49 protein-coding genes and 2 pseudogenes (2 of these 51 only partly in view) are annotated in these 57,671 nt (G+C 61.5%); 28 read left to right on the plus strand and 23 right to left on the minus strand.

Features of this window, described 5'->3' with window-relative positions; genetic code table 11:
* Window positions 1–552, plus strand: the 3' portion of a protein-coding gene (locus LDL32_RS07345) for an adenosylcobinamide-GDP ribazoletransferase (protein ID WP_233065639.1). It extends 201 nt beyond the left edge of the window; 552 of the gene's 753 nt are visible here — the last part of the coding sequence; its start codon lies off the left edge, out of view; the stop codon is at window positions 550–552.
* Here the strand turns inward: LDL32_RS07345 and LDL32_RS07350 are convergent.
* A complete protein-coding gene (locus LDL32_RS07350) occupies window positions 449–1,105 on the minus strand; it encodes a histidine phosphatase family protein (protein WP_233065641.1) in 657 nt (218 codons plus the stop codon). The genes LDL32_RS07345 and LDL32_RS07350 overlap by 104 nt on opposite strands.
* A gap of 276 nt (window positions 1,106–1,381) precedes the next feature.
* On the opposite strand from LDL32_RS07350, the gene LDL32_RS07355 reads away from it, so the two are divergent.
* On the plus strand, window positions 1,382–2,632 hold the full coding sequence (locus tag LDL32_RS07355) for a restriction endonuclease (protein WP_233065643.1): 1,251 nt from the start codon (window positions 1,382–1,384) through the stop codon (window positions 2,630–2,632).
* 23 nt (window positions 2,633–2,655) lie between these two features.
* Here LDL32_RS07355 and LDL32_RS07360 read toward each other — a convergent pair whose 3' ends face one another.
* A complete protein-coding gene (locus LDL32_RS07360; RefSeq protein ID WP_233065645.1) occupies window positions 2,656–3,573 on the minus strand; it encodes a hypothetical protein in 918 nt (305 codons plus the stop codon).
* A gap of 481 nt (window positions 3,574–4,054) precedes the next feature.
* Here LDL32_RS07360 and LDL32_RS07365 point away from each other — a divergent pair, with 481 nt between their 5' ends.
* Window positions 4,055–5,509: an amino acid permease gene (locus LDL32_RS07365; protein WP_233065648.1), complete on the plus strand. Its 1,455-nt coding sequence runs from the start codon at window positions 4,055–4,057 to the stop codon at window positions 5,507–5,509.
* A gap of 343 nt (window positions 5,510–5,852) precedes the next feature.
* Entirely contained in the window at window positions 5,853–6,830 is a 978-nt protein-coding gene (locus LDL32_RS07370; protein WP_370636658.1) for a hypothetical protein, read from the plus strand.
* Between the two features lie 11 nt (window positions 6,831–6,841).
* On the opposite strand, the gene LDL32_RS07375 is transcribed toward LDL32_RS07370, so the two are convergent.
* The 8 genes from LDL32_RS07375 to ppdK all read right to left on the minus strand — a co-directional run bounded on the left by LDL32_RS07375 (window position 6,842) and on the right by ppdK (window position 18,504).
* On the minus strand, window positions 6,842–7,843 hold the full coding sequence (locus LDL32_RS07375) for an asparaginase (RefSeq protein ID WP_233065652.1): 1,002 nt from the start codon (window positions 7,841–7,843) through the stop codon (window positions 6,842–6,844).
* A 93-nt stretch (window positions 7,844–7,936) separates the two neighbouring features.
* Window positions 7,937–9,202 (minus strand): acyl-CoA dehydrogenase family protein, encoded by a 1,266-nt coding sequence (locus tag LDL32_RS07380; protein ID WP_233065654.1) that lies wholly within the window; start codon window positions 9,200–9,202, stop codon window positions 7,937–7,939.
* 57 nt (window positions 9,203–9,259) lie between these two features.
* Window positions 9,260–10,486: an MFS transporter gene (locus tag LDL32_RS07385; RefSeq protein ID WP_233065656.1), complete on the minus strand. Its 1,227-nt coding sequence runs from the start codon at window positions 10,484–10,486 to the stop codon at window positions 9,260–9,262.
* Between the two features lie 336 nt (window positions 10,487–10,822).
* Window positions 10,823–10,954, minus strand: coding sequence for a hypothetical protein (locus LDL32_RS17840; RefSeq protein ID WP_255673790.1), 132 nt, complete (start codon window positions 10,952–10,954; stop codon window positions 10,823–10,825).
* 482 nt (window positions 10,955–11,436) lie between these two features.
* Window positions 11,437–13,104, minus strand: a complete 1,668-nt coding sequence (locus LDL32_RS07390) for an alpha-keto acid decarboxylase family protein (RefSeq protein WP_233065658.1) — start codon at window positions 13,102–13,104, stop codon at window positions 11,437–11,439.
* Between the two features lie 51 nt (window positions 13,105–13,155).
* Window positions 13,156–14,496, minus strand: a complete 1,341-nt coding sequence (locus LDL32_RS07395; protein WP_233065660.1) for a B12-binding domain-containing radical SAM protein — start codon at window positions 14,494–14,496, stop codon at window positions 13,156–13,158.
* A gap of 378 nt (window positions 14,497–14,874) precedes the next feature.
* The gene (locus LDL32_RS07400) at window positions 14,875–15,729 is read right to left on the minus strand and encodes a pyruvate, water dikinase regulatory protein (RefSeq protein WP_233065662.1); all 855 of its coding nucleotides are present in this window, start codon (window positions 15,727–15,729) and stop codon (window positions 14,875–14,877) included.
* Window positions 15,730–15,828: 99 nt separating this feature from the next.
* Window positions 15,829–18,504 (minus strand): pyruvate, phosphate dikinase, encoded by a 2,676-nt coding sequence (gene ppdK / locus LDL32_RS07405; protein WP_233065664.1) that lies wholly within the window; start codon window positions 18,502–18,504, stop codon window positions 15,829–15,831.
* Window positions 18,505–19,051: 547 nt separating this feature from the next.
* Between ppdK and LDL32_RS07410 the strand changes: the two genes are divergently transcribed.
* Together LDL32_RS07410 and LDL32_RS07415 are read left to right on the plus strand one after the other, a co-directional pair.
* Entirely contained in the window at window positions 19,052–19,228 is a 177-nt protein-coding gene (locus tag LDL32_RS07410) for a DUF3311 domain-containing protein (protein ID WP_233065666.1), read from the plus strand.
* Window positions 19,225–20,736, plus strand: coding sequence for a sodium:solute symporter (locus LDL32_RS07415; RefSeq protein WP_233065668.1), 1,512 nt, complete (start codon window positions 19,225–19,227; stop codon window positions 20,734–20,736). The genes LDL32_RS07410 and LDL32_RS07415 overlap by 4 nt, the downstream gene beginning before the upstream one ends.
* Window positions 20,737–20,748: 12 nt before the next feature.
* On the opposite strand, the gene LDL32_RS07420 is transcribed toward LDL32_RS07415, so the two are convergent.
* Entirely contained in the window at window positions 20,749–20,973 is a 225-nt protein-coding gene (locus LDL32_RS07420) for a hypothetical protein (protein ID WP_233065670.1), read from the minus strand.
* A gap of 109 nt (window positions 20,974–21,082) precedes the next feature.
* Complete coding sequence (locus LDL32_RS07425) at window positions 21,083–21,304, minus strand: bacterioferritin-associated ferredoxin (protein WP_233065672.1); 222 nt, start codon at window positions 21,302–21,304, stop codon at window positions 21,083–21,085.
* Between the two features lie 270 nt (window positions 21,305–21,574).
* Between LDL32_RS07425 and LDL32_RS07430 the strand changes: the two genes are divergently transcribed.
* The 3 genes from LDL32_RS07430 to LDL32_RS07440 all read left to right on the plus strand — a co-directional run bounded on the left by LDL32_RS07430 (window position 21,575) and on the right by LDL32_RS07440 (window position 24,822).
* Window positions 21,575–22,546: a D-2-hydroxyacid dehydrogenase gene (locus tag LDL32_RS07430; protein ID WP_233065674.1), complete on the plus strand. Its 972-nt coding sequence runs from the start codon at window positions 21,575–21,577 to the stop codon at window positions 22,544–22,546.
* Between the two features lie 179 nt (window positions 22,547–22,725).
* A complete protein-coding gene (locus tag LDL32_RS07435) occupies window positions 22,726–23,181 on the plus strand; it encodes an Rrf2 family transcriptional regulator (RefSeq protein ID WP_233065676.1) in 456 nt (151 codons plus the stop codon).
* A 249-nt stretch (window positions 23,182–23,430) separates the two neighbouring features.
* Complete coding sequence (locus LDL32_RS07440; protein ID WP_233065678.1) at window positions 23,431–24,822, plus strand: NAD-dependent succinate-semialdehyde dehydrogenase; 1,392 nt, start codon at window positions 23,431–23,433, stop codon at window positions 24,820–24,822.
* Between the two features lie 197 nt (window positions 24,823–25,019).
* Here the strand turns inward: LDL32_RS07440 and LDL32_RS07445 are convergent, their stop codons facing one another.
* The 4 genes from LDL32_RS07445 to LDL32_RS07460 form a co-directional block, all read right to left on the minus strand.
* Window positions 25,020–25,586: a phosphatase PAP2 family protein gene (locus tag LDL32_RS07445; protein WP_233065680.1), complete on the minus strand. Its 567-nt coding sequence runs from the start codon at window positions 25,584–25,586 to the stop codon at window positions 25,020–25,022.
* A gap of 231 nt (window positions 25,587–25,817) precedes the next feature.
* Window positions 25,818–27,143, minus strand: coding sequence for a cytochrome c (locus LDL32_RS07450; RefSeq protein ID WP_233065682.1), 1,326 nt, complete (start codon window positions 27,141–27,143; stop codon window positions 25,818–25,820).
* On the minus strand, window positions 27,136–28,773 hold the full coding sequence (locus LDL32_RS07455) for a GMC family oxidoreductase (RefSeq protein WP_233065684.1): 1,638 nt from the start codon (window positions 28,771–28,773) through the stop codon (window positions 27,136–27,138). Before LDL32_RS07455 ends, LDL32_RS07450 begins: the two co-directional genes overlap by 8 nt.
* A gap of 19 nt (window positions 28,774–28,792) precedes the next feature.
* Window positions 28,793–29,422, minus strand: coding sequence for a sorbitol dehydrogenase family protein (locus LDL32_RS07460; protein WP_233065686.1), 630 nt, complete (start codon window positions 29,420–29,422; stop codon window positions 28,793–28,795).
* An 805-nt stretch (window positions 29,423–30,227) separates the two neighbouring features.
* Between LDL32_RS07460 and LDL32_RS07465 the strand changes: the two genes are divergently transcribed.
* Window positions 30,228–31,343 (plus strand): glycerophosphodiester phosphodiesterase, encoded by a 1,116-nt coding sequence (locus tag LDL32_RS07465; RefSeq protein WP_233065688.1) that lies wholly within the window; start codon window positions 30,228–30,230, stop codon window positions 31,341–31,343.
* A gap of 159 nt (window positions 31,344–31,502) precedes the next feature.
* Here LDL32_RS07465 and LDL32_RS07470 read toward each other — a convergent pair whose 3' ends face one another.
* Together LDL32_RS07470 and LDL32_RS07475 are read right to left on the minus strand one after the other, a co-directional pair.
* The gene (locus LDL32_RS07470; protein ID WP_233065690.1) at window positions 31,503–32,318 is read right to left on the minus strand and encodes an FTR1 family protein; all 816 of its coding nucleotides are present in this window, start codon (window positions 32,316–32,318) and stop codon (window positions 31,503–31,505) included.
* A gap of 2 nt (window positions 32,319–32,320) precedes the next feature.
* A complete protein-coding gene (locus LDL32_RS07475; protein ID WP_255673791.1) occupies window positions 32,321–32,662 on the minus strand; it encodes a cupredoxin domain-containing protein in 342 nt (113 codons plus the stop codon).
* A gap of 589 nt (window positions 32,663–33,251) precedes the next feature.
* Here LDL32_RS07475 and LDL32_RS07480 point away from each other — a divergent pair.
* The 9 genes and pseudogenes from LDL32_RS07480 to LDL32_RS18120 form a co-directional block, all read left to right on the plus strand.
* Window positions 33,252–33,947: a glutathione S-transferase gene (locus LDL32_RS07480; RefSeq protein ID WP_233065692.1), complete on the plus strand. Its 696-nt coding sequence runs from the start codon at window positions 33,252–33,254 to the stop codon at window positions 33,945–33,947.
* Between the two features lie 121 nt (window positions 33,948–34,068).
* A complete protein-coding gene (locus LDL32_RS07485; RefSeq protein ID WP_233065694.1) occupies window positions 34,069–35,691 on the plus strand; it encodes an ABC-F family ATP-binding cassette domain-containing protein in 1,623 nt (540 codons plus the stop codon).
* A 121-nt stretch (window positions 35,692–35,812) separates the two neighbouring features.
* A complete protein-coding gene (locus tag LDL32_RS07490; RefSeq protein WP_233065696.1) occupies window positions 35,813–38,191 on the plus strand; it encodes a heavy metal translocating P-type ATPase in 2,379 nt (792 codons plus the stop codon).
* A gap of 99 nt (window positions 38,192–38,290) precedes the next feature.
* Window positions 38,291–38,632: a metal-sensitive transcriptional regulator gene (locus tag LDL32_RS07495; RefSeq protein ID WP_233065698.1), complete on the plus strand. Its 342-nt coding sequence runs from the start codon at window positions 38,291–38,293 to the stop codon at window positions 38,630–38,632.
* A 134-nt stretch (window positions 38,633–38,766) separates the two neighbouring features.
* Window positions 38,767–39,144 (plus strand): hypothetical protein, encoded by a 378-nt coding sequence (locus LDL32_RS07500; protein WP_233065700.1) that lies wholly within the window; start codon window positions 38,767–38,769, stop codon window positions 39,142–39,144.
* A 78-nt stretch (window positions 39,145–39,222) separates the two neighbouring features.
* Entirely contained in the window at window positions 39,223–41,163 is a 1,941-nt protein-coding gene (locus LDL32_RS07505) for a copper resistance system multicopper oxidase (RefSeq protein ID WP_233065702.1), read from the plus strand.
* A gap of 134 nt (window positions 41,164–41,297) precedes the next feature.
* On the plus strand, window positions 41,298–42,047 hold the full coding sequence (locus tag LDL32_RS07510; RefSeq protein ID WP_233068765.1) for a copper resistance protein B: 750 nt from the start codon (window positions 41,298–41,300) through the stop codon (window positions 42,045–42,047).
* A 153-nt stretch (window positions 42,048–42,200) separates the two neighbouring features.
* Window positions 42,201–43,652 carry a hypothetical protein gene (locus tag LDL32_RS07515; RefSeq protein ID WP_233065704.1) on the plus strand — a complete coding sequence of 484 codons (1,452 nt, stop codon included), beginning with the start codon at window positions 42,201–42,203 and terminating at the stop codon, window positions 43,650–43,652.
* 130 nt (window positions 43,653–43,782) lie between these two features.
* Window positions 43,783–43,917, plus strand: a pseudogene (locus LDL32_RS18120) (glutathione S-transferase); the annotation flags it as partial.
* 18 nt (window positions 43,918–43,935) lie between these two features.
* Here the strand turns inward: LDL32_RS18120 and LDL32_RS07525 are convergent.
* A complete protein-coding gene (locus tag LDL32_RS07525) occupies window positions 43,936–44,772 on the minus strand; it encodes an IS5 family transposase (protein ID WP_048856220.1) in 837 nt (278 codons plus the stop codon).
* A 72-nt stretch (window positions 44,773–44,844) separates the two neighbouring features.
* Here LDL32_RS07525 and LDL32_RS07530 point away from each other — a divergent pair.
* Window positions 44,845–45,324 (plus strand): annotated as a pseudogene (locus LDL32_RS07530) (glutathione binding-like protein); the annotation flags it as partial.
* 111 nt (window positions 45,325–45,435) lie between these two features.
* Here the strand turns inward: LDL32_RS07530 and LDL32_RS07535 are convergent.
* Window positions 45,436–45,990, minus strand: a complete 555-nt coding sequence (locus LDL32_RS07535) for a hypothetical protein (protein WP_233065706.1) — start codon at window positions 45,988–45,990, stop codon at window positions 45,436–45,438.
* Window positions 45,991–46,475: 485 nt separating this feature from the next.
* Window positions 46,476–46,760, minus strand: coding sequence for a hypothetical protein (locus LDL32_RS07540; protein ID WP_233065708.1), 285 nt, complete (start codon window positions 46,758–46,760; stop codon window positions 46,476–46,478).
* A gap of 12 nt (window positions 46,761–46,772) precedes the next feature.
* Between LDL32_RS07540 and LDL32_RS07545 the strand changes: the two genes are divergently transcribed.
* Entirely contained in the window at window positions 46,773–47,750 is a 978-nt protein-coding gene (locus tag LDL32_RS07545; protein ID WP_233065711.1) for an O-fucosyltransferase family protein, read from the plus strand.
* An 88-nt stretch (window positions 47,751–47,838) separates the two neighbouring features.
* Here LDL32_RS07545 and LDL32_RS07550 read toward each other — a convergent pair whose 3' ends face one another.
* Window positions 47,839–48,720: a LysR family transcriptional regulator gene (locus tag LDL32_RS07550; RefSeq protein ID WP_370636659.1), complete on the minus strand. Its 882-nt coding sequence runs from the start codon at window positions 48,718–48,720 to the stop codon at window positions 47,839–47,841.
* Window positions 48,721–48,843: 123 nt separating this feature from the next.
* Here LDL32_RS07550 and LDL32_RS07555 point away from each other — a divergent pair, with 123 nt between their 5' ends.
* The 6 genes from LDL32_RS07555 (at window position 48,844) to LDL32_RS07580 (ending at window position 55,237) form a co-directional block, all read left to right on the plus strand.
* Complete coding sequence (locus LDL32_RS07555) at window positions 48,844–49,926, plus strand: aromatic ring-hydroxylating dioxygenase subunit alpha (RefSeq protein WP_233068768.1); 1,083 nt, start codon at window positions 48,844–48,846, stop codon at window positions 49,924–49,926.
* 510 nt (window positions 49,927–50,436) lie between these two features.
* On the plus strand, window positions 50,437–50,655 hold the full coding sequence (locus tag LDL32_RS07560; RefSeq protein WP_233065716.1) for a hypothetical protein: 219 nt from the start codon (window positions 50,437–50,439) through the stop codon (window positions 50,653–50,655).
* Window positions 50,656–51,205: 550 nt separating this feature from the next.
* Window positions 51,206–52,717: an aldehyde dehydrogenase family protein gene (locus LDL32_RS07565; RefSeq protein ID WP_233065717.1), complete on the plus strand. Its 1,512-nt coding sequence runs from the start codon at window positions 51,206–51,208 to the stop codon at window positions 52,715–52,717.
* 192 nt (window positions 52,718–52,909) lie between these two features.
* Entirely contained in the window at window positions 52,910–54,190 is a 1,281-nt protein-coding gene (locus LDL32_RS07570; RefSeq protein ID WP_233065719.1) for an NAD(P)/FAD-dependent oxidoreductase, read from the plus strand.
* Between the two features lie 197 nt (window positions 54,191–54,387).
* Window positions 54,388–54,591 (plus strand): molybdopterin-binding protein, encoded by a 204-nt coding sequence (locus LDL32_RS07575; RefSeq protein WP_233065722.1) that lies wholly within the window; start codon window positions 54,388–54,390, stop codon window positions 54,589–54,591.
* A gap of 175 nt (window positions 54,592–54,766) precedes the next feature.
* Window positions 54,767–55,237: a GAF domain-containing protein gene (locus LDL32_RS07580; protein WP_233065724.1), complete on the plus strand. Its 471-nt coding sequence runs from the start codon at window positions 54,767–54,769 to the stop codon at window positions 55,235–55,237.
* 75 nt (window positions 55,238–55,312) lie between these two features.
* On the opposite strand, the gene LDL32_RS07585 is transcribed toward LDL32_RS07580, so the two are convergent.
* Entirely contained in the window at window positions 55,313–56,197 is an 885-nt protein-coding gene (locus LDL32_RS07585) for a hypothetical protein (RefSeq protein ID WP_233065726.1), read from the minus strand.
* 332 nt (window positions 56,198–56,529) lie between these two features.
* On the opposite strand from LDL32_RS07585, the gene LDL32_RS07590 reads away from it, so the two are divergent.
* On the plus strand, window positions 56,530–57,671 hold the 5' portion of the coding sequence (locus LDL32_RS07590; RefSeq protein ID WP_233065728.1) for a hypothetical protein. It continues 607 nt past the right edge of the window; the window shows 1,142 of its 1,749 coding nt (coding positions 1–1,142); it begins with the start codon at window positions 56,530–56,532; the stop codon falls past the right edge of the window.

Raw genomic sequence — 57,671 nt, forward strand, 5'->3', positions numbered from 1 at the left:
CTGCCCGCCGCAGGATGGAGCATCGGCATGCAACTGCTGCTGTGTGGCGGCCTGCATGAAGATGGGCTGGCGGACATGGCCGACGGATGCGGGGGCGGGCGTGAGCGCGCGCGCAAGCTGGAAATCATGCGCGACAGCCGTGTCGGCAGCTATGGGGTGATGGCGCTGGGGGTTGCCCTGCTGGTACGTGTGGGGGCCGTGGCCGCCATGCCCGGCACGACCGCACTCCTGGCGCTGCCGGTGGCGGGGGCGCTGGCACGGGCGGCCATGGTGGTGGTGCTGTGGCGCCTGCCCCCCGCGCGCCGCGATGGACTGGCCAGCACCATGACCCACCTGCCGGCGTATGCGCTGGCAGCAGGCCTGTGCGGTGCCGGTGCCCTGGCGGCCCTGATGCTGCCCGGCGCGCGGGCGGGCGTGGCGGTGGGCGTGGCCATGGTGGCGGCTGCGGTCATGTGCCGCCTGGCACGGTGGCAACTGGGCGGCCAGACCGGAGACGTTCTTGGTGCAACGGCAGTCGTGACGGAATGTGCGGTTCTGGCTGCCCTGTCGTGAACAGCGCATGTCCATGCTCGATCACGCGCACCGAACCCAGCGGCGGGGCCGGGGCAAGCAGGCTGCCCGGCGCGCCATGGACCATACCCTGAAGCAGGCGCAGCGGGCCGCCATGGGTTATCACCCCGCAGGATTGCCCCCCCTGCTGGAGTTCCGCCCAGAACTGGCGCACGCGCCCGCGCAGTTCGCCCCCGCTTTCCCCGCCGGGGGGGGTAAATCCACTGACATCAGCGGCCCATGCATCCAGCGCCGTGCGGGAAATCCGATTCCATGGGCGGCCTTCCCACTCCCCGAAACTGATTTCACGCAGACGTGAATCCACCCGCAGGTCCAGATCCATGAATTGCGCCACCCGTTCGGCCACCATCCGGCACCGACGGGCAGGAGAGGAAAACAGAATCCGGCATCCCACCCCCTGCATGACGGTGCGCAGGCCATCGGCCATGCGTTCCCATCCTTCGGCCAGAGCCACGTCACGCTGGCCGTAACACAGGCCTTCCACCCCCATAACGGCGGGATGGCGCGCCAGCACAACTGCAAAACGGTCAGTCATCCGCTTCCTGCCCTCCAACATGTCCAGGCCAGCATCCGTGAAGTTCGGGAACATCGCCATAAGACGGACAAGGGGGCAGCCATCCGATAAGAACATGCCACTTTTTCACCTTTTCCCCGCCACAGGACAAAAACCGAACATACCGGACTAAATAAAGCCTGTTTACAAAAACACTCTTATTCTGCATATCGGCAACTGTACCTTTGTAAATCTCGATCTGCCGATACCCCGGGTCTGCGCCAGTCAGTTGTCCAGGCCGGAAGGATGAAGAGCATCATGCGGATATGGGCCAGTGCCTGCCTGCTCCTGTGCCTGCCTGCAAGCGCCAGTGCCGCGGGCCTGTTCGGCGCGACCCATCCCACGCTGGCCTGTGGGGATGATGCGATCCTGCGCAGCCTGTCCGACCATGCCATTACCGCCCAGCAGTCCACCACATGGCGCAAGACCCTGTTCAGGCAGGGGGACTGCCATCAGGTCACACCCGATATCCGGTGGGAGAAGATTGCCAACCGCAACGGCCTTCCGCTCATGCGCCGCGTGCCACCGGTGCCGGGGCTGCCGCCTCTCTATTTCATGACCGGTGACATCGCCCCGCTTGCGCCCGCAGGCCCGATATCCCCCCTGGCTGAACGGCGTGCCGCCCCTGTTCCGGCTGCCACCATCGACCATCCGCCCGCACCGGACACCCCCACCCCGGAACCCCGGAAGATACACATGCCTGCCCCCGTCATCGTGCAGCATGCGGAAACACCCCTGCCCACGGATCTCTTTTTCATGACCCGTGGCTTCCAGAAGCTGGGATCCCTGATCCTGACCCTTATGCTTGCGGGCGGGGCAGGATGGGTGATGCTCCGGATCATGCGTACGTGCTGGATCATGGCGCGGCGGCGTACGGCAAGCCGCCTGTGCCTGGCACTGGCCGAACAGCATCGCCCCATGCTGGCACGGTGGTACCAGCAGGCGCAGGCCGCAGGCGGCGCCGCATCCACCGCTGCATGGGAAATGCATGTGGAACGCTTTGCGCACAGCACCCTTATCCCCGCCCTTGCCCGGCGCGGCAGGAGCGCTCTGTGGCCAGGCATACAGAAATCGGTGCAGGCGCACATCACCACGCTTGCCGCCGGCACGGTCCGCAAACCGCCGGTGGACCCCATCACCCCCGGCTTCTATCATCAGGACATGAACCAGGAGGAATATGCCGCCTTCTGTTCGCAATGGATAGAAAAGGCGGGGTGGGAGATCCGCCCACCGGTGGCGACCGGCCTTGGCTCCGTCATCCAGGGACAGAGGAACAGCCTGCGGATGCTGGTCCATTGCTGGATTGACCGCAGGCCGGTGCATGATGACGTGATCCTGCAGGGCATAAAGGAAAAGACGGACAGCAAGGCGCACATAGGTGCCATCGTCTCCAACGCCCCCTACACGCAGGAAGCCCTGCTGCTGGGCAAGAAGCACCGCATCTTCCTGCTGCACCATGAAGATATCTTCAAGTTCGTATCCGGCATTGAAGTGCCGGATGTCGCCTGAAGGACACGAACCCGGCCATATCCCTATTCGCGGGCCTGCCCTGCCGCAAGCGCGTTGAAACAGAGCGCTACCTCACTGGCCTGTGTCGGGCTGTCATCGAAAAAATGGCTGTCATCAACCCGTTTCTGCCCGGTTATGCGCGCGGCGCAGTAATCAAACAGGGCACGGCTGTCGCGCACGCGTGTGCAATTGAGCAGGCCGGTAAAGCTGACATATCCCGTATGCCCCGCCAGCCCCGTCACATAGGATGCACAGCGCCTGAGCACGGGTGCGGCCACATGGCGCGCCATGATGGCGGTGTAGGCTGCTTCCTCCCGGCTGGTGCAGGCGCTGCTTCCCCCCGCTTCATGGCGGGTGGCGCAGTACTCGACCATGGCGCCATGCAGGTACCCGCTCTCGCCCGCGCTATGGGCCCACAGGGCTTCCGCCACGCGGCGGTAGCGGAACAGGGCGGCACGCCGGTCAACCGAAATGGCACTGAACGGTACCGGACGCGAACCGCAGTACAGGTTCATGTCATAAATATCCGGGGTGTCAGGCTGGCTTTCAAAATCCAGATATAACGGATTGAGCGGCAGGGGGCACATCATGCGGCCCGAAGGCAGGCGCGGGTTCTGGCCGTATTCCACCCTGTAGACCAGATGGCCACCCTGTGCTGGGACAAGCGACACATCCAGCCGTTCGCCATTGATCAGGTCAATCCCGCTTTCCGACAGGCGCAGTTCCCCGGTGCCCTGCGCCACGGCGCTCCCATCGGGACGCAGCACGAAATACGCAGGCGCATCATGTTCCAGTTCGCTGCCTTCAAAACGTTCATTATCGGCATGGGCGGGGCCGGAAGCCAGCAGGGACGCCAGTACAATGGTTATAGCCGCGCCGTAGGCCACGCCCGGGCGGAACGTTTCCCGCACCGGCCGGTATCCGGATTCCTGTTCGGGCATGTCCTGCCGGTTCCCTATATGATCAAACATCAGGCATGTATTGCTGACAGGTTGAAAAATATGTCTGTTTTCTAGCCATAATGTATTTATCAGGGCATCCATGCTTGTCAGTCGTTATTCTGTCTGACAATGTTTGTGGTAGAACAACTGTTTGAAGCAACATCATATTTCTTTCCATGCCTTCCCTTCTGGCCACAAGGGGGCTAGGGGTTGCCGCTTATGCCCGATACGGGACTGGCCACGACAGGGCAGATATGGAAACTGCATATTTTTTGCACATGACTTCTCCCGCATACCATACTGCCCATACCCCTGAAACACAGGGACATTCCCGTTCCGCCAGCCAGGCACTGCCATGCGCCGCCGCATGGTGGCAGGGCTGGCCGGATATATCGCCTGTGCCCAGCCCGCCCCGTATCCGGCGCGGGTCGGGACACGTTTTCAGCCTTCTTCCTGAGCCGATCATGGCGGAGACCACAGCATGAGCAAACCGGACCACGCGCTGGAAGACAGCACCCCCATCCTGCTAGAAGAAAATGACGGCTATCACAAGGGTCTTGGCGGACGCCAGATCCAGATGATCGCCATTGGCGGCGCGATCGGGACCGGGCTGTTCCTGGGTGCGGGGTCGCGGCTGCAGGCGGCGGGGCCCTCGCTTGCGGTGGTGTACCTGGTGTGTGGCGCGTTCTCGTTCCTGATCATGCGCGCACTGGGTGAACTGGTGATGTACCGCCCCACCTGTGGCAGCTTTGTTTCCTATGCGCGGGAATTCCTGGGCGAGAAGGCAGCCTTCGTGGCGGGGTGGCTGTCCTTCATGAACTGGGCCATGACGGGCATTGTCGATATCACGGCGGTGGCGCTGTACATGCATTTCTGGGGCACGTTCGCCGCCGTGCCGCAATGGGCCTTCGCCCTTATGGCGCTGGGTATCGTCACCACGCTGAACATGGTGGGGGTCCGGTGGTTCGGGGAAATCGAGTTCTGGTTCTCGCTGCTCAAGGTCGTGGCCCTGTGCCTGTTCCTGGTCATCGGCAGTGTTGTCCTGGGCGTGCGCATGCCGGTGGGTGGTCACCAGACGGGGCTGCACCTGATTGCGGACAATGGCGGCATCTTCCCCCACGGGCTGGTGGCCAGCCTGCTGCTGGTGCAGGGCGTGGTGTTTGCGTATTCCGGCATAGAACTGATCGGCACGGCGGCGGGGGAATGCGCCGATGTGCGCACGGTCCTGCCGCGCAGCATCAACAGTGTCATCTGGCGCATCGGGCTGTTCTATGTGTTTTCGGTCGTGCTGCTGGTCAACCTGCTGCCGTGGACGGCCTACCACGCGGGCACCAGCCCGTTCGTGACCTTTTTCGAGACACTGGGCATACCCGGGGTTGATACGATCATGAACATCGTGGTGCTGACCGCGGCACTGTCCAGCCTCAATTCCGGGCTGTATTCCACCGGGCGCGTGCTGCGCGCCATGGCGCTGGGCGGGGCGGCACCCGGCGTACTTGCCCGCATGAACGCGAACTCCGTGCCCGCCAACGGCATCCTGCTTACGGTCGCGGTCTATCTGGTGGGGGTGGTACTGAATTACGTCGTGCCGTCACAGGTGTTCGAGATCGTGCTGAACATGGCGGCGCTGGGCATCATCAGCACATGGGTGTTCATCCTGCTCAGCCAGATCAGGCTGCGTCAGGCGATACGCAGCGGGCGCATTGCGCCCACCGGCTTTGAAATGCCGGGCGCGCCCTTTACCTCATGGCTCACGCTGGCCTTTCTGGTGACCGTGATGGTGCTCATGGCATTTGACTACCCCAACGGCACCTGCACGCTGGCCAGCATGCCGGTGGTTGGCCTGCTGCTGGTTGCAGGATGGAAATACCTTGCCCCCCTCCGCAACGCGCAGGACACCACCCCGGCGGAGGGTGCAACGCCCCCCACGACATGAAACACGGCGTGAGAACCGCCATTCTCCCGCCGTTTTTTACCGGTCCGACCAGTGAGGACATGGGCACCCCCCCGGCACCGTGCCTGCTGTCGCAGCCATGACCACGGAATGCCCGGCCGGTTGCCCGCGCTACAATACGACCCGGCACGCACCACCATGCGTGAAAGGATATCAAAGGCAGGAAATGGCCGTAACCATACCGCCACCGATACGTGCGCGTGCAATGGCGGACACGGGTGGCAGGGACCCGCGCAATACAGCGATGTTGCGTGTAAAGGCTGAACACTTCCATACGCTGCCATCATGCATTCCATTACCGGCATCAATATCATTCGTTACGATATTGTTTCTTTCGTTTCTCGCCCCGTTCCCGCCGGCCCATGCGGAAAATGCCGGCAATGGTACTGCCGGGGGGTCGCAGGGGCGGCATGCGGCCTACAGCCAGTGGTATACCGGCTCGCTGGTCTCCCCCTCCGGCGCACTGACACGGAGGGGCGTTTTTGCATGGGAGCCCTATGCCACCTACAGCCAGCCGGTCGGCTATCTGGACAGTGCGGGCCGTGGCACGGCACTTCATGACCGGTCGCATGGTGTGTCGAACTTCACGCTCTACAAATATTCGATCACGGATTCCATCAGCGTGCAGATGATGCCGGACATCAGCTACGGCTGGCGCCGGGGGCATGGCACCACCAGCGGCCTGAAGATGGGCGACCTGCCTGTGGATGTGATGTGGCGCTACCTTGATGCCGACCCGCGGCGCTACATCCCGGCACTGAGCGTGTTTGCGGGGGTGGCTTTTCCTTCGGGTGACTACACCCGGCTCGGGCGGGCTGAAGATGGCGTGGGCACCGGCACCTATACCTTCCGCCTGGCGCTGACGGAGCAGTCCACCTATACCCTGCCCGGCCACCATGCACTGCGGCTGCGTATCTGGGGCACGTTTCACCGCGCGCTGACGCAGGCCCATATTGCCGATATATCCAGCTATGGCACCACCGCCGGGTTCCGGGGACTGGCGCATCCCGGCATGTCAGGGCAGAGCGGGTTTTCGCTGGAATACGGGGTGAACCAGAAATGGGTCATTGCCATGGACCTTGCACGTGACTGGGCCAATGGCGCGGTCGTGCGCGGCCATGATGCACAGGGCCGGTATCAGGACATGGCGGGCCAGGCATCGGGCGACTGGATGATCGCCCCGGCCATTGAATACAGCTGGTCCCCCCGCTTTGGCGTGATTGCCGGAGTGACGGCGCTGTTCGCGGGCCACAATACCGCGCAGGTCATCTCGCCGCAGGTGGCCTTCAACAGCATTTTCTAGCCAATGGGTGCTCAGGGCCTGTCAAACAGGGCCTGGATGCCGTCCATGTCCGCCCCGGTCATGAGCGCCAGCGCCAGCAGGATACGCGCCTGCCGTGGCCGCATGTGTCCCGCCGCCAGAATGCCACGCTGGCACAGTTCCTGCCGCCGCACCACGCCACCGCAGTACCCGCTGGTGGCCTGCACCACCACCACGCCACGGGCCACGGCTTCGTCCAGCGCCGCGTTCTCGGCAGGGGTGCACATGCCCGGCAGCATCCCGGCCGATATCAGGCCCCGCGCCCCCGCATCCACAAAGGCCCGTATGCCCACGCCATCCGCCCCGGCGTGACTGTAACAGATATCCACGCGCGGGATTTCGCCTCCCGCGCCGTAACCGGCGGGCCAGCCGACATGCCGGCGATAGGCGGCCGTGCGACCAAAAAAGACCCGATTGGCCTCGATCATGCCAAGCGGCCCGAAATCGGGTGAGCGGAAGGTTTCAAGCTGGTAGGTCGATGCCTTGGTGACTTCCTGCGCCGCATGAATTTCGTTATTGGCCACCACCAGCACGCCACGGCCCGCCGCCTGCGGGGCTGACGCCACCAGCAGGGCCGCGAACAGGTTGGCCGGACCATCCGCGCTGATGGCGCTGGCCGGACGCTGCGCGCCAACCACCACGACCGGGCAGGGCACATCCAGCACCAGGTCAAGGAAGCAGGCCGCTTCCTCCAACGACGATGTGCCATGGGTGACGACAATCCCGGCCAGGTCAGGCTGTTCGGCAACCGTCCGGCTGATCAGACCGGCCAGTTCAAACCAGCGCGGCAGGGTCATCTGCACGCTGTCACAGCTTGAGAACGCAATGCCGTGCACGGCAAACCGCGCGCGCACGTTTTCCGGCAGGGCCGCCAGCAGGTCACCACCCCCAAGGCTTGTGCCGATTTCGGCATAATCGACCGTATCACGCGGGTCCGTTGCCTGCCGGGCAATGGTGCCCCCGGTGGATATGATGGCTATGACAGGTCGCTGCATTCTCTCGTTTTCCCCTGATCCGGTCGGTCAGTGCGATCAATCACGCACGTCGTGATCCCTGTCAAATGGTGCCTGCCTGCTGCCACGGGTCGCCTACTGGTAAAGCCCCGGCTCCGGCATCCAGCCGGTCAGAAGGTGCTGGCCGATCTCGGCATTTTTCCAATCGACGGGGTCGTGCAGGGACACGGTGCGGGCATCGCGCCAGTAACGGTCAAAGCCATTGGCGGCATCCGTTCCCCGCGCGCCTGCCGCCGCCGGTGCATCACCGGCCGCACGCAGGGCCGCGCGCGTGGCGACCGAACGGGCAGCGCTGGCCGCCATGGCCACCGCGTTGCGCGATACATGGCCCTGTTCATAGCGGTCCAGCATGCGGCCTGCTTCCATCACCGCGCAGTACGCGCCAAACAGGTCGGCCCCGATCTCACCAAGCAGGCGGCGCACGTAAGGGTCCTGATCGGCACTTTCCACCCCTGCCGCCCCCCATGGGCGGGCCTGCCGGGGCACGAACGCACATGCGGCCTGCAACGCGCCAATGCCGATACCGGTCAGGATCGCACTGAAGCCGGCCTGAAAACGCGGTGCGACATGCCGGGGCAGATCAGCATCGGGGGCAAGCGCGTTCCACCTGTCATCCACCCGCACGTCTTGCAGTGTCACGGTGCCGGAATCGGTGGCGCGCTGGCCCATGCGGTTCCAGTCATGGTGAAAGACAAGACCCGGCGCGTCACGGGGCACCAGGTCCATGCGCACGCCTGCGCGCACGGCACCCGCCTGCTGCGCCGCCACCGGATCGAATGACGAAACCGCCACCAGGTCGGCACCCGACGCGCCCGTGGCATAGATCTTGCGACCTGATATGAAATGCATGCCCCCGGGGCCGGGTTGCGCCAGTGTCTGCAGGAAGCTGTCAGCCGTACGCCCGTTCTCGGCCACGGCCATGCCCAGAATGACCTGATCGCCCACGACACGGGCCGCCAGTTCCCTTTTCAGTGCAGTGGGCGCGTAGACAAAGATTTCCCGCAGCAGGTCATCATGTACCTTGCAGATCTGGGCCACCGCCGGGTCCGCCACGGCGATGCGCAGCATGAGTTCAAGCGAAAGCTCCTGCGACAGCCCCATCCCGCCCCACCGCACGGGCACGGCCAGGGCAAGGATGCCGGTGGGCTTCAGGGCCGCGATGGCCTGATGGGGATAGCCGCCAGTGCGGTCACGCTGTGCCGCCGTGGGCGCGATGACGGTGTCGAGCACATGCTGGACACGCAGCAGGACCTCCCCCGCAGCCCCGCTTACGGGGCGCGGCGGCAGCAGGTCACGCAGCAGGGGCGGCAGGCTACGCCCGCCGGTCGGCAATGTCGTCATGCCGTACGATAGGAAAGATGGAACGGGCCGGCAACCACCCTGCCCCGCCGCCGCCCGCTAGCCGCCGGCCTGCCTGCGGGCGGCGGCGCGGATGTCACTGAGCGTGAGCAGCCAGATCACGAAGCCGCCCATGGCCAGGGACGCACCAACCCAGCCCACGGATGACCAGCCCAGCCCGGCGCTGATCGCCAGGCCACCCAGCGCGGGGCCGATGGCATTGGCCATGTTGAACGCGCTCTGGTTCATGGCGGCGGCCAGCGCCTGCGCATCCACCGCCACACTGAGCAGCCGCGACTGGATGACGGTGCCCAGACCACCACCGCACCCGATCATGAACACGATGGGCATCATGCCCCATACGGAATGCACGGAACCGGGAAAGCCCGCCAGCGCCGCCGCATTGACCAGAAGCGTGCCGCCAATGGTGGGCATCATCTTCCTGTCCGCAGCCCACGCGCAGGCCATGGTGCCCACCGTCATGCCCACGCCAAACACGGCCAGCATGACCGGGGTCATGTAGGCAGGGGCATGCGTCACCTCCTCCAGTATGGAGGCAAGGTAGGTATAGACACAGAAAATACCGCCAAACCCCACAACGCCGATGCCCAGCGTAAGCCAGACCTGCCGGTTGCGCAGGGCGCGTATTTCGGTCATGGCGCTGGCATGCGGGCGCGGCGGGTCAAGGGGCACGAAGCGCATGATCAGCAGCATGGTAATGAAAGCCAGACCCGCGATCAGCACGAAGGCCCAGCGCCACCCCACAAGCATGCCCAGACCATTGGCCATGGGCACGCCACCGATCGTGGCGATGGTCAGGCCCAGTACCACGCGCGCCACCGCCTGCGTGCGCCGGTTGATCGGCACCATCGAGGATGCGACAATGCCCGCCGTACCGAAATAGGCCCCGTGCGGCAGGCCGCTCATGAAACGGCACAGCAGCAGCAGCAGGTAATTGGGCGCCACCGCGGTCAGCCCGTTGCCGATCACGTACATGACCATCATGCCGATCAGCAGGTATTTGCGGCTCTGCCTGGCACCCAGCATGGCGATAAGCGGCGCGCCGACGCACACGCCCGCCGCATAGGCCTCGATCGCATGTCCCGCCTGCGGCACGGTGACGTGCATGTCCGCCGAGATCATGGGGACGAGGCTCATGGCCGCGAATTCCGCGGTGCCAATGGCAAAACCACCCAATGCCAGAATGAAGAAAATCAGGCCGGGGCCAACGGTGCCACGAACGGACGCGTCCGTTCCCGCACCCGGGTTGGTCGTTTTATCTGTCATGCATCTGCTCGGGACAAAAAGTAAGAAAGCGCACTGCGCACACTGTTACTTTTGGCCGATACACCCATGCACGACAGCCTACAAGCCCGCATGGAACATGAAGTCCATATCTTCAGGCCATGCCCGTCAGGTAAAACACACGCAAGCAGCGTCATCCACCAGAATCATGGACGTGCCAATACCAGTATCCGCCTGCCCGGCGCGTTGCGTGCAGGCATGAAAAAAGACGCCGAAGCGCCTGTCATATCCATATTCAGGAAGCCGCCACCCGCCGGCCATTCCCACATTGTCGTGGGAATTCCGGCTGGAGGGGCATCAGGGTGAAAACCCCGAAGCTCAGGCAGCGCGATCGGACACGATGGTGGCAACCATCAGGGCGGCGATCATGGGCAGGAAAGCAACCATGGTCAGGGAAGACATGGCGTTGACGGAGTGGGCGATCATGGTGCTGACATTTGCGATGAACATTTTCTTTTTCCTCTGGTGTCGAGTTGATAAGCCGGAAGGAACACCAGAACCGAAATACAGGCAACGGAAATAATCCGTATTTTCTTGAACTCGGCAGATCATTACATATTAATGACAGTATGCATGTCCAACAAATATTCAAAACCACCAGGCAGCCTTCGTCCTGTTCCGGACAGGGCCAACAGAAACGCCACAAAAAGCAGCAAACCAGATTTTGCATCTGGAAAAGGGCACAAGCCTTCGGTTAAAAATTATGCAAATGCACAATTTTTAACCATATGACATCACGTTTTTGTGATATTTGCTGCTGATTTTTTGCCCCGTTCCCATCCCGTGGATGGAGGGCTGTGCACGCATATGAAACGTGTCTGTAAAAAACAGTCGTATTTTCAATAATCTGTACGCGGGCTTCCGTCCAGCCTAAAAAGCAGGCCTTCCATCATTAACGATGGGAAGGACCTGCCGCCCCTGATACAGCCGCTTCAGATCTGGTCGGGGGTTTCGATTCCATAATCGTACCGGCGCACCGCCGCCCCCATTGTCGCCATCGCGGGGGGAGCATCCATGGGGGTGAAACCTACCTCCACAAACGCAATGCCCTGATGTCGCCCGGCCTGCTCCAGCGCCACATCCAGTTCCGCGACACTGTCGACCTTAAGCGACAGCGGCACCGCATCGGGGCCGAAGGCCGCTGGCAGGCGCGCATAATCCCAGTTGGCAATGTCGTTATAGGCCGCCTGTGGCCCAAGGATCATCCGCTCGATGGTGTAGCCACCATTATTGATCAGGAAGATCGTGACATTGCATCCGTGCCGCAGCAGGGTCGAGAGTTCCTGCGCGGTCATCTGGAACGATCCATCACCAATGAACAGCACATGCCGCCGGTGGGGTGCTGCCAGACACGCGCCCAGACACGCCGGCAGGGAATAGCCGATGGCAGCCCACACCGGCTGCACCAGCAGGCTGCACCCGGCTGGCAGGCGCGCCTGCAGCATGGCCACCATGGACGAACCGTTATCCGCCACCACCACATCGCCCGGACGCAGGAACGCCTCGACCCTGGGCCAGAACGCAGCCTGTTCCCATGCCTGCGTGGCGGGGGCCGCCACGGGCGCCGGCTGTAGCGGCAACCGGGCGCGCGCATGCGGCAGGGCCGCCAGTTTTTGCAAGACCGCATCCAGCAGGTCGGGCGCGGTCATGCCCTGAAAGTTTTCTCCATCGCAGGTCAGGCTGAAAGGCTGGATATCGACCAGCGCATCGCTGCCCACCTGCTGCGAAAAATAGCCGGACGTGGAATCAACGAACCTGATACCCAGCCCGATCACGCAATCGGCCCCCTGCACGTAATCGGCCACATGCGGGGCGGAAGCACGGCCGCCATAGGCCCCCAGCCATTCACGCCCGGACTCCGGCATGATGGTGCGCGCGGTGGACAGGGCGGCGTAGGGAATGCCGTACTGGGCGCATAACTGCTGCACGCGCTCCGCCAGGCCATACTGCCGCACCATGCCATCGACCAGCACCACCGGCTGACGGGCCTGCCTGATCCGCTGCACGACACGGTCCGCGGCACGACTGACAAGGCGGGGGTCGGACATCAGGGCCGCAGGGAGCGGCGCGGGAACATCCACCTCGACATAACAGATATCGGATGGAAACTGGATATAAACTGGCCGCCTGAGGGTCTGCACGGCATGGAGCACGCGGTCCGTCTCGGCCACGGCGCTGGCGGGGTGCAGGCGGGCCGTCGCCGCGACAAACTGCTGGTAGCAGGTCATGACGTTGTCATAATTGCCATCGGCGAGCGTATGGTGCACCAGCGCGCGCGACTGGATGGCATGCCACGGCGGCATGCCGGAAATCACCACCACCGGCACGCCTTCGGCACATGCGCCCGCCACGGCGGACAGGGCCGACAGGTCCCCCACCCCGTACGTGACCAGCACCGCGCCAATGCCAGCCAGCCGTGCATCGCCATCCGCCGCATAGGCCGCATTGAGTTCATTACAGGTACCGATGAACGTGATACCCGGCGTACGTTCGATCAGTTCAAGGAATTCGAGATTGTAGTCACCGGGCACACCATAAATGCGCGAAACACCGATATGCCGGAGCCTGTCCAGCAGCATACTTCCGATTGATCCGCGCATGCCTCATATCCCTACCTGTTGGCGGCCGGGCCAGGAGCGGCCGGGCCGATATCAGTAGATATCAAAATCATTGTTTCCCGTAGATGAAAAGGCCATGCGCCGTTCCGCCATGTTCAGGATCCATGATGACATGTCCGAACGCGTGCGCGGGAATGGCAGGCGATGGACCATGGAACGCATGCTGTAGAATTTGCGATACATGTTCTGGATACGCTGTTCCATCTGTACCGGCGTGCAGTTCTTGGGCCATATATGGCACACCTGCCCCGGCCAGCGGTCGATGTCATCGGGGTCGATGATGCGGTCCGCCTTCTTCATCCGCTCGAACAGGGCGGTGCCCCGGGTCGGGGTCAGGATGTTGAAATAGGCGGCCGGGACCTTGTGCGCCTCCAGGAAGGAGAGCGTCGCCTCGTACACATCGGGGTGTTCGTCATCATAGCCGAAGATGAAGTTGAGCGAATAGCTGATGTCACGCCTGCGCAGGTTATCGAACATCTCCCCGTAGCGGCTGGCCTTGTTCCACCCCTTTTTCATGCCCTGAAGCATTTCCTCGTCGATGCTTTCAATACCGATATTGACATGCATCACGCCGCTGCGCCGGGCCAGATCAAGGAAGCTGGTATCGAGGCATAGATTGGACGACCACAGGGTGGACCAGCGGATCTTCAGCGGCACCAGACCTTCCATCAGTTCCATCGCGCGGCTTTTCTTGCCGCCGAAATTACTTTCACCAAAGAAGAAATGACTGCCCTTGTTCTTTATCCTCTCCAGTTCGTCCACCATCTGGTCCACCGGGCGCCAGCGATAGCGGCCGCCAAGATAGAAGCGCTCCGAACAGAAATCGCACACGAACGGACACCCGCGCGAAGATTGCACGGCAAATGTGCGGAAAGGCCCGAACTTCTTCAGGTCCAGCAGGTCGTAACGCGGTGGCGGAAGGTCGTTGAGTTCCTTGAGCGGCGTGGCACGGTAGATCTTCTGCAGCCGGTCGGCGGCTGCATCTTCCAGCATCGTGCGCCAGATGGGTTCGGCTTCGCCCACGCCCACGGCGTCACAATATTCGGCCGCCTCATCGGCATAGAAGAAGACATGCGGCCCGCCCATCAGCACCTTGACCCCCCGGCGACGGAATGCGGCCGCGATATCGTAGGCGCGTGGGGAATGCAGGGTCCAGGCGGTCAGCGCCACCACATCGACCGGCACGTCGAAGTCGATATCCTCCAGCTGTTCGTCCAGCAGGGTGACAGTCCATTCCGGCGGGGTCAGGGCGGCAAGGTATGGCAGCGCCAGTGGTACCATCTGTCGTCGTCTGGTCTTGAAAATGGTCCGGTCGGTCTTGGAACGGTAATGCGAGGGCTGGATGATCAGCAGCTTTAGGTCTGTCTTTGACATGCTTCGGCTCTATGGACTTGGATGTGAAGAAATATCCTGAACAAATAAATTCCGGGCATATCGTACGATTCCTGTCCCAAATGTCCACCACACGAAATAATCACCATCCCTTCACGCCTGAAGCGTATTGAATATTCACATTGCATATATCAAAAAATTTTATGATTATTTATTTACTTATTACTTTTATTACTTTTTTATTATTTATATAAATTCAGATTACTGCAAACCCTGAACCCGTCAGAACATATGCCGCACATATCTGCTTTCAGGGTGCTGCATAACTCTGTCATGCCGCGCACCAGGCCGAAGCCCGTGTCCGCATGCAAAAAAGCCCATCCGGTCATGTCACCACCGGATGGGCCCCTGTTTGGTCAGCTACCGGCCGGCCACACCATCATGTTCAAGCATGTCAATGATGGCAGCCGCCGTTTCCTCCACCGAACGGTGGGTCACGTTTATGACCGGCCATCTGTACCGGGCGCACAGGCGACGCGCCCAGTTCAGTTCTTCCTGCACGTTCTGGGGGTCGATATAGGGTTTGACCGATGTTTCCGACATGCCGGGCGTAGCCATGGACCGGCCCGGCAGCATCATGCCCACCCGTGAGCGCCGTATTTCCAGCAGGGTATAGGGATCGATCGTCAGCCCCACCACAAGACCCGGAAAATCCGCCAGTTCCGCTGGCAATGGCGCATGCGGAACCAGCGGGATGTTGGCCGCCCGGATACCCCGGTTGGCAAGGTAGAAGCAGGTTGGGGTCTTGGATGTGCGTGACACACCCACAAGGATCACGTCCGCCTTTGCAAGATCGGTGGCCTTCTGCCCGTCATCATGGGCGATGACATACTGCATCGCATCAATCCGGCGGCGATAGCTCTCATCCATCACATACTGGCCGCCGGGGTGGCGTTCGGCCACGATTCCGGTCTGCTGTTCCAAAAAATGGATGGTGCCATCAAGGATATTCTTGACCTGCACCCCGATGCGCGCGCATCCCACCCGCAGCATGGTCTGCAGATCGGGCGAGGTCAGCGATGACAGCACAGGCCCCGGCTCATCCCTGATCCCCGTCAGCACACGTGCGACCTGCACGCGCGTACGGACAAGGTTCCAGTTACGCGGGGCGAATTCCGCATCCTGAAACTGCGCGCCACAGGCACGCATGACAGCTTCCAGCGCCTGGCCTGTCGCTTCGGATACAAGATGCAGAATGATTGGCGGACTGCTCATGATCCTGCCTGACATGGCGCCCCGCCACCCGTGGGCGGAAGAGCGCCATTTTTTACGGCGTTGATACCTGGCGGGCCACGCATGGCCCGCGGGCCGTGCTCAGGCCGGGCTGGTGGTCTTCTGGCGCGTGGCCAGCGCGGCCTGTGCCGCCGCCAGGCGGGCCACGGGCACGCGGAAGGGCGAGCACGAGACATAATCCAGCCCGACTTCATCAAAGAACGCGATGGAATCCGGGTCACCACCATGCTCGCCACAGATGCCCAGCTTCAGGTCAGGGGCGGTCTGCCGCCCCCTCTCCACCCCAAGGCGCACAAGCGCGCCCACGCCATCACGGTCGATGGACACGAACGGGTCGCGCGGCAGCAGGCCGTGATCAACGTAGTACGGCAGGAACGAACCCGCATCATCACGCGACAGGCCAAACGTGGTCTGGGTCAGGTCGTTGGTACCAAACGAGAAGAAATCGGCATATTCCGCGATCTGGTCCGCCTGCAGGGCGGCACGGGGCAGTTCGATCATGGTGCCGATGGAGTAGTTGAGGTTTGTCCCTTCCTCCTGCAGCACGCGGGCGATCTCGTCCTCGGCGGCACGGCGGGTGGTGGCCAGTTCGGCCTTTGTCGCCACCAGCGGGATCATGATCTCGGGGTGGATGGGCCTGCCCAGTTCCTTTTCCACCAGCACCGCCGCCTGGATCAGTGCACGGACCTGCATGGCATAGATTTCCGGGCTGGTCAGACCAAGGCGGCAGCCACGGTGGCCCAGCATCGGATTGGTTTCCGCCAGTGCGGCGCAGCGGGCACGCACGTCGTCAACGCTTTTACCCAGCGCCTGTGCGACCTCGGCCATCTCGGCGTCGGCATGCGGCAGGAATTCATGCAGCGGCGGGTCAAGCAGGCGCACCGTGACCGGCAACCCGGCCATGATGCGGAACAGGCTGGCAAAATCATCGCGCTGGAACGGCAGCAGGGCGGCAATGGCCTTCTGGCGCACGCTTTCCTCATCGGCGATGATCATCTGGCGGACAAAGCCGATGCGGTCGGGGCCGAAGAACATGTGCTCGGTCCGGGCCAAGCCAATCCCCTCCGCGCCAAAACGGCGTGCGGTGCGCGCGTCATCCGGCGTTTCGGCATTGGCACGCACGCCCAGGCGGCGCACGGCGTCCGCCCAGCCCATGAGCGTGTTGAAATCATCCGACAGCACGGGTTCGATGGTGGGCACGCGCCCCAGGTAGACCGCGCCCGTCCCGCCATCGAGCGTGATCCATTCGCCCTGCGCCACGGTATGCGGGCCGACCGTCATGGTGCCTGCCGCGTAATCGACATGGATACTGCCTGCGCCCGCCACGCATACGCGGCCCATGCCGCGCGCCACCACGGCGGCGTGCGAGGTCATGCCGCCACGGGTGGTCAGCACGCCACGGGCTGCGTGCATGCCGTGCACGTCCTCGGGCGAGGTCTCGATACGGACGAGGATCACGTCCTCCCCCTTCGCCGCGCGGGCTTCGCATTCCTCCGCCGTGAACACCACGGCACCGGCAGCCGCACCGGGTGATGCGGGCAGGCCACGGGTCAGCTGCACGCGCTCGGCCCTGGGGTCAAGCGTGGGATGCAGCAGCTGGTCAAGCGATGCGGCGGGCACGCGCTGGATGGCTTCTTCCTGCGTGATCAGACCTTCGCGCGCCATGTCGATGGCGATCTTGAGCGCCGCAGCCGCCGTGCGCTTGCCGTTGCGGGTCTGGAGAATGTACAGGACGTTGCGCTGGACGGTGAATTCGATGTCCTGCATGTCCTTGTAATGGGTCTCCAGTATGGAGCGCACGCGCAGCAGTTCGCCATAGGCCTGCGGAAGGGCGGTCTCCATCGGGTGCTGGCCGGCTTCGGCACGCGCACAGGCCATGGGCTGCGGTGTGCGGATGCCCGCCACCACGTCCTCGCCCTGCGCGTTGATCAGGTATTCACCGTAGAAGATGTTCTCACCCGTTGACGGGTCGCGGGTGAAGCACACGCCGGTGGCACAGTCATCACCCATGTTGCCGAACACCATGGACTGCACGTTGACCGCCGTCCCCCACGAGGCCGGGATCTCATGCAGCTTGCGGTACGTATTGGCGCGCGGGTTCATCCACGACCCGAGCACGGCGCCGATCGCGCCCCACAGCTGGTCCTGCGGACTGGTGGGGAATGCGGTGCCGGTATGGGTGGTGATGATGTGATGATAATCGACCACGATCGTACGCCACTGTCCGGCGGTGATGGCGGTATCATCTTCCACCTTGCTGGCGCGCTTGAACTGCTCGAGCACGTCCTCGAAATGGTGGTGGGGCACGCCCATCACGACCGAGCCGTACATCTGGATGAACCGGCGGTAGCTGTCCCACGCGAAGCGCTCATCGCCCGAGGAACGGGCCAGACCTTCAACCGTCTGGTCATTCAGGCCCAGATTGAGCACGGTATCCATCATGCCCGGCATGGACACGCGCGCACCCGACCGTACCGAGACCAGAAGCGGGGCTTCGGGGTCACCAAAGCGCAGGCCCATCGACTGCTCGATGCGCTGCAGGGCGGCATCCACCTGCGCCTTCAGCGCATCGGGATATTTCCGGCCATTTTCATAAAAGGCCGAACAGACTTCCGTCGTAATGGTAAAGCCTGGCGGCACCGGAAGGCCATTCGCCGCCATTTCGGCCAGATTGGCGCCTTTGCCACCCAGGAGGTTGCGCATGTCCGCGCGCCCTTCGTTCAGGCCACTTCCGAAGCTGTAAACCCATTTGGTCATGTCTGTTCGTTCCTACACGCGTCGGTCTGTCAGAAATCGCGCCTGGTCCGGAACAGGGCAAAAAACAGGCGACCGCGCCATTAGTATTGTTTGTTGTTGGCAGGTCCGGGATAAGAAAATAACCGCCACTTCCATATACGGGCAATCACTATTTTAGCTTCGCATGCGGACAGCCGCGTGCTGTCCGCCATGATGCAGCGGTGGGGGCGCCCAGCCCCTTCCATGATAAAATCTTTTAATAACAATGCATTGATTGTTAAAATCCAGCTTGCGGAACAGGGCTGCCGGTGCAACGGAATTGGTTATATTATTTTTTGTGATTTTAGTTATAACTTATGTGAATTAATTTGCACATTATCCGCATTCCGTATTGCCACACTATTTTCCTTGTGCATTGCAGCAAAATTCTTGCGCGGCGCACAATAAAAAAATGTAATTACAAATACTCCTTCAAAAATACTTGCACTCCTTCCTGATTATGTTGACACTCTGCTGCCGCTTAATAAAAAGCCCTTCCGGCCAGATAAAAACAAGAAGTACGGTCAACATGAAGAAAACCCTGTTCCTTCTGCTGCCTTTTGCGGGGCTCCTGTGGGTGCCGCTCTATAACCGGCATGACCCGAGCCTGTTCGGTTTCCCGTTTTTCTACTGGTACCAGCTTGCCTGGGTGCCGGTCACCTCCGTCCTTATCTGGATGGCCTGGAAGTCGGACCGTCAGTCATGAATACACTGTCCATTCCCGATCATGCCGCCACTGGCGTGTTCGTCTTCTGTTTTGTCGCCACCATCGTGCTGGGCAGTACCGTCCGGCTGTGGCGGCCGCTGCTGAACCGGCGCAGGGCCACAACCAGCCACACGGCGGATGAAGAATGGGGGCTGGGCGGCCGTGAATTCGGCGCCTGGGTCACATGGTTCCTGGTGGGGGGGGATTTCTATACCGCCTACACCGTGATTGCCGTGCCCGCCCTTGTCTATTCCACGGGGGGATTCGGCTTCTTCGCACTGCCCTACACCATTATCGTCTATCCGTTCATCTTCGCGGTCATGCCCCGGCTGTGGACCATTGCGCGCGATGGCGGCCATGCCACGGCGGCCGATATCGTGCGTGCGCGTTTTGGCAGCCGGACGCTGGAACTTGCGGTGGCGCTGAGCGGGCTGGTCGCGGTACTGCCCTATATCGCATTGCAGCTTATCGGCATCCGCACCGTGATCGAGGCGCTGGGCCTTACCGGCATGCTGCCGCTGCTCATCGCCTTTGTCTCCCTTGCCGCCTATACTTGGCTTGGCGGGCTGCATGCACCGGCCCTGACCGCCTTTATCAAGGATATCATGATTTATATCGCGGTACTGGCGGCCGTCATTATCGTGCCAATCCATCTGGGTGGGTACGGCGCCATGTTCCATGCGGCGGCCCGCCACCTGCCCCCCGTGCCGGACGGGCATATCGTCGCACAGGGGCAGACGGTGCCCTATGCCACGCTTGCGCTGTCATCCGCCTTTGCCGCGTTCCTGTACCCGCACACCCTGACGGGCATCCTGGCCGCGAAATCCGCCGATACGATCCGGCAGAACGCGGTCTTCCTGCCGGTCTATACCATCGTGCTGGGACTGATCGCGCTACTGGGGCTGATGGCGCATGCGGCGGGCATTGTCACCACATCGTCATCACAGGTGGTGCCGCAGCTTTTCCTGGCCATCTTTCCGTCATGGTTCGCCGGTTTCTGCTTTGCGGCAATTGCCGTTGGCGCGCTGGTACCGGCCTCGGTCATGGCCATCGGCGCGGCCAACCTGATCATGCACAACATCCTGCCCGGCCGAGGCGAATCGGTAACCGGGTCAAGGATTGCAGGATTCGGGGTCAAGGTCGGTGCGCTGATCTGCGTGATGTTCCTGAATGCCCGATTCGCAATCGACCTGCAGCTGCTGGGTGGCGTCATCATCCTGCAGACATTTCCCGCACTGATCATGGGACTGCTGCCGCTGCGCCTGCCCGCACCGGCGCTGGTGGCGGGGTGGGTCATCGGGTCGGTCTCGGGGCTGGGACTTTGCTGGATGGATGGTCTCAAACCGGTTCATCCCGTGGCCTTCGCAGGCTTCTCGGCTTCGGTTTCCACCGGGTTGCTGGCGCTGGCCATCAATATTGCCGTCACCTTCGCACTGGGATCGGTCATCAGGATTGCCCTTGGGGCCTCCCCCGCCACCCTGCGTACGGGGCCCGGCCTGCGGCGGTAGCCCTATCTCCCTTCATGCGGCCGGAACTGGCCGCATGAAGCCTTCCCGCCCCATTTGCGATCGCGGCAGCAAAGCGGGAACAGGGCATGAAAGGGCAGGACAGCCATGGCCCTGCCGCCGGTTACCCTGGACGGCAATTTTCGGGAACCGGCCATTCAATAGGGAAATGTTGCCTGCGAAGTTTTCCGCAGAATGCTTCAGGAAATACCGCTTTTTTTGAAGGAAGGCGGTATCCATGAAATTTTATCTTTATTTATCAGTGACCTGATCAGAAGCGTGCCCTGATGCCTAAAGGGGCCTGCCGCCATTCTGACGCACACACCGCAGGAAAAAGGCGTCCGCAGGGTCAGACTGCATTCATCTGCGCCCCCATATGCGCGGCCTCCGGCACGGCCATGCGGCCCTGACGGACCATCTGCCGCAGCAGGCAGACCACACCGGGCACGCAATTGCCGCACTGGGCGCGGCATCCCTTTGATTCATAAACTTCCTTTGGTCTTACAGCCCCGTTTTTCACGGCGGCTTCCACATCGGTGTCGGTCAGCATATTGCAGGAGCAGACAAACATTTATCCATCCCATTCATGATGTGCCCGCAGCATAATCACGAATGAGAACAAATCGCAATACAATTAATAATCATTCCTGACTCTTTCCTTCATCCCTCCCATACCTTCCGGACATTCCTGTTTTCATTACCGTTATGTTCGATAATATCATTACGAAATCTATCACGACCCACAGGGAGCATTTTCCCGGCACGGGCCGGACGCCTATGCTGGCGGCTGATGGTGCAGGTCTGTCCGTGCGCCGCCTGTTTTCATTTCCACGAGGATACCATGACCCGTTCCCCTCCCGCACCGATCAGCCATATCTTTGCCGCCCACGAATATTATGACATCAGGGCCGAGCTGGAAAAACGTCCCGGCGCCCTGCCCTGCACCCAGGTCGACACGTTCGCTCAGCTGGAGCAGATTGTGCCGGAGGCGGAAGTGCTGGTGGTGTCCATGCTGTGGCAAAACAGCCTGCTGGAACGCGCCCCCAAACTCCGGCTGATCCAGTCAATCAGTTCCGGCGTGGAACAGTTCGATCTGGACAGGCTGAAAGAACGCGGCATCCGCCTGTGCAACGCACGCGGCGCCAACGCATCCGCCGTAGCGGAACATGCGCTTGCACTCCTGCTCAATCTGGCACGGCGCCTGTATGAAGCACGCGACAACCAGAACAGGGCCCGCTGGTCCGGCACGGGAACGGACCAGCGCCCGCGCCTGCGTGAACTGACCGGCAGCACGGTCCTGATCATCGGCATGGGCAGCATCGGGGACCAACTGGCACGACTGTGCCTGGCATTGGGCCTGCAGGTCAGCGGCATGCGCCACAGCCCGCGCCCGCTTGATGTACCGGGCGTGACACAGGTCGATGCCGCTGGCCTGCATGCGGCCATAAGCCAGGCGGACTACATTGTCCTGACCTGCCCCCTGACGGAGCAGACTACCGGGCTGATGAACCAGGCCGCCTTTGCCGCCATGAAGCCCGATGCGTGCCTGATCAACGTCGCGCGCGGGCGCGTGGTGGAAGAAGCCGCACTGGTCGATGCCCTGCGCGCCGGGCGCATCCGTGGTGCCGCCATTGATACCTATGCCACCGAACCCCTGCCCCCGCAGTCCCCGCTCTGGACGCTTCCCAATCTGGTCATGACCAGCCATGTCGCGGGGGAGACACAGTTCTACGAACGCAATGTCGTTGATATCCTGCTCCAGAACATCACGGCCATCGAGACGGGGGGCACGCTGGTCAACCAGATCATCTGACATGGGGGTGCCCCGGCACCTGCCCGCACGGGGATGGAGCGGAACCGGTTCAGGATCGTGCCCCCCGCTCCACCATGGTGACAGCATCCGTGCGCACCATCATGTCTGCCCGCATATGAACGCGACGTTATTATTTCCGGCCTCTGGAAATAAAATGCAGATTGTATATACCTTTCAGCATGCGCCTGACCCTGCATACCGATTATGCCCTGAGAACACTGGTGTACCTGGGCGTCCATGCCGATCGCCTCGCCTCCATCCGTGAGGTTGCGCTTGTGTACGGCATTTCGGAAAACCATCTGGTCAAGATCATCCACAAGCTGGGACAGGGCGGCTTTGTCGAAACCATCCGGGGCCGCAACGGTGGCCTGCGGCTGGGCCGGCCCGCCACGTCCATCCTCATCGGGGATGTGGTGCGCCATACGGAAGAAGACCTGGCGCTGGTCGCCTGCATGCACCCCGCCGGGCGCTGCGACAGCGCGCGGAAAACCTGCATACTGGCCGATGCCTGCCATCTGCGCGGCGTGCTGGGGAAGGCGCTGGGGTCCTTTGTCGCGGTGCTCGATCGTTACACCCTTGCCGATGTCATAACGGACAGCGAACGCCTGCGCCTGCGTGCCCCCACCGCAATGTGAGCGGCATTGCCCGTTTCTGGCCATTGTATCAGCAGACGATCCATGCCCGGATGGGTCAGGCAGAAACCCCTTTGGCCTTCCCGCCATGGTCGCGGCGGGCGCGGCCGGGTGTTCAGTAACCCGGACCGTGGTCGCTCCATCTGCCGGCCACGCTTTTGCCCGGCGGCGCGGTTGATGGTAAATGAAACGATTCTTGCACGCGCGCCCGTGGAATATATAGTTGACGAAACTCTGAGGAATATACTGCTTATGGCTTACGCTACGACCAACCCTTACACCGGGGAAAAGCTGAAGACCTTCCCCGACGCCACGGATCAGGAAGTCGAGACCGCACTGACCGACGCCTATGATGCCTTCAAGGCCTGGCGTCACACCTCCTTTGCGGAACGTGCGAAGGTCATGACGGCCGCAGCTCAGATTCTGCGCCGCGATATCGACAAATACGCCAGGCTGATCACGCTGGAGATGGGCAAGATCTACGCCGAAGCCAAGGCGGAGACCATCCTTTCGGCTGAAATCTTTGAATACTACGCCGCCAAGGCCGAAGAACTGCTTGCCCCCGAAAAGCTGCCAGTCGCCAATGCGGCCGAAGGCGACGCCACACTGATCCACCAGCCGCAGGGCATTGTCTTCGCGGTCGAGCCGTGGAACTTCCCCTACTATCAGGTCGCCCGCATCATCGCGCCCCAGCTTTCCGCCGGGAATACGGTGCTGCTCAAGCATGCCTCCAACGTACCGCAGTGCGCCGCCGCCTTTGACACGCTGATGCAGGAAGCAGGGCTGCCCAAGGGTGCGTTCCGCAACCTGTATGCCGCACGCCACCATACCGGCGTGATCCTGAGCGACCCGCGCGTGTGCGGCGTGGCGCTGACCGGTTCCGAAGGGGCGGGCACCATCATCGCGGGCATCGCCGCCAAGGCGCTCAAGAAATCCACGATGGAGCTGGGTGGTTCCGACGCCTTCATCGTGCTGGATGACGCGGATCTGGAAAAGACCGTGAAATGGGCCGTGTTCGGCCGCCACTGGAATGCGGGCCAGGTGTGCGTCTCGGCCAAGCGTATCATCGTGGCGGATGCCATCTATGACCGATTTGTCGAGATGTACAAGAAGGGCGTTGCCGAACTGAAGGCTGGCGACCCGATGGACCCGGCCACCCAGCTTGCGCCCCTGTCCTCGCAGAAGGCCGCAGATGACCTGATGGCCCAGGTTGAGGAAGCGAAGAAGCACGGTGCGCATGTGGAAGTCATCGGCGCGCCGGTTCCGGAAAAGGGTGCCTTCTTCCGCCCCATGCTCATGACCAACCTGCACAAGGACAATGAAGCCCGGCTGTGGGAATTCTTTGGTCCCGTGACGCAGCTTTACCGCGCCAAGGACGATGCCGATGCCATCCGCATCGCCAATGATTCTCCCTATGGCCTGGGTGGTTCGGTGTTTACCAAGGACACCAAGCGCGGCGTGAAGGTTGCGGAGCAGATTTATACCGGCATGGTGTACGTCAACCATCCGACCATGGTTAAGGCCGACCTGCCGTTCGGTGGCGTGGCGCGTTCGGGCTACGGGCGTGAACTGATTGGCCTTGGCATCAAGGAATTCGTCAATCACAAGCTGATTGACGTTGTGGATATTGATGCGCCGTTCTGATCGGCAGCATCACCAGATCCGTAACGCCGGCCATTGACCCGACCCGGGCAATGGCCCATTCCGGTTCCCCGCCCTGGTGGCGGGGACCAGTCTGCTTTCCGCCATGCAATGCGTGCGGGATGCCCACGCCATGGTTCCATGAAAACCATCCGGATGGCGGCGTTTGATACACCGGGCCATGCCGTTCTTTTCATGACCTATGGGTGGAAAATATTTTCCGGTGCGAAAATGCGCCGTATCGTCCCCTCGATTCCAAGGTGACATCCATGGAACAGGCAGGCGATACACCCCACGCAGGGTAACAGGTAGATCCATAATGGATGGGGAACCGGCCCGCATTTACGCCCGACCATGACCCCGCCTGCACAGCCCACCATACAGCCGATCACGACTTCCAGCAGCGTATGTGCATGCAGCATCAGTCGCGTCTGGCCGATGACAAGCCCCACCGCCAGCACCGACGGCAGCATGAGGGCAGGAAACCGGGCAAACCATCCCTGTCCCATCATGAACAGCAGGCCGCCATATACCACACAGGCAGCCGCGACATGGCCACTGGGACTGATGATCGGCACATGGACGAACCATGCGTAGTACAGCCCCGCAATCTTGAGCAGCAGCATGAAGGCCAGCACCAGACTGGCCGTGAGCACCCACACGGCGGCCCCGCGCCACCAGCCACGCAGGAGCATGACAAGCCCTCCCACTGCCAGCACCGGCAGGATGACACCCTGATCCGCAAAATCGGTGATGAAACGCATCATGATGATAGGGCCACCCCGCCTGTCTGGCATGTCACACGTCCGGCCATCCAGGCCGCATGGCTGTCCCCTGCCAGGCTGCATGAGGCACAACCATGCCATGCCCGGTCATACCGGCGGGCGCGCATACCCTTTTGCGAATCAGCAGCAGGACAGGCAGGCATCCCGGAATATCCACTTCGGGATATTGATGTCCCGGCAGTCCCGCTACAGGACCGCCGGGCCGGGGCCATTTTATGGTGACTTGGGCAACTGCCTGCGCATTTTCTCCACCAGGTCGGGGGTCACGCCGTGATCCCCGCTGCCAAAGGTCGCGGTAACGTAATTGACCACGCTGGCAATTTCCGCGTTGCTCAGGCGCTGCACATCGGAATTCTGGTCAAAACCGGGCATATGGACATGCAGCCCGCCTGCCGTGCGGTCCACGCCACTCAGCACGGTCATGATCAGGTTATCCGGACGGGCGGAACCCACGGCCGAGTTATGGAACAGCGACGGCGCATAATGATCGCTGGTACCCGCCCCATCGGTGCCATGGCAGGCGGCACAGTTGGCGTCATATATATGGGCGCCATCCATTTCATCCAGCTTGTCAATACGGGTCAGTTCGCCACTGCGGATATCAGGCGCGTCCATCGCCTTGCCCGCCTGTTCACGCGGGGTGTGCTCGGCTTCGTCATCCTTTGCCGGCACCTGCAGGATGTAGGCGGCAAGCGCATGCAGGTCCGCATCGGTCAGGTGGCTGGTGCTGTGTTCCACCGCCTCTCCCATCGGGCCTGCGGCCTGGCTCAGGCCATCGACATGCCCGGTCCTGAGATACTGGACCAGGTTGTCCTCGCTCCAGTTTCCGATGCCCGCCGTCTTGCTGGACGTGATGTTGGGCGCGTACCAGCCCAGCAGCGACGCACCGGCAAGATAGCTGTCTTCCTTTTCGCTCAGCATGATGTTGCGTGGCGTGTGGCAGGTGCTGCAATGCGCCAGCGCGTTGGCCAGGTACTTGCCACGACGCATCTTGTCAAACGTGGCGGAATCCCCTGTTTCAGGCGGCACGCTGCCTGCAACCATGTTCCACGCCGCCATGGTTATGCGCAGGTTGGCGGGAAAGTTCAGTTCGGTCACGGGGGGTGATTCGGCCACCGGCTTCACCCCGTGCATGAACCATGCATACAGCGCCTTCACATCATCATCCGTCATGCCGGAATACGACACGTAGGGCATGGCGGGGTAGAGGCGGTTGCCGTCACGACGGATGCCGTGGCGCAGGCTCTTCTCGAAATCCTCTTCCGTATATCTGCCAATACCGTGCTCGGGATCGGGCGTGATGTTGGTGGTTATGACATCGCCCATGGGCGTGGTGATGCGCAGGCCACCGGCAAACGGCTTGCCACCGGGTGCCGTGTGGCAGGCCACGCAGTCGCCTGCCGTGGCAATATATTCCCCACGGGCCAGAAGATCGGCTGAAGGCTGGTCATCCGCCTGCGCGTGCAGGGGAGTCAGGGAGGCGAGTGCGGTGCCCGCGGTCAGGATCGACCACAGGATCTTGCGTGTCACATCAGGCATGAGCGAGTTCTTTTTTCAGCGTGTCGGCAACGCGCAGGGCAAGCGCCGCGACTGTCAGTGTGATATTGCCGGTTCCGACCGATGAAAAGACGGACGAACTCGCGATAAACAGGTTCTCGTGGTCATGCGTGCGGCAGAAGCCATCGACCACGGAATCCTTGGGGTCCGTGCCCATGATGGTGCTGCCCGCGGGATGGTCCTGCGGGAAGTAGCCCGGTGTCCACTGTTCGTCAGTACCATGCATGAGGCCGATGAGATCGCGGAACAGGCCACGCGTGTGCTCGCAGCTCTTAACCGTGTATTCCGGCAGCTTGTAATAGACTTCCGGATGCGGGATGCCCAGCACATCCTTGTGCGTGCTGCTGAGGGTAAGGCGGTTGTCCGGATCGGCCAGCCCTTCGTTATGGCTGAACAGCCGCACCGTATGGGACGCCAGATAGCGGATCTGCTCCTCCAGTTCCCGGCCGACATAGCCCTTGGAAATGGCAAGGGCGGTGGCAAGGTCCACCTGGTTGTCATCGACCATGTGCACGAGATAGGCCCCACGCTCCGTGCGCCAGTCGCCATCACGGAAATTGTCGATCACGTTGGTCTCGAGCGGGCCGCGACCGGGCCACAGCGCCTTGTCCCCGCTGATGAAGCTGACCTGCACGCCGGTATGGTCCATCATGTTGCGACCGACATGGCCGGAACTGTTGGCGATCCCCGTCGGGCTCTGCTCATCGGCGGAAACCAGCAGCAGCTTTGCCGTTTCGATGCAATGGGCGGCAATGACGAAGTATTTGCCGGTCACGCGGTGCGATCCCTTGTCGGGATCATAGTAATGCACGGCCGTCACGCGCTTGTTGGCGCTGTCACGCTCGATCTTGTACACGACCGCATTGGGCACGAACTTCGCCCCCGCCGCCTCAGCGTGATAGACCGAATAGCTGCCATTGTACATGGCACCGATCGGACAGATCGGCATGCAGTTGTTGTGGCCTTCGCATGTGGGCCGGTTATCATAGGGGCGGGTGTTGCGGGCCTGTGGTTCATGCACCACGCGGTAGGGCGTCTTCTCGCTGATCAGCTGGCGGAACTGGCGGGCTGCGTAGGAAATGGGCAGCGCCTCCATCGGGTAAGGCTGCCTGCGCGGGGAACCGAGATCCTCCTTGGCGGGGTCCGGGCCGCATACCCCCATCATCACCTCGGCCTGATAGTAGAACGGCTCCAGGTCATCATATTTCAGCGCCCAGTCACGCCCCTGGCCATAGCGGGTCTTCAGTTCGAAATCCGATGGCAGGTAACGCCACGCGCAACCCGCCCAGTGCCATGTCGTGCCACCCATCATGCGCAGATAGACCTGCTGGTAGGCTTCGGCATCCGGGCCGGTCGTGTGCAGGTAATCGTTCGGCGTGATCTGGTTGGGGGGATGCTCCGCCCACGGCACGCACGGGAACGGCTCCTGATAGGATGGCTTGTTTTCCAGATTGCGGAAGTTCTCGACAAAATGCTGGCGGTCAACGCGCGGCCCCGCCTCAAGCACGATGACGGAAATGCCCGCGCGCGCCAGTTCATTGGCAATGGAACTGCCGGCAACGCCGGAACCGACGATCACGACGTCGGCGGAAAGTTCTTGGTCGGAAGGCATGGAGGATGCTCCGGTAATATCAGGTGGGTTCTATAATGAATTTTGAAGGCGACAGGGCCGCCTTGCCGGTGGGCACCGCCACTTCCGGCGGGGTCTGGGTCCAGTAGAACGGACCGCCTGCCGCATATGTCTTGGGATAGATGGCGTCCTTGGTGATGTCGAACATCAGCGCGGAGCGGTAGACCACCACCTTATGGTCGGCCAGCCCGCGGTACCAGCCGGTCATGATGTCATGGACGACATCCTTGAACACGGGGTCCGCGTGTTCGGCGGCGGCGGCCAGTTCGCTGGCCGTGCCGAAGGTACCGCCGGTCATGATGTCATGCAGCTTGCGGATATGCTCACGCCGTTCCGGCACGGCATGCACGATGCCCGCGTAAAGCGCCTGGCCAATGCGGGCATCCAGCGTATCGCGGTCGGTCAGGCGCTGCGAGAGCGCCATGAACAGCGCGACCTCCGCATCCCCCCCCGTGCCTGCTGGCGCCGGGTCGGCGGCCAGGCCCCGGCCCGCCCCGACGGTCACGGCCGTAGCCCCCATGGCGCCCAGCAGCACGTCACGGCGCGACATGCGCAACATTCGGTTCAGCCGGGCCGTATTGGGGGTGGAAAGATGAATACTGGCGGGAAAACGGGGCCGGTCTGCAGCCATCTGGCGTTGCCTCTCATGCACGTTGGTCCAGCAGGGATGCCGGGGGATACAGGCATGGCCATGCAGGATGCAATAATGCAACCACCGATACCGTTACTCAACGCGGTCCCGCAACCTTTTATATCCCTATATTAACGTATGGCAGCCTTACGTTTATTGAACATAATATCCGTAACGGGCATAATTGACATGTTTTGAAAAATATATTCCCAATATAAATTACAGAAAACTGCCAGAAATCATGCGCAAAACACCATGCGGGCAGGACCAGTTCCGGATAGCCCGAGTAAATCATGACCAGAAAAACCCTGAAAATCTGCGGTTTCCTGTATGGGTATGCGATTCATTTCCGGTCATGGCGTTGTTATTACGCTTTTTTGACGCATATTTATGGAAAACAATTTAATTTATCTAATTTCTTAAATTTACTTATTTATTAAAAACATCTATCCGGATGCAAATGGAAAAATCGTATTACTCCTCCCCTGCCCTTCCTATTATTTCCAGACAGACATTCTATTCTATCATTCCACCGGGTCAGGATGTCACAAATCTTTCATATACCAGACGCCCGGCAGGGGGCGACAGCAATCCGAACCTGCGCTAGGCTGGCTTGCGGCATATCCGTTTGATCATGCATCCCGCACGTCGCCATCCCCGCAACCCTTGTAGCAGGACGTCCTTCCTCCACCCGGGACCGGGGTATCTGGCCACCAGTCAGTCCATTCCATGCACGCCATACGGCAGGGCCGGTGCCTTGCGCCACTGCGTGGCCCTGCCCCCTGAAGGAAAAGATCACAGGCCCATGCTGACACGCCGAAAGGCCCTGACAGGCACCCTGCTGGGGATGACCCTTCTTGCCAACCGCCAGGCCAGGGGGGCGCCGTCGCTTGTACCGCAGCCCCTGCTCATGGCGCATCGCGGGGCCTCCGCATTGCGGCCCGAGCACACGCTTGCAGCCTATGCCCGGGCCATCATGGATGGTGCCGACTATATCGAACCCGATCTGGTACCGACCCGGGACGGGGTGCTGGTCTGCCGGCATGAAAGCAATATCGCCGGAACCACCGATGTCGCCACCCGTCCGGAGTTCGCCAGCCGCCGGCGCACGCTGAAAATCGACGGAGAGGACGAGACAGGCTGGTTCACCACCGATTTCACGCTTGCTGAACTCAAGACCCTCCGTGCCCGTGAGCGACTGCCTGACATACGCCCCCATAACACACGCTATGACGGGCATTTCGATATTCCGACCTTTGAAGAAGTCATTGATTTCGTGGCAGCATTATCGGCCACGCTGTCCAGCCAGCAGGGGCGCGTGATCGGGCTGATACCCGAGATCAAGAACTCCACCCATTTCCACAGGCTGGGCCTGGCGCCTGAAGACATATTCCTGCGCACCATCGCCGCGCATGAATACACACGCTCCTGCCCGCTGGAAATCCAGTCCTTCGAGACCGCCAATCTGCGCACGCTGTATGGCAGGGTAAAGGCCATCAACCCGCAGGCGCGCATCATGCTGCTGATGGGGGAACGCAGCGATATCGTGCCGGATACGCTGGCATCGGGCAGGACGTTGAAATTTGGTGATCTCATGACGGTCGAGGGGCTGCGTGGCGTGCGGCAGTATGCCGATGTGATCGGCCCCTCCAACACGGACATCATTCCGCGCGACGCATCGGGCGCGTGGCTTGAACCCACGACACTGATTGATGACGCGCACCGCGCGGGGCTACTGGTCCATTCCTATACCTTCCGGCCGGAAAACCATTTCCTGCCCGCGCAACTGCGTAACGGGGATGGTGACAGTGCCCGGAACCCGCACGGTTCCATTGCCGAGATCCGGCGCTCCCTCGACCTGGGGCTGGATGGTTTCTTTACCGATGACCCGGCCATTGGCCGCCTGGCGCTGCGGAACTGAAGCCCGGCGCGGCAATACCCGGGCCATGCGCCCCCCGACACGTGGAAAAACCGCCCGGCATGGCCTGCGCCCGCCCTGCCGGGTCATACATCCCGCAGGCCAGCCGCCCGTCACGCCAGGCCGGTCGTTCCCCATCAGTCACCTCCGGCCATGTGGTCTTTACTGCCGGGCGGGCTGCCGGCGCACGATCCGCGTGGCGATGATCATGACGGACAGCGTGATGCCCCATGCAAGGAGCTGGATGCCCATGGGCCGGTCCGAATAGCCAAACAGCGCCTTGGCCGCGCGGCCCGCCATGCTGCCATCGGACAGCAGCCACGACGTATCCCATATTTCATAACCAAGGGCGGGCAGCAGGTCATCGCCCGCCAGCAGGGCTGCCGCCTGGCTGGCCATGCCCGCGGCTAGAAAGGCGATCAGCAGCCCGGTCACGGCAAACAGCCGGTGCAGCGGGATCACGATCAGCCCGCGATACAGCAGCCACGACAGCGCTGCCCCCGCAAGGATACCCAGCGCGCCACCACCAAGCATGGCCAGCGGCCCGGAATGGGTGGATACGGCAATACCGTACAGGAACAGCACGACCTCCATCCCCTCCCGCAGAACGGCCACGGCAACCACCACCGCCATGGCGGCAAGCGAACGCTCGCCAGAAGCGACTTCCGCCCCCAGCGCCTTCATGTCGCCTGCCATCTCACGACCGTGGCGGGTCATCCAGATCATATGCCACCCCAGCATGAGCACGGCGAGGCACAGGATGGTGGCGGAAAAAACGTCCTGCCCGTTGCCCGACAGAGCCGCCGACAGGCTCCCGGCAAAAACCGCGACAATCGCCGCCCCCACCACACCGGCGGCAATGCCACCGGCCACCCAGCGCCCACGCCCCGGAATGCCCTGCGTCGCCGCCAGCACGATTCCGACAACAAGGCCTGCTTCCATGACTTCACGGAAAACGATCAGCAGACTTCCCAGCATGTTCAGGGCTCCTGCGTTACGGTTACGGTACCCGTTGCCTGATCGGGATGATAGTCATCGAAGAACTTGTAGGTGCCGGGATGCAGCGGGCCTGCATGCACCGTGATCGTGCCGCCCTGGACCACGATCTTCTCGAATTTCAGGTCGTAGCTCTCGAATTCGTCCGTCGTGTCGTCATGGTTGTCCAGCACGATCAGGAAACGCTGCCCGGCGGGAACGCTGAAATGGTCCGGCGTGAAATGGTGGTCGCGCACTTCCAGATGCACCGGATCCTGGGCGCGGGCATGCGGCATGAAAATGCATGCGGCAAGGCAGAGGGTGAGGACAACACTTACATGACGCATGCGGGACACTCCTGTCATACCGCACATAATATGCGACTAATTATTACTGTCAATTTCTGGCATGATCATGCCGGACCTGCTTGCCCACGCTGGGCGCGCACGGTCCGGCAATCACGACAGGAATGTACCGCCGCCTGCTGACCAGTCCCGCAATCAGCAATCAGCAGCCTGTTCAGTCTTTCGCATCAGACGGACGGAGAACAGCCCCGTGCACTGCGCCGGTCGTGCTGGCCTGCGTTCGCAACATCGACAACCTTGGCGCCATGGCCGGTGCGGTCGCGCGCAGTGCACAGAAACATGCTGGCCTGAACATCCTGCCCGAATACTGCCCCCGATGTGACCGATGCGCCGCCGGGCGCATCTCGCCGCAATGGCCGGGCGGACGGGTTCGATCCGGATGGATTACGGGACCACGCCCGCGCCGTGCACGAACGGATTGGCCTGCAACCCTGCGCCCGGCCATGCCTTAACTTCCTGTTATCGGAGCCGTGGTGCCGGAATGCGGGGAAAGCAGACATCTTCGCCAGCCTTCCAGCACGACCCCATGTCACACGCTTCCATGTCGTACCCGTATGAAAAAGGCTGCCCCATGCTGACCGTGCATCATCTGGACAATTCCCGTTCGCAACGGATCCTGTGGCTACTCGAAGAACTGGAACTGCCTTACGATATCCATTTCTACAGACGCGACCCGAAAACCATGCAGGCCCCGCAATCCCTGCGCCGCATCCACCCGCTGGGCAAGGCCCCTATCCTGACCGACACGGATGGCGACGTGACGCTGGCTGAAAGCGGGGCCATCATCGAATACATCCTGGCAAAATACGGCAATGGCCGGCTGGCGCCCGAACCGGGCACGCCCGCGCATACGCGCTTCATCTACTGGCTGCATTATGCCGAAGGCTCCGCCATGCCGCCGCTGCTGCTCAAGCTGGTCTTCGGCCTGCTGCCAGGCCGCGTGCCGTGGCCGCTTCGCCCCTTTGCCGCGCTGATTGCAAAGGGCGCGCAGACACAGGTCATCAACCCGCAGGTCAGGCTGCACATGGATTACTGGGAACAGACGCTGGCGGCCAGCGAATGGTTCGCGGGCCCCGAATTCACCGCCGCCGACATCCAGATGAGCTTCCCGCTCGAAGCCGCCGCCGCCCGGGCCGGCGCGCTGACCGGTCGCCCCCATATCGGCCCGTTCCTGCGCCGCATCCATGCGCGACCGGCCTACCAGCGCGCCCTTGTCCGTGGTGGTTCCTACAGCTTCGCCACGGCGGGCAACACCACACCGGGCTGATTATTATCCCCTCCGGCCGGGACGGCGCACCGCCGCACCGCAATCATGCTGCCCATGCCCCGGTTTACGCGGCAGGGCCGTTTGTATTAAGTGCGCCGACAGTTCCAGCCCCAGAGGATCCATGATTCGTCTCGACAGCATCAGCAAGCATAACGGCCAGCGCCTGGTCTTTATCGAGGCATCCGCCGCCCTGCAGAAGGGGGAAAAGATCGGGCTGGTCGGCCCCAATGGTGCGGGCAAGACCACGCTTTTCCGCATGATCACGGGGCAGGAAGAACCCGATGAGGGCCAGATCCTGGTTGATCGTGGCACAACCATCGGCTTCTTCAGCCAGGACGTGGGCGAGATGACGGGCCGCAGCGCCGTGGCCGAGGTCATGGAAGGCGCGGGGGCGGTATCGGAAGTGGCCCGCGAACTCGCCACGCTGGAAAACGCGCTGGCCGACCCCGAGCAGGCCGACCGGCTCGAGGAAATCCTTGAACGCTTTGGCGAGGTGCAGGCCCGCTTCGAGGAACTGGGCGGCTACGCGCTGGACAGCAGGGCGCGCGAGGTGCTGCATGGCCTGGGTTTCAGCCAGGACATGATGGATGGGGATGTCAGCCGCCTGTCGGGCGGGTGGAAGATGCGCGTGGCGCTGGGCCGCATCCTGCTCATGCGCCCCGACGTGATGCTGCTGGATGAACCAAGCAACCATCTGGATCTGGAAAGCCTGATCTGGCTGGAGCAGTTTCTGGCAGGCTATGACGGCGCGCTGCTCATGACATCGCATGACCGGGCGTTCATGAACCGGGTCATCAACAAGGTGATCGAGATTGATGGCGGCGGCCTGACCAGTTTCTCGGGTGATTACGAGTTCTATGAACAGCAGCGCGCCCAGAACGAGAAGCAGCAGCAGGCCCAGTTCGAACGCCAGCAGGCGGCACTGGCCAAGGAAATCAACTTCATCGAACGCTTCAAGGCCCGCGCCTCGCACGCAGCCCAGGTGCAGAGCCGGGTCAAGAAGCTGGAAAAGATCGACCGCGTGGAGCCCCCCAAGCGGCGGCAGGCGGTCAGCTTCGAGTTCCAGCCCGCCCCCCGCTCGGGCGAGGACGTGGTCAGGCTGCGTGGCGTGGACAAGCGTTACGGCAGCCGCGTGATCTACCACGATCTTGACCTGCTGGTGCGCCGCAGGGAACGGTGCTGCATCCTTGGCGTCAATGGCGCGGGCAAGTCCACCCTGCTCAAGCTGGTAACCGGCACGACCGAACCCGATGCCGGCACGGTCACGCTGGGAGGCAGCGTGAAGATGGGCTATTTCGCCCAGCACGCCATGGATCTGCTGGATGGCGGCCGCACGGTGTTCGAGACGCTGGACGATGCCTTCCCGCTGGCCAGCCAGGGTTCGCTGCGGGCGCTTGCGGGCAGCTTCGGGTTTTCGGGCGATGAGGTGGAAAAAAGCTGCCGCGTACTTTCGGGTGGTGAGAAGGCACGGCTGGTCATGGCGCTCATGCTGTTCGACCCGCCCAATTTTCTGGTGCTGGATGAACCGACCAACCATCTGGACATCGCCACCAAGGAAATGCTGATCACCGCCCTTGCACGGTACGAAGGCACCATGCTGTTCGTTTCGCATGACCGGCATTTCCTCTCCGCCCTGTCCAACCGGGTGCTGGAACTGACACCGGACGGCATTCACCAGTATGATGGTGGCTATACGGAATATGTTGCCCGCACCGGGCAGGAAGCACCGGGGCTGCATGCCTGAATACAGGCAGGGGGACGGTTCTGGCCGTTATGCAGGAAAATCCTGCCATGCCTGATGATATCACCTTGATAATACCATAGGGGGGTATAACGTCCGGACGATGTGCAGACGGAGCGGACCCATGCCCCAGACCCTTGCTTTCCCTGTTGGCGGCATGTCATGCGCCGCCTGCGCCGCACGTATCGAAAAGGTCCTGAACCGGCAGGCAGGGGTGCATGCCACCGCCAACCTTGCCACCGGGCACGTGCAGGTGACGCTGGACACACCTGACGCTACACCGGAAAACGTGGTCGCAGCCATCCGCAGGGCCGGATTTACGGTGGGGGAACAGGCCATCGACCTGTCCATAACCGGCATGTCATGCGCGGCCTGCGCGGCCCGGATCGAGAAAGTGCTGGGCCGCCTGCCCCTGACACACGTCAGTGTCAATCTTGCCACCGGGCGTGCGCATGTCGTTTTCGTGCCTGGCGTGACCGATGCCGCAACCCTGATCGCCCGTATTGAAAAGGCGGGCTACGGCGCGAAACCCGTTGAGGATATGCCACAGGTCGACCCCCGCGCGGCACGCATGCGGGAATGGCGCGCTGCATGCCGCCAGTTTGGCCTGACGCTTGTGCTGTCGCTTCCCTTCTGGGTCCAGATGGTGCTGATGCTGGCAGGCTCCATGCGCATGATGCCCGGCTGGCTGCAATGGATGCTGGCAACGCCCGTGCAGTTCTACTGCGCGCGGCAGATGTACCAGCGCGCATGGCATGCGCTGCGCGGTGGCGGGGCGAACATGGATGTACTGGTCGTGCTGGGCACCGGTATCGCCTATGGCTTCAGTGCGGTCGTGATCATGCTGGGCCTGCGCCAGCCGGTTTACTTCGAGGCCAGTGTCACGATCATCACACTGATCTCGCTGGGCAGGCTCATGGAAAACCGTGCACGGAACCAGACTGGCGCGGGTCTGGAAAGCCTTCTGCGGCTGCAGCCCCGGCTTGCCCATGTGCAGGTCGGGAATACCGTTGTGGACCGGCCCGTGGCTGATATGCGCGTGGGCGATGTGTTCCTTGTCCGCCCCGGCGAGAACATTCCGGTCGATGGCACGGTCACGCAGGGCGCATCGGATGTCAACGAAGCCATGCTGACGGGTGAGAGCCTGCCCGTGCTCAAGCAGCCGGGCAGCACAATCTTTGGCGGCACAACCAATACCACGGGCGCATTGCGCGCAACAGCCACCGGCGTGGGCCGCGACACGGCGCTGGCCCATATCGTGCGGATGGTGGAGCAGGCCCAGGGGTCGAAGGCCGCGGTGCAGCGGCTGGTGGACAGGATATCCAGCATCTTCGTGCCGACCGTACTGGCCATCGCGCTTGTGACCCTTTTGGCAGGGTGGTTTGTTACCGGCAATGCGGGGTGGAGCATCGTCTCCGCCGTATCGGTTCTGGTGATCGCCTGCCCGTGCTCGCTGGGTCTTGCAACGCCTACGGCCATCATGGTGGGCACCGGACTGGGTGCGCGGGCGGGCATCCTGTTCCGCAACGCCGATGCGCTGGAACAGGCACAGAAGCTGACCACCCTGATCATGGACAAGACCGGCACGCTGACACAGGGCAGGCCGGATGTGAGCGATGTCCTGCCCATGCCCGGGGTTACGGAACATGCCCTGCTGGCCACGGCGCATGCGCTGGAACACAATTCCGAACACCCGCTGGCCCGCGCCATCGTGGCGCATGCGCTGGCAGGTGGCGTGGCCGCGGCCCCCGCAACGGATTTTACCGCCATACCGGGCATGGGGGTTACCGCGCGGATTAGCGGCGTGACGGCGTGCCTTGGCTCACCCCGCTTCCTGGCGGACAGCAATGTCGTGCAGGACACCACCCTGACCGACCGGCTGGAACAGGAAGGCAAGACCACGATTGGTGTCGCCATGGATGGGCGGCTCATGGGTTACATCGCCCTGTCCGACCGGCTGCGCCCCGATGCGGCAGCAACCGTCAGCATGCTCAGGGCCGCCGGGATCAGGGTCATCATGCTGACGGGTGACAACGCGCGTACGGCCCGGGTGGTGGCCCGCCAGGTGGGGGTGGATGACTACCGCGCGGGCGTGCTGCCAGCCGACAAGGCGCAGGCGGTCACGAAATACCGCGCCGGAAACGCCGTGGTCGGCATGGTGGGGGATGGGATAAACGACGCCCCCGCGCTGGCGGCGGCGGATGTCGGCTTCGCCATCGGGGGCGGGGCCGCCATTGCGCTGGATACCGCCGACATCATCCTGATGCGTAGCGAACTGGCCAGTGTGCCGGATGCCATTGCCCTCTCGCGCGCAACGATCGCCAAGATCCGCCAGAACCTGTTCTTTGCCTTCATCTACAACATTCTCGGCCTGCCGCTGGCGGCTTTCGGGCTGCTCAACCCGATTGTGGCAGGGGCCGCCATGGCCATGAGTTCCGTATCCGTTGTCTGCAACTCGCTCCTGCTCAACCGCTGGAAACCACGCTCCCGCCCCGTTGCCTGAACTCCGGACCGGCGCCGGTTTCACGGCCCGGCGGGCATGCGTGGCATTGGCCACCCCAGGCTGGTATCGTGGCCCCGACATGACCCGGAGGAACATTGAATGGCCGATAACCGGCAGGCTGTAGAGGAACCCGCCAACTGCGCGCACTGTGCCCCGCCATCCGGCGGGAAAAAGGTCGAACAGCCCAACAAGAAAGCCCTGATCAACCGCATGCGCCGTATCGAAGGCCAGATGGGCGGCGTACGGAACATGATCGAGGAGGATCGTTACTGCGTTGATATCCTGACCCAGGTCTCGGCCATAAAGGCCGCGCTGGACGGGGTCGCCATCCAGATCCTGTCCAGCCACGCCAAAGGCTGCGTGCGCGCCGCAGTACTGGAGGATGGCGGTGATGATGTGATTGAGGAAATGCTGGAAATCGTGCGCAAGCTGATCCGCTGACAGATGCGACGGGCCCGTACATGGCACCATACGCGGTTACACCGGCAAAGCCGAGAAAACGCTTTCCATATGCCCCCCATGGGTATTATAAAAACCGTGTTTGCGCGTGGTCCATCTGTGCACGGGAGCCCTGAATGGTCAGGACACATGGCCGGATCTGGATTGGTCTGCTGGCCTGGCTGCTGGTACAGGCCGGGTTGCTGGTCGGTTCCATTCCCGTACCGGCGCAGGCCCGCACGCCCCTGATCACCTGTACACAGACCGACGAACCACAATGCATGACGGCGGCGGCCCATGCCACGCACATGGCGCACATGCACCACAGGCAGCCATCGGGCAGCGAGACATGCTGCCATGTCCATGCGGCCACGGATATTCCATCCCCCACCACGCCGTACCTGATTGCCCGCCCCATTGCGGGTAACGGGGCCTTCATACCCCACAGACAGGTCCAGCCCGCGGGCAGCGACCGGCTGCCCCTGCTGCGCCCGCCAAGGAACCGGAACGCATAGGCGCCGCAGGGCACCTTCCATGCCCCCGGTGGCCTGGCGCCACCGGGTTCCTGACCGTTTCACCTCCGGATTTTCCTCATGCATATTCCCACGCGCATGCGCGGTGGCCTGACACGCCGCCGTTTCGTGACGGGGCTGGGCGCGGGCGGCCTTGTCGCGGCCCTGCCCCGCCTGTCCCATGCCCATGGCGGGCCCACGGGCATGGTTCCAGCCACATCCCGTGCCGCATGGAACCTGAATGTCGGCCGCACCCGCATCACGATTGATGACAAGACACTCCATGCTCCCTGCATCGGGGGGCAGGTCCCCGGCCCCATCCTGCGCTGGCGGGAGGGGGATACGCTTGCCCTGACGGTAACCAATACGCTCAGGGATGAAGATACATCCATCCACTGGCACGGCATCCGCCTGCCGTACAACATGGATGGCGTACCGGGGCTGAGCTTTACCGGCATCCCGCCGGGTGAAAGCTTTACCTACCGCTTTCCCGTAAGCCAGAGCGGAACCTACTGGTACCACAGCCATTCCGGCATGCAGGAGGCACAGGGGCTGTACGGTGCGGTGGTGATCGACCCCCTGCGCCCCGACCCCCATGCCTGCGCGCGCGATTACGTGATCGTACTGTCCGAATGGACGGATGTGTCCCCCATGGACATGATCAGCAATCTCAAGATGCAGGATGACTACTATGTCTTCCGCCAGCGTACGGCAGCCTCCCTTGCGCATGACGCACGGGCGGCGGGCGGCCTGCTGCCTGCGCTAAGGGACCGGCTGGCCTGGTCACGCATGCGCATGGCGGCAACCGATATTTCAGATGTGACCGGCATCATCTACACCTATCTCATGAACGGTCATGCCCCGGACATGAACTGGAGCGGACTGTTCCGCCCCGGCGAGCGGGTACGGCTGCGCTTCATCAATGCATCGTCCATGACCTTTTTCGATATCCGCATACCGGGGCTGGAAATGCTGGTGGTGCAGGCGGACGGCAACGAAGTCGAACCCGTGCCGGTGGACGAATTCCGCATCGGGGTGGCGGAAACCTATGACGTGATCGTCCAGCCACGCGAGAACACGGCCTATACCATCTTTGCCCAGAGCGAGGACCGCACCGGCCATGCCCGCGGCACGCTGGCCCCCCGCCCCGGCATGGTCGGCCCGATCCCGCCCATGGACCCGCGCCCGGTGCGCACCATGGTCGATATGGGCATGGGCGACATGAAACCGGGCAGCGGCATGAAGGGCATGGCCATGCCGGACGAAACACCGGGCCACACCATGCAGCACACGGACATGGCGGACATGAAGCCGGACCACGGCATGCAGCATATGGACATGCCGGATACGAAGCCGGACCACGCCACGAAGCCCATGGACATGACGGGCATGAAACAGGGCCACGACATGCAGGACATGGACATGTCGGACATGGAAATGGACGACAGCATGCCGGGTATGGACAAGGGACATGCCATGCCTGCGGATACGCCCGTGCTGGAAATCGATGACCCGGGACCACCGCCACTGAACGTGGAAAACCAGAATGTGGCCCGCATGCCGGTCAACCGCTTGGGCAGCCCCGGCGACGGGCTGGAGAACAATGGCCGCCGCGTGCTGAATTACCGGCAGCTGCGCGCCACCCGGCCCGGCACGGACCCGCGCCCGCCCACGCGTGAGATCATCCTGCACCTGACCGGCAACATGGAACGCTACATATGGGGCTTCAATGGCCGGAAGTTTTCCGAATCCGGGCCAATCCGCCTGAAGCGCAACGAACGGGTGCGCTTTACCCTGATCAATGACACGATGATGGAACACCCGATCCACCTGCATGGGCTGTGGAGCGAACTGGAAAACGGACAGGGGGATTACCGCCCGTACAAGCACACCATCATCTCCCAGCCCGGCTCCCGGCTGAGCTATCTGGTCACCGCCGATGCGCCGGGCATGTGGGCCTATCACTGCCATCTGATGCTACATATGGAACTGGGCATGTTCCGCACGGTGATCGTGGAATGAGGCGCGTGATCCAGATCGTGGCCCTGCTGTCACTGTCATCCGGCATGGGCGCGACCGCACTGGCGCAGCCCACCAGTCCAGGCAGCACCAGCACCAGCACCAGCACCAGCACCAGCACCAGCACCAGCACCAGCATGGTTGCCACGGGCATGGCCATTCACAAGGGGCCCCGTCGCGCTCCCGCCTATCATGCCGCCGATGCGCCATCCACCACGCCGGTGGTCTATCTGGGCAACATGAAACCGGTCATGGACCATGCCCGCTACTTCCACGGCATCATGGATGAACTGGAGGGACGTTATTCCCCCAATGGAACGGACTTCCGCTGGGATGGGGAAGCGTGGTACGGCACCGACTACAATAGAATCTGGCTGAAATCGGAAGGTACTCTGGAACGGGGGCGGCTGCATGACGGGGATCATGAACTGCTGTACAGCCGGGCAATCTCATCCTATTTCAACCTGCAGGGCGGCGTGCGCGCGGATATTGATGACGGCCCGACCCGCACATGGGGCGCGCTGGGGGTGCAGGGGCTTGCCCTTTACCAGTTCGAATTCCAGGCCACGGCCTATGTCAGTGACCGGGGCCGGTTTGCCACCCGGATCGAGGGTTCATATGATTTCCTGCTGACCAACCGGCTGATCCTGCAGCCCCAGGCGGAATTCAACCTCTATACAAAATCCGATCCCGCGCGGCAGGTTGGCGCGGGGCTGTCCGATGTCGATACCGGGCTGCGGCTGCGTTATGAAATATGGCGCAAATTCGCACCCTATGTTGCCGTATCCTATTCCGGTTACCTGACACAGGCGCGCCGGATCGTGCACGACCAGCATGATGAGACAGGTTCGCTGCGGTTCAGCTTCGGCGTTCGTGGCTGGTTCTGATACGCCTGCACCACAAGCACGCCCTGCCGGTCCTGCACCGGCAGGGGCCTTGCGGGCATATGCGGGGCGGAAAGGCTGCGCGCCATCAACCGAACCGAAAGATTTTCAGGAAATGATGGGTCTGTTCCCCATGCTCCGAAATGGAATTTCCCGATGCCCCCCAGGATCGCCCGGCGCAGTTTCTTTAATATCAATTACGTCATTATCATCTGCATACTGCCCATTACAGTAAGTAAAAATGGTTCCTGCGCAGATAATTACGATATCGAGATCATCCCTTCCGGCAATATTCCCGCACATGACATTGCAGGCGCCCCCGCACACCTGATCCACGCCGACGAACAGCCGGACGCCAATACCCCAGAAGACGGCAGGGTGGTTGAAAGCGCGCGCAACGGCGTGTCGCTTTACCGTTATACGCAAAATAACATGCGCCTGACATCCAATTTGTTCAGCCAGTTTGAAAATCGCTACAACGGCCCCCTCCATCCCGACCAGAACAATGTCTGGTTCTATTCCACGACCGGCGTGGACACGGCGTTCAACCCGGTCAGGGGCTATCAGGGCAATACGTCCACGCTGCGCCTGGACCTCAACGGTTTCAGCCAGGCGGCGGCAGGCAGTTTTGATATCGCGCTCCAGTCCAATGCCTACCGCCATGGCACTGCATGGACATGGGGCAACCTGAGCGTGATCGAGGAACTGACCAACGAGATGCTGCGCGCGCATGATACACAGGAATGGGTGGGGGAATGGGACCTGTCGGGTTTTGGCAATGACAGTCCGGCCTCCGCCCATAACCCGATGGCAGCGTTGCGGCATGGCTTCGTGTTTTCCACATGGAACAGTGGCGGTGGCTATGGCACGCAATGGCAGGCGGCCCACACCTACAGGCAGGGAGATGCGGTGGAGGCCGGGATTGACGGCACGCTCTACTCCTTCATCGCCGTGCGCGGCGGTGTGTCGGGCGGCATGCCCCCGCCCTTTGCCGTGACAGCGGACCCGGCGCAGATCACCAGCCCCGACACCGGGCATGCCATACCCGACGGGACCCTGGCATGGGCGTTCAACGGCCGCATGCTCATGCAGGTCGGGTGCATGATCTGCATCAGCTACCAGCCCGACATGCTGCATGCCCCCGACAGGGGCATGCCGGCCGACCCCAGGACGGGAAAACGCATTCCCGTGGCCTTTGGCACCCTGCTTACGGGCGATGCGCCGGTGTACAATGCGGCACTGGATTTCAGCGTACTGCCCTATCTGGACGGCGTGCATGTCTTTACCCGCACACAGCGCGACAGTTACCTGGATTTCTCGGCGGATGGCACGACGGGGGGACGGAACAACCATCTTCTGGGCTATGACAGTGCCCTGCACACCCTGACCTACAGGGTACGGGGCGCAACCGTGCTGAGCATAAGGGATGACGGAACACTCGTCTCCGCCGCCCCCGCGCGGATGCCCGTCATGACGCGCGCGCGGATCCGCACCCTTCCCGCGCCGCAGCCGGGCATGGAAATATATGACAGCGATGATGATGCGCCAGCACTCTACACGCACGGGGGCTGGAAACTGATCCCGCTCGCCCCCATGCCCCATGGATAGGTAAAGGCTGCCACCCGGTCGCGCTGCTTCTCATCCCCCCGGTGCATGTGCCACCCTTCGCCTCTCCGCCACAGACGGTACCCCTGACCGGGCACCAGGCAAACATGTCGACAGAAGGGATAATATTACCATGAAGCTTTATTATGCTCCGGGCGCCTGTTCTCTCGCCTCACATATCATCCTGAATGAAACCGGCCTGCCCTACAGCCTGGAACAGGTGGACCTGAAAGCCAAGAAAACGGCGGACGGGCGTGATTATCTTAGAGCCCGATCCGAAAGTTTTTCAACCCTGACAATGCCTTGCTGTCCGTCGTGTGAGCATTCGGATTGAGGCGATCAATGTCCATGCGGTTGAGGAAGCAATGGATTGTTCCCAATCTTTGGCGAGCCGCCTGCATCGTCCCAGCCATGCGAATGTCCGTTCCACCACCCAGCGACGCGGCAGGATCTGAAAACCCTTCACCGTATCGGACCGCCTGATGATTTCGAGGGTCCATTTTCCCATGGAGGCGAGCGCGGATCGCAATTTGTCGCCAGCATAGCCGCCATCAGCGAAGATGTGGCGCAGCCAGGGAAAGCGCCTGCGTATCGCTGCCAGAACATCAACGGCCCCATCACGGTCCTGGATATCAGCGGCATGAACGAGGAGAAAGATCAGGAAGCCGCAGGTATCCGTCACGATATGGCGCTTGCGGCCCTTGACCTTCTTCCCCGCGTCATAGCCCGAAATCCCGCCGCTTTCCGTGGTTTTCACCGACTGGCTGTCAATCACGCCCGCGCTCGGAGAGGCGTCACGTCCCTCGATCTCGCGCAGGCTCATGACCAGCACCGTATTCATGACCTCGAACACTCCGGCATCACGCCAGGCGTAAAAATAGCGCCTGATGGTCGAGACCGGCGGAAAGCATTTCGGCAGCAGACGCCACGCACACCCGGCCGAGGCTATGTAGAGCATCGCATTGACCACCTCGCGCATATCCGTCGTGCGCGGACGACCGCCCCGTTTCGCCGGGGGCACAAATGGCATGATCAAAGTCCACTCCCCGTCCGTCATGTCCGATGGATATCGCAATCTTTCCCGGCTATACTCGCGCCGGGCAATACCAGTCCATGTCACCATTCACTCCATCTCTCTGCAAAGACGGATGAATCACAACAGGCTGGTATTGTTCAAAAACTTTCGGATCGGGCTCTTAAGATAAACCCGCGTGGTGCGGTGCCTGCACTGGAAATCGCCCCCGGTGTCGTCCTGACCCAGAATGTTGCGGTCCTGCCCTATATTGGCGAGCAGTCGGACATTGCCGCCTTCCGCCCGCCTGCCGGTTCGGTGGAACAGGCCCGGCTGCTTGAAGCGCTGGGCTTCTGCGAGGATGTGCATGGTGCCTTTGGCCCGCTTTTCGCACCGGATGTGCCCGATGTGCTGCGTGCGCGGCTTCTGGCCGGGATCGCGCGCCGGATGGGCCAGCTTGAAGCCGCACTGGAAGCCAGCAGCAACGGCTATTTCCTGCCGACCGGCTTCACGCAGGCGGATGCCCTGATCGCGGTTATCCTGAGCTGGGCCCCGCATGTGAACGTGGATATCTCGGCCTATCCGAAAGCTGCCGCCCTGCAGGAACGGGTTTTTGCCCGCCCGGCCGCGCAGAAAGCCCTGAAAGCGGAAGGCCTGGCCTGATCCGGACAGGGATGGCAGGGGCGTACCGTCCCCTGCCGGCCCGTTGCTGGCTGGTGGGCGCCCGCCCCGCATCGGACATATGCCAGACCACAGTCATGCACGGGCAGGCGTTTACGGGACGGCAATCACCATGATTTCGATCTCGGGGCCTGTGCCTGCGCTCAGTTCGATGACGGATCGCCCGGCAGGCAGCTCAAAGTCCACCATTTTCCCGATCCCGCTGCATACCGGACCGTGCTCATGGTGAACGGAGGCAATCGCCTCCCCCGCGCGCACCACGTCCAGCCATGCCCTGGCACCCAGCATGATCCGGTATGTGCCCGGCATGGGGGCTTCAAACACCACCATGCCACCTGAACTGCCCTGAGCCGCCGGGTGCGTGGGTGGCAGGGCATATTTTACCTCCTCTACCGGATGAAGCCGGGCCATGACCGCACGACCGGGCATCAGGATCACGTTCTTCATCCCCGCCCCGTTCACCGCAGCCATCACGGGCGCGGGGGCAGCCCAGTCACGCAGGTCATCGGGCAGTTCTGCCATTGCGCCATTACATGTGTTCCGGGCGTCCTGCGTGCCCGGCTCCGCCGCCCGCACCTGCGTGCCCACGCCACAGGGGGCCAGCGCCAGCATGGCCACCAGCATTCCCCGTTTCATATTCACGCCCATACCGTTCCCTTCATGCATCCAGTGACTGTATCCTATATGATATGGATCTGCGGATGGCCAATCCGATCAGTCCGGCATGCTGGCCTCGGCGGGAAAGACATGCGGCACACGATGACAGCCGCGCCGTGCGTGGTTTACGGGCCAGTCCGCAATGGTCATGCCCTGTCTTGCAGCATCCCGTTCTGAAACGGCCGTTGCATGATAAAAAATGCCGTCCCGCCCGCGTGTACAGATCCGTATCCCCGTCGTTGATGCAGGCCGCCCGCATACCCGCTTCATCCGGATGAAACAATTTATAAACATATCCATCCTATGAAAAACCGTATGATTCCCGGGATACGGACATGACGCCAATCGGATATAACGGTATCAATCTGGGCCTGACCAACCAGAAAATAGCCTTTATCGGGCTGGTACACAGGGCGCTGAGAGAAAACAGACCGGTCTGTCTGCCGCCTTTCCTTTCTTATGAAATTGGCAGGACATCAGACAGAATCTTTCCATTCCGGGAAGTATTCCGGGTTCCTGAAATAACCCGGATACTGGACGCATTTTCCATAAAATGGACGACGGACCACGATTTCGAAGCTGTCGATGGTTGGCATTCCTTCATGGAAGGTGCCGAAATATTCGGTGCGACCGGCCGGCAGGGCCCGGCTGCGCTGACCGGCCTGACCTGCCAGCTGGTCCATAACCTGCGGCCAACCAGCAAGGTGATGGCAATAAAAGATGAAATAAATAAAAAAATACATCAGGACATGGGCATCCATTTCTGTGTGCAGATGCGTATAGAAAAAGACTGGGAAACCTATACCAATACAGTACTGGAAACGGCTTCAGGCAAAAACGAGAGAAACCTGCCCACCCCGGATGAAATAATAATCAGGACCCGGGCCCTGTTCGGAAGCGATTTTTCTTCCGCCTATGTGCTGTGTGATGAACGGAACCTGCCTGCCAGCAAGGAAACCATACGGGAAAGCATCCTGCACAGGCATAATGTCAGACTCTACTGGAAATCGGACTTCATCAGTATGGACAGCATGGAAAACCTGCTGCTTTCCATGGTGGATTTTGAAGTGGCCCTGGCATCCCCCTTTTTTATCGGAACCAGCCGTTCGACCTTTTCATGCTTTGTGGGGTTTGAGAAATTCTGCCGCCAGCGCGCATCATTTTCGGGCCATTACATATACAACGCACCGGGGCGGAGCATTGTGGAACGGCGCGATAATGGTACCGGCATGGACCCCGCCGCTGCCTGCGACATGCTTTACAGACGCGCACCGCTCTTCCCACCGCCCGCCACCCGCCTGCACGTTGCCATGACATTACAGGCCCATATCGCGATCATCGGCGATTTCGAAAGCACGAACTGCGCGACAAGGGGCCTGCACAGTGGCGAACTGGTGGCGGGTGCGCCCGACGGACCGGCCGCCCGGCATATTGAAGGATTTGCCCTGCACGCACCCGACACGTCTCCCCTGCTTGAATACCGTGTGCTGCTTCATGACAATACATGGAGCGACTGGCACCGCAGCGGCACGTATGCCGGAACCTATGGCCAGTCCCTGCCCATCCGTGGGTTTGGCGTACGCGTAACCGGCCCTGCCATGTTCAATACGGGGTGCATCTACGCCGGACGGTTTTCCGACACGCAGGATACCGTCATGGCGCATGATGGTGAGAACTGCCAGTCGCGAAGCAGGCAGGGGAAACTGTTGTGCATGACCCTGTATTTTTATGAAAAACGCAGATTTTCATAAAAATTGCGATACCTGCGCCGGGGTCTGCACGGTTTCCATCCCGGCCGCCATCTGCCGGAGGCCGGGCGTGCTCCCCGATGGGAATGGTTCATGTCCGTTCGAAAAAACACCGCGTCATCTCCCCCATGACCAGCCGCCCCGCGAACGAGGCCGGGCGCGTGCGGTTTGTGACCAGCGCCAGCATCATGGGTGAAAGACGCCTGTCCGTAATCGGTGTAAAGCACAGGGTTCCCGCCCGCACTTCTTCCATCACGTCCAGACTGCTCAGTATGCCTGCCCCCAGTCCCTCGGCCACAAGGGATCTGAGCATCTGGATATTATCCGCCGAGGCCGCGACCGAGATGGGCATGTCCAGCCCCGCCAGCAGCACATCCAGTTCATGGCGCAGGGCCAGCGGCGCCTCGGGCATGACAAGCGCATAATTCGCACACTGGCTGATCCGCGCACCCTGCCGCGCCGCAAGGGGGTGGCCGGGCAGGGTCACAAACCCCAGTGAAACAGGGGAACTGCCCACCACCACCAGATCCCGCATCATGGGCGGGTCCAGCATCAGGCCATAATCGGCCTTTCCTGCGGTTATGGCGGCGGCGATATCCCGGTTATCGAGTATGTTGGCCCGGATGGTAATGCCCGGATGGCTCTGGCGCAGCGCGCGGAACAGGCGGGGCATCGGGCCACAGGCAAGGGCCGAGATCATGGCGACTGTCACATGCCCCCGCCGCAGGCCCTGCAGGTCGGCAATCTGCTGGCGTACCCGCTCCATGCCGCGGGTCCAGTTCCGTCCCTCCGCCAGCAGGCATTCACCCGCGGGCGTCAGGCGCAGGCCCGATGGCAGCCGCTCGAACAGCGGCACGCCCAGTGCTGCTTCACCGTTGAGTATCTGCCGGTCTATGGCGGATGCGGCGATGCGCAGTTCCTCGGATGCGCGGCGAATGGAGCCGAACCGGGCCACCACCATGAAATAACGCATGAAACGTGAAAAAACCGGCATGGTACACCCGCTCTCTTTTTGCGAACGGTCAAAACGATATTATGATATATACGCGAACGGGCGGATCGGGAAAGATCAGCCGTGACCCATGCTTTCCCCGGGATGACCGCCATGCCCACAACCGCCCCCGCTACCGATCAGCTTCCGCGCAACTGCACCTTTGAACCCGATGACTGGAAGATCCTGGCGCGCTTCTGGTACCCTGTCGCCCTTGAGCGTGACATCGGGGACAGACCGGTCGCGGCCATGCTGCTGGATGAACCGCTGGTGGTCTATCGCGCGGGAGAGGACATTGTCGTCGCGCATGACCTGTGCCCCCATCGGGGCGTGCCACTCAGCCTGGGGTCGGGTGATGGCACGGGCATCGCCTGTGCCTATCACGGTTTCCGCTTCGGGGCGGCGGGGCGCTGCGTGCGTATTCCCGCGCATCCCGATAACGCCATCCCGTCCAGGATGAACCTGCGGACGTATCCCGTTGTCAGACGCTACGGGCTGGTATGGACCTGCCTGCGGCCGGATGGCCAGTGGCCACGGGATGCCGCCACGATATCCGCCAGTGCCGACATTCCCCTCATGCCACACTGGAATGACGCGGGCTTCCAGCAGATCGTATGTCCGTCCATCGACATCCACGGATTTGCCGGGCGGCAGATGGAGGGCTTTCTTGATGTTGCCCATTTCGCCTTCGTGCATACCGCAACCTTCGCCGATGCCAACAACCCGGTCGTGCCCGCCTACAGGCCGGTACGGACGGACAAGGGGTTTGAAGTGGAATACCGCAGCACCGTGAGCAACTACCCCATAGGGCTGGCCGACCGGGGGCGCCCCGGGTTTGAATGGCTGCGTCATTTCCGCACCCACCTGCCCTTTACCGCCACCCTGACCATTCATTTCCCCGATGACGGGCGGCTGGTGATCATGAATGCGGCCGCACCGGTTTCGGCACGGATCACACGTCTGTTCGTGCCCATCTGCCGCAATTTCGATACCGACCAGCCGGTGCAGGACGTATATGACTTCAACCGGCGCGTGTTCGAGGAAGACAAGGCCATTGTCGAATCCCAGAAGCCGGAATGCCTGCCCCTTGACCCGAAACTGGAAGCCCATGTCCCTGCCGACCGCAGTTCCATAGCCTACCGCCGGGGGCTGCGTGACCTTGGGCTGAGCCGCTTCTTCATTTCCTGAACCCATGTTCCGGCGCGTCAGGCCGGGTTACGATCCAGGGGACAGGACTTTGCCAGCATCCATGCGTATCATCTGCCCACGGCAGCCACATGGACGATAACCGGACCCCGTATGACTGATCCCTTCACCACGCGCGCACCGTGCAGTACCACTACCGGTGCGGCCAGGTTATGGTCCGGCATGGTGAAAGGCTGATGGTGGGACGCAGGGGCGGACGTGCTGCTGCTATCACCATTCCGTTCGTGCTGCCCCGGGCCGAGCAGGACCATCTGATGGCGCTGACACGCAGGGTGCAGGCGCATTGCATCAAAGCACGGCAATGCGATCCCGCCACCGACCACATGGTGGAATTTCTGAAAAGTGGTTGGTGTGTAAGGGCTGGATGACCATAACGCCCTTGTCACGCCTGACGGCCAGATGGGCCCGTACCAGGGCCCTTTTTTCGCATTCGTGGCACCACGTGCCATGCGGCAAATGCCAGTGGGGAAAACACCAGCGGAAGAAATGATCATGCCCGCCGGGCTGCCTGTGCCGGTGCTGAAACATGGGGACACGGGCAGTCATGATCCTGAACTGACCGACCCGGACCCTGATCCGGCCACGGTGGCATTGACGACCCTGACCATGGGGCGCGCATTCAACGATTGCGGCACGCAGGCCGGGTGTACACTCCTCATGGTCGGACTGGCTCATGCTGTGCCTCCGTGCGACATGCAGGTCACGAAATAAAAAACATATCAGCCGACCGGTAACAGACAGGACCTGCGGCCACACGCGGCACCGACCGCATGCGATCCGGCACGCCACGGATGCCGCCCGACTCAGGAAAGGCGATGACGGGATGCATTTCACCAACCCGCCAGATTCATAAACACCTGAATATATTTTATTTTCCTACATTCATAACCTGTTGATATATATAATTTTACACTGTGTTCCTTATGGCACCAGATGCACACCTCACGGTTACGTTACCTGTTTTGCGCTTGCCGTACCAGTCCGGTCTATATATCGATGAATACAGATGGTTCCCCGATACTGCACCGGGGCGTGTCCGGGATACCGTGCAGTCTGGAGGGAAATCATGCCCACCTGATCCATATGATCATGATCTGTGATTCTGGATCCGGCCATGAATATTTTCCATGCCGCACCGTACCAGGGGGCACACCATGCCTTCGCCTTGTTTATACTTTCAGAAACGGGAAACGCGCATAAATATCATGCATTCTCTGCGTTTTACATGGTTTCTGAAGAATTGTACTGAAGGAATATTCTCATGTCAGTAGACAGCCTTACGGCGGCCCCGCCGTTCAAGTCCCGCTATGGCAACTATATTGGCGGCAAATGGGTGGCCCCCGTTGATGGTCATTACCTGACCAATACCTCCCCCGTGGATGGCCGCGTGCTGTGCGAAGTGCCTGCTTCCACCGCAGCCGACGTGGAACTGGCACTGGATGCCGCGCACAAGGCCAAGGCCGCATGGGGTGAGATGGCGCCGGCCGACCGCGCGCTGATCCTGCTCAAGGCAGCGGACATCATGGAGAAGAACCTTGATCTTCTCGCCCGCGCCGAGACATGGGACAACGGCAAGCCCATCCGCGAGACGCTGACCGCCGACATCCCGCTGGCCATCGACCATTTCCGTTACTTCGCCGGCTGCATCCGTGCGCAGGAAGGCACGCTGAGCGAGATCGACGCCACCACCATCGCCTACCATTTCCACGAACCGCTAGGCGTCGTGGCCCAGATCATTCCGTGGAACTTCCCGCTGCTGATGGGTTCGTGGAAGCTGGCCCCCGCACTGGTCGCCGGTAACTGCGTGGTCATGAAGCCCGCCGAAAGCACGCCCGCTTCCATGCTGGTGCTGATGGAACTGATCGGTGACCTGTTCCCGCCCGGCACGCTGAACATCGTCAACGGCCTGGGCCGCGACGTGGGCGCCGCCCTGTCCAACAGCGACCGCATTGCCAAGATCGCCTTCACCGGTTCCACCCCGACCGGCAAGATGATCGCGCATGCTGCCGCCGAACACCTGATCCCGGCAACGCTGGAACTGGGTGGCAAGTCGCCGAACATCTTCTTTGCCGACATCATGGACAAGGATGACGATTACCTGGACAAGGCGATCGAAGGCTTCACCATGTTCGCGCTCAACCAGGGCCAGATCTGCTCCTGCCCCAGCCGTGCGCTGGTGCATGAATCGATCTACGAGAAGTTCATGGAACGCACCCTGCCCCGCATCAAGGCGATCCGCCAGGGCAACCCGCTGGACCCCAACACCATGATGGGTGCCCAGAACTCCCACGGTCATCAGGAAAAGATCCTGTCCTACATCGATATCGGCAAGGGCGAAGGCGCCCAGCTGCTGACCGGTGGCGGCCGTCCCGACCTTGGTGGCGACCTGAACAACGGGTGCTACGTGCAGCCGACCGTGTTCAAGGGCGACAACAAGATGCGCATCTTCCAGGAAGAAATCTTTGGCCCGGTTCTGGCCGTGACCACCTTCAAGACGGAAGAAGAAGCGCTGGCCATCGCCAACGACACCCCCTTCGGCCTTGGCTCGGGTGTGTGGAGCCGCGATGCCAACACCTGCTACCGCATGGGCCGCGGGCTTGAAGCGGGTCGCGTATGGATCAACTGCTACCATGTCTATCCCGCGCATGCGGCATTTGGTGGCTACAAGAAGTCCGGCATCGGACGCGAGACCCACAAGATGGTGCTCGAACACTACCAGCAGACCAAGAACATGCTGGTCAGCTACAGCGAGAAGAAGCGCGGCTTCTTTTGATGCCGGGGCGGTGAAAACCGCCACACCCTGAGCGACAGGCAGGACGGCCGGGCCGGGTTTACCGGCTCGGCCGTCCGGTGTCGTACCCATGCCGACAGGGTAGGAGCAGACGGATTTTTTTTGATTTAATGCATGCAGCAGGTTTTCCCCCCGGGGGCGGGGTGCTGTGCGGCAGGGTTGGAGGAATGTAGGATGGCACAAAAGTTTCGGGTCGTTATCGTTGGGGGGGGCGTAGCCGGACTGGCGCTGGCTACCCGGCTGGGCAATTCCATCGGCAAGTCGGGGCGTGCGGAAATCACGCTGGTCGACAAGAGCTTCGCCCATGTCTGGAAGCCCATGCTGCACTGCTTTGCCGCAGGCACGGCCGCCAACGAAAATGACCGCATCAGCTTCCTCTCGCAGGCCAGTCGCCACCATTTCGAATTCTGGCCCGGTGAGATCTCGGGCATGGACCGCACGGCCAAGACCATTACACTTGCCCCCGTTGTCGAGCCCACGGGCGAAGTCATACTGGATGAGCGCAAGCTGCAGTATGACGCGCTGGTCCTGTCGATTGGCAGCCGCGCGAATGATTTCGGCACCCCCGGCGTGGCCGAGCACTGCCTGTTCATTGACAACCTTGTCGAGGCCAACGGCTTCAACGAGCGTTTCCGCATGGAACTGCTCAAGGCGTTTGGCAATAACGAGGAACTGGACATCGCCATTGTCGGCGGCGGCGCCACCGGCACGCAGCTTGCGGCCGAACTGCACAAGGCGCTGGATCTTGCCTCGCTCTACAGCTTCGGCAAGAAGCCGCCCAAGCTGAAGATCACCCTGCTTGAGGCAGGGCCGCGCATCCTGCCCGCCTTCCCCGAAGCCGTTTCCGCCGCGGCACAGAAAGAACTGGAAGCAATCGGGGTGACCGTGCAGACATCGGCCATGGTCAGTGGCGCGGATGAAAAGGGTTTCATGCTCAAGGATGGCACGCGCATCCCCGCCACGCTGCGCGTCTGGGCCGCAGGCGTGAAGGCACCCGATGTCACGCGCAAATTCGGTGAGCTGAAGCTTTCACGCTCCGGCCAGCTTGAAGTGCGCCCCACACTGCAGCTGGTAGAAGATGACAACATCTTCGCCATGGGTGACTGCGCCTTCATTGCCGAAAAGCCTGTTGCCCCGACCGCGCAGGCCGCACGCCAGCAGGCGCACCATCTGGCCCGCCATATTCCCGCATGGATCAATGGCCGGCCGCTGCCAGCCTTCGCCTTTCATAACAAGGGCGCGGTGGTGGCACTGGGTGACTATAACGGCTGGGGCACGTTCCCCGGTGGCAAGGTATTCGGTGGTGGCTGGCTGCGTGGCATCAGCGCGCGCATGGTCCATCTCATGCTGTACCGCCAGCACCAGTTCGAACTTTACGGCACGTTCCGTGGCCTGATGTCGTGCTTGGTGGACTGGCTGGATGTATTTGTCCGCCCCTCCGTCCGGCTGGACTGAAGCCGTCTGCCCCGGCTGCGATATGCTTCCGGCGCCCTGCTTCTTCTGTTGCCGCATGCCCCCGGGCATGCGGCATTTTTTATGATAGCCACGTCCTGTCGCCCCACCTGCCTGCATGCCGGGCACGGGGTGTCTGCTTGCCTGTCTGTCAGGCACATGGTTATAACACGGTTCACGATGACAGCAGCGAGGATGAAATGAAAGTCAGCGCACGTAACCAGCTTTCGGGCCGGATCACCAAGATTGTAAAGGGTGCGACGACATCCCACGTCAGCATCGATATCGGCGGCAGTACCATCACGGCTTCCATCACCAATGAAGCGGTGGATGACCTGAATCTCAAGGTCGGCGAGGCCGCCACCGCAATCATCAAGGCATCTGACGTCATGGTGGGTGTCTGAGCACTCCATCCAACCACGCCCGCATCGGGTTCTCGCCTGACAGAACCCGCGCGGGAGCGGCCGGAGCGCCATTGCACGAAATGGCCGCCAGCCCCCTGTAAACAGGGGCTGGTTGACCCGGCGGCATAATCATGCCCGGTGAGCGGAATTCACGCATGACAGAGGATAAAGATCCATGGCTGCCCCCACCTCGCGCCTGACCCCCGCTGACCTGGCACCAGGTGTTGCGTCCCTGCTGGCTGGCGAGACGGACCTGATTGCCAACATGGCGAATATTGCTGCCCTTGTGTATGAGGCCCTGCCGGATGTGAACTGGGCAGGCTTCTATTTGTGGAAGGAAGGCGAACTGGTGCTCGGCCCGTTCCAGGGGCGGGTGGCGTGCACGCGCATCGCAGCAGGCAAAGGCGTATGCGGAACCGCCGCGCGGGACCGGGTAACGCTGGTCGTGCCCGATGTGCACGCCTTTCCCGGCCATATCGCCTGTGACGCGGCATCCGCCTCGGAAATCGTGGTGCCCATACTGGTGGGAGATCGCTTGCTGGGGGTGCTGGATATCGACAGTCCGCGCCGGGAACGCTTCACCCTGGCCGACCAGACCATGGTGGAGGCAATCGTGGCCTTGCTGGTGCGGTCCATTCCCGCATGACGATGGCATCCATGCAACCACGGTAACGACCTGCCAGCATGCCGTTCACTGTAAAAGGGCCGTACCCGCCTGCCCCTATGCCAAAGACGGGGCGGCAGGGCTGCCGAAGCGTATGCACCGGGAAAATCTTTCCGGAATCATGACGAACTGATAGGCTTCACGCCGGAAGCAGAAGAAGCCGTTTTCATCCCGGATGATTTCGGATGTCAGGGATGACAGTTTTTCAGCAAAATCGAACCGGTCCAGCACGCCCCGCCCCAGCATGTCCAGGACGGGATGGAAGGTGTAATTGAAAAATTTTTCCGTCTCGCTATAATGATGCGAGTTCTTCATCTTTTTTTTGTCTTTCCATACATTGTTCCTGTTTTTCATATGTCTGTTCATGGCTGTATTGTAGTCGAACAGCTTGATATGGAAATTGTACAGGTCCGGATCGAATGCAGGTTCCCTGTCAACATAATGAAGCCCTTCGGACCATCGCGTTGGTATCCTGCTGATCAGCGTCTTGCATTCATATGATGTAAAGATGGCATATTTCCGCTGCTCCAGCATGGCCTGGCTGAAATCTATGGGGTATTCACGGTCAAGGGCATGTACGACATTCAGCCCTATGGCCGTCCTGTAATCGGACAGGCCCCTGCGGGCATAATCTTTCAGGTCCTTGTATTTGTCAGGGTCAGCCACCAGAATTTCATCACAATCTGTAATGATGACCGCATCATAACTGCGCAGCAGCAGCGCATGCAGGGACGACAGCACGGCGGATTTGTCGATATCATCAAAGGGCGCGTATGGCAGGTGAATGATGTTGACGCCGCGCAGGTCGACATCGGGCTGCCGGGTGGAGCCCGCGTCAACAATGTAGATATTTTCCCGGCCGCAGGATTCCCCGTAATGGTTCAGCCAGATGCGCAGGTTTATATCTTCATTGAATATATATGTCGCGGCGGCAATCTTCATGACATGTTCCCCCTAATTTTTTCTTTTCACATACCTGTAAAAAACGTCCGTTCCTGTCCGGATTTTATTTAAAATTTACTACCATTTTGCTAAGCCGCTCCCGAACCCGGCGGGAACAGAAAAAATCCCTGAATTTCGTATCGTTACGATGCGTGACCCACCGGTCGCGCAGGATGATGCAGGGCCGGACTTTCCTGAATATTAACGGATATTCCCTATCATCATCCCGCCATGGACTTTCATGAATCATGTCCGGCCGGACGCGACGCTTATGTCATTATCTGTTTTTTACATAGGGTATGTTTCGGATATTTATGATGGATACATCAAACATGGACAGGAAAGAACCTTATGCCCTGATGAGCTTCCATGGTTCCGTCATGGTCATGCGCGACGGCGTCTGCCAGTTACAGGACCCGCGCAACGTAACCCCCGATGACTGCCTGCACATTCAGCCCGAAAACATCCGTCTGGGTAAAACCATCATCAATTCCAGGAGCTTCTCGACGGATTTCCACACCGGCCGCGACACCGTTTCATTTTCCCATGGCGGCACATTCCTGACGGCGGAAGCCGATGGCAGCCTGACCACCACCGCGACCGCATGCCAGGCGTGGGAGCACTTCCGTCTTGTGCCGCTTTCGTCCCTTGTCACGTTCCATGCCGCCATGCAGGCATTCTGGCGGGCGGAGGATGACAGCATCCGGGTCCGTGGCGTGCATATCCATACCCTGCCCGATTTCTGGATACGCTTCGGCCCCTTCCGGTTCCCGCTGGAACAGATTGACCAGGTGATGAAAGACGGGACAGTCACAATCGGGAAATCCCTCTCCGCAACCCCGCATGACCTTGTGTTCCATCATGACACATCGCCTGCCGGCCACACGCCCGTCATCTGGATCAAACCGCTGGGCAATACGGCCAACCGGGCCATGCAGTACCTTGTTGCACGGCACATCCAGCACAGCGTGCCCCATGCGACGATAGAAAACATATTCCTGCCGGAATGGAATATTGATACCCGTACACCGCCGCTTCCGCTTGAAAACGGGTGCCGGCTCGGGTGGGACCGGTTCTGGATCGACATCGCGGGACTGGCGGACTGCCTGCGGCGCGGGGTGATCGAGACGCTTTTCCTGGACAGTTTCAGTTTCAATATCGACCATATCCCCCCGCGTGCCATATGCAGGCGGATCCTGCCTGCCACCACCATGGCGGAAGATGTGGAGGTATTCGGCCCCGATACGATCGTGTGCAACATCCGGGCGGGGGAAGTACTGGAGAACGCCCATCCCGACTATATTGTCCTGCCGCCAGAATATTACAGGCTTGTCGTACAGGACTGTGGTCTGGAACCGGTCTTCTTTGGCCAGCTGGATGACAATGCCTATGTGGACTCCCTCCGCCGGGCCTTCCCCCATGCCCGGTTCATACATGGCCGGGGGCCGGAGCATGATTTTGCCGTACTCCAGCG

Source organism: Komagataeibacter sp. FNDCF1 (assembly GCF_021295335.1).
Lineage (GTDB): Bacteria > Pseudomonadota > Alphaproteobacteria > Acetobacterales > Acetobacteraceae > Komagataeibacter.

What these genes read in the sequence shown, in the direction of transcription:
- LDL32_RS07350 (WP_233065641.1), bottom strand. Translation starts at nt 1,105, where the DNA reads ATGACTGACCGTTTTGCAGTTGTGCTGGCGCGCCATCCCGCCGTTATG.
- LDL32_RS07355 (WP_233065643.1), top strand. Translation starts at nt 1,382, where the DNA reads ATGCGGATATGGGCCAGTGCCTGCCTGCTCCTGTGCCTGCCTGCAAGC.
- LDL32_RS07360 (WP_233065645.1), bottom strand. Translation starts at nt 3,573, where the DNA reads ATGCCCGAACAGGAATCCGGATACCGGCCGGTGCGGGAAACGTTCCGC.
- LDL32_RS07365 (WP_233065648.1), top strand. Translation starts at nt 4,055, where the DNA reads ATGAGCAAACCGGACCACGCGCTGGAAGACAGCACCCCCATCCTGCTA.
- LDL32_RS07375 (WP_233065652.1), bottom strand. Translation starts at nt 7,843, where the DNA reads ATGCAGCGACCTGTCATAGCCATCATATCCACCGGGGGCACCATTGCC.
- LDL32_RS07380 (WP_233065654.1), bottom strand. Translation starts at nt 9,202, where the DNA reads ATGACGACATTGCCGACCGGCGGGCGTAGCCTGCCGCCCCTGCTGCGT.
- LDL32_RS07385 (WP_233065656.1), bottom strand. Translation starts at nt 10,486, where the DNA reads ATGACAGATAAAACGACCAACCCGGGTGCGGGAACGGACGCGTCCGTT.
- LDL32_RS17840 (WP_255673790.1), bottom strand. Translation starts at nt 10,954, where the DNA reads ATGTTCATCGCAAATGTCAGCACCATGATCGCCCACTCCGTCAACGCC.
- LDL32_RS07390 (WP_233065658.1), bottom strand. Translation starts at nt 13,104, where the DNA reads ATGCGCGGATCAATCGGAAGTATGCTGCTGGACAGGCTCCGGCATATC.
- LDL32_RS07395 (WP_233065660.1), bottom strand. Translation starts at nt 14,496, where the DNA reads ATGTCAAAGACAGACCTAAAGCTGCTGATCATCCAGCCCTCGCATTAC.
- LDL32_RS07400 (WP_233065662.1), bottom strand. Translation starts at nt 15,729, where the DNA reads ATGAGCAGTCCGCCAATCATTCTGCATCTTGTATCCGAAGCGACAGGC.
- ppdK (WP_233065664.1), bottom strand. Translation starts at nt 18,504, where the DNA reads ATGACCAAATGGGTTTACAGCTTCGGAAGTGGCCTGAACGAAGGGCGC.
- LDL32_RS07410 (WP_233065666.1), top strand. Translation starts at nt 19,052, where the DNA reads ATGAAGAAAACCCTGTTCCTTCTGCTGCCTTTTGCGGGGCTCCTGTGG.
- LDL32_RS07415 (WP_233065668.1), top strand. Translation starts at nt 19,225, where the DNA reads ATGAATACACTGTCCATTCCCGATCATGCCGCCACTGGCGTGTTCGTC.
- LDL32_RS07420 (WP_233065670.1), bottom strand. Translation starts at nt 20,973, where the DNA reads ATGGATACCGCCTTCCTTCAAAAAAAGCGGTATTTCCTGAAGCATTCT.
- LDL32_RS07425 (WP_233065672.1), bottom strand. Translation starts at nt 21,304, where the DNA reads ATGTTTGTCTGCTCCTGCAATATGCTGACCGACACCGATGTGGAAGCC.
- LDL32_RS07430 (WP_233065674.1), top strand. Translation starts at nt 21,575, where the DNA reads ATGACCCGTTCCCCTCCCGCACCGATCAGCCATATCTTTGCCGCCCAC.
- LDL32_RS07435 (WP_233065676.1), top strand. Translation starts at nt 22,726, where the DNA reads ATGCGCCTGACCCTGCATACCGATTATGCCCTGAGAACACTGGTGTAC.
- LDL32_RS07440 (WP_233065678.1), top strand. Translation starts at nt 23,431, where the DNA reads ATGGCTTACGCTACGACCAACCCTTACACCGGGGAAAAGCTGAAGACC.
- LDL32_RS07445 (WP_233065680.1), bottom strand. Translation starts at nt 25,586, where the DNA reads ATGATGCGTTTCATCACCGATTTTGCGGATCAGGGTGTCATCCTGCCG.
- LDL32_RS07450 (WP_233065682.1), bottom strand. Translation starts at nt 27,143, where the DNA reads ATGCCTGATGTGACACGCAAGATCCTGTGGTCGATCCTGACCGCGGGC.
- LDL32_RS07455 (WP_233065684.1), bottom strand. Translation starts at nt 28,773, where the DNA reads ATGCCTTCCGACCAAGAACTTTCCGCCGACGTCGTGATCGTCGGTTCC.
- LDL32_RS07460 (WP_233065686.1), bottom strand. Translation starts at nt 29,422, where the DNA reads ATGGCTGCAGACCGGCCCCGTTTTCCCGCCAGTATTCATCTTTCCACC.
- LDL32_RS07465 (WP_233065688.1), top strand. Translation starts at nt 30,228, where the DNA reads ATGCTGACACGCCGAAAGGCCCTGACAGGCACCCTGCTGGGGATGACC.
- LDL32_RS07470 (WP_233065690.1), bottom strand. Translation starts at nt 32,318, where the DNA reads ATGCTGGGAAGTCTGCTGATCGTTTTCCGTGAAGTCATGGAAGCAGGC.
- LDL32_RS07475 (WP_255673791.1), bottom strand. Translation starts at nt 32,662, where the DNA reads ATGCGTCATGTAAGTGTTGTCCTCACCCTCTGCCTTGCCGCATGCATT.
- LDL32_RS07480 (WP_233065692.1), top strand. Translation starts at nt 33,252, where the DNA reads ATGCTGACCGTGCATCATCTGGACAATTCCCGTTCGCAACGGATCCTG.
- LDL32_RS07485 (WP_233065694.1), top strand. Translation starts at nt 34,069, where the DNA reads ATGATTCGTCTCGACAGCATCAGCAAGCATAACGGCCAGCGCCTGGTC.
- LDL32_RS07490 (WP_233065696.1), top strand. Translation starts at nt 35,813, where the DNA reads ATGCCCCAGACCCTTGCTTTCCCTGTTGGCGGCATGTCATGCGCCGCC.
- LDL32_RS07495 (WP_233065698.1), top strand. Translation starts at nt 38,291, where the DNA reads ATGGCCGATAACCGGCAGGCTGTAGAGGAACCCGCCAACTGCGCGCAC.
- LDL32_RS07500 (WP_233065700.1), top strand. Translation starts at nt 38,767, where the DNA reads ATGGTCAGGACACATGGCCGGATCTGGATTGGTCTGCTGGCCTGGCTG.
- LDL32_RS07505 (WP_233065702.1), top strand. Translation starts at nt 39,223, where the DNA reads ATGCATATTCCCACGCGCATGCGCGGTGGCCTGACACGCCGCCGTTTC.
- LDL32_RS07510 (WP_233068765.1), top strand. Translation starts at nt 41,298, where the DNA reads ATGGTTGCCACGGGCATGGCCATTCACAAGGGGCCCCGTCGCGCTCCC.
- LDL32_RS07515 (WP_233065704.1), top strand. Translation starts at nt 42,201, where the DNA reads ATGCCCCCCAGGATCGCCCGGCGCAGTTTCTTTAATATCAATTACGTC.
- LDL32_RS07525 (WP_048856220.1), bottom strand. Translation starts at nt 44,772, where the DNA reads ATGGTGACATGGACTGGTATTGCCCGGCGCGAGTATAGCCGGGAAAGA.
- LDL32_RS07535 (WP_233065706.1), bottom strand. Translation starts at nt 45,990, where the DNA reads ATGGGCGTGAATATGAAACGGGGAATGCTGGTGGCCATGCTGGCGCTG.
- LDL32_RS07540 (WP_233065708.1), bottom strand. Translation starts at nt 46,760, where the DNA reads ATGGATGCCCATGTCCTGATGTATTTTTTTATTTATTTCATCTTTTAT.
- LDL32_RS07545 (WP_233065711.1), top strand. Translation starts at nt 46,773, where the DNA reads ATGCGTATAGAAAAAGACTGGGAAACCTATACCAATACAGTACTGGAA.
- LDL32_RS07550 (WP_370636659.1), bottom strand. Translation starts at nt 48,720, where the DNA reads ATGCGTTATTTCATGGTGGTGGCCCGGTTCGGCTCCATTCGCCGCGCA.
- LDL32_RS07555 (WP_233068768.1), top strand. Translation starts at nt 48,844, where the DNA reads ATGACCGCCATGCCCACAACCGCCCCCGCTACCGATCAGCTTCCGCGC.
- LDL32_RS07560 (WP_233065716.1), top strand. Translation starts at nt 50,437, where the DNA reads ATGCCCGCCGGGCTGCCTGTGCCGGTGCTGAAACATGGGGACACGGGC.
- LDL32_RS07565 (WP_233065717.1), top strand. Translation starts at nt 51,206, where the DNA reads ATGTCAGTAGACAGCCTTACGGCGGCCCCGCCGTTCAAGTCCCGCTAT.
- LDL32_RS07570 (WP_233065719.1), top strand. Translation starts at nt 52,910, where the DNA reads ATGGCACAAAAGTTTCGGGTCGTTATCGTTGGGGGGGGCGTAGCCGGA.
- LDL32_RS07575 (WP_233065722.1), top strand. Translation starts at nt 54,388, where the DNA reads ATGAAAGTCAGCGCACGTAACCAGCTTTCGGGCCGGATCACCAAGATT.
- LDL32_RS07580 (WP_233065724.1), top strand. Translation starts at nt 54,767, where the DNA reads ATGGCTGCCCCCACCTCGCGCCTGACCCCCGCTGACCTGGCACCAGGT.
- LDL32_RS07585 (WP_233065726.1), bottom strand. Translation starts at nt 56,197, where the DNA reads ATGAAGATTGCCGCCGCGACATATATATTCAATGAAGATATAAACCTG.